Raw genomic sequence first — 57,671 nt, 5'->3', positions numbered from 1 at the left:
GATAGATGGACTTTCAGAACTTGAAGTACTAGAGGATTATGATTTAGAAGGACATTCAAGTAATGATATGAAAGAAGCGGAAATGAAAAAAGAGGATGATGAAAATTATTTCTTTTTAGCTTCTTATTATATTGATGGTGATGAAATTGTAGATCCTTATTTCGATAAACTAGATCGCAAACGATTGAATAAGGTTTTTGCGGAGGATAAGGACGCGAAAGAAGAAGTATTAAAGCAACGTCAAGATAGGGATTATCATGAATCGTTATGGGAGATGTATAGCACGCTTATTCCAGCTAAATATCGCACTGACATAAAAGAGTTTGACATGGTAACAGATGGTTACGACGGAATTGTCGCCCACGTTATGCCGAGTAGGGAGTATCCGAAAGAGTGGACCATTAGTTTAGATACGCTTGATTCTGCAGTAAATGTCGATCAAGTGATGAAAACATTAATACATGAGACGGCTCACGTATTGACACTGGGACATAAACAAATACCAGTAAATGAAAAATACTTAAAGGCTTTTGAAGAAGATAAAGATATTTCATCATACCAAAATAAATGTAAATTTCTTTTCTTACAAGAAGGATGTGCGAAGGAGAGCTCTTATATAAATCAATTTTATAATTTGTTCTGGAAACCAATTGACCAGGAGTGGACAGAAAAGAAAGTGGAAGAAAGCGAAGAAACTCAAATTGAATTTTTTAAGGAAAAGCATGGTGAGTTTGTTTCACTGTATGGAACGACAAATGTAGCGGAAGATATCGCCGATACATTTACAGCGTTTATTTTACAAGATTCAAAAAAGGTGAAAGAAGGAACAGAATTAAAATATAAAAAAATTGCCTTCTTCTATCAATTCCCCGAGCTTGTAAAAATGAGAGCGGAAGTGTTAGCAGGATTATATGATATTTCAAGGGATATAGAGCAGTCATAGTTTAGTGGTAATTATTTGTTGGTAAGTCGATAAAATTGGATTTATGTTCGATCAAATGAAAACGTGAGGATGTTCTGTTCTTTGCGTTTCTTTATATTGATAAGATTGAAAATTCTGTCTTTTTTTAAAAAGGAAGAAGGAACTGAATCATTAAAAGAGAATTAGTATAAAAACGTCACAAATTAGACACAATTATAATGCGTATATTGTAGGGACTATAAGTTTACTCTCAAGGAGGTAATGAAACGTATGAAAACGATTCTTGCTGTTGCTGGTCTCATTTGGGTAATGTCTCACGGTTTTCCGATTTTTGAAGGAGAGCAAATTCGTAGTGCATTAAATAAAGAGTTTAATGATTATCATATTATTGATCGAAAAGATAATGTCGTTACGGTGCGTGTGAAAGATTGTTTCCATACAGTTACGGTTGCTAATGGGAATGTTACAGATGATTCGAAAATGTGTGATAAAAAGTAAAAGAAAGAAGCTGACTCTAGCGTATCGCTCTAAGTCAGCTTTTTTTTCGTTTTCCAATAAGGAGTTTTTCAAATGCCTCGACAAATACATACATAAGAGTTGCGAGGACGCAAGTGAGCAATACACTGAGTAAGACGAGTGTGAAGTTAAAGACTTGGAATCCATAGCTAATTAAATAGCCAAGTCCTTGTTTAGAAACGAGGAGTTCCCCGAAAATAACACCGACCCATGATAAGCCAACATTCACTTTTAACGTTGAAATAATTGCAGGGAAAGATGAAGGGAGAATAACGTGCTTATAGCATTGCCATTTATTTGCGCCAAATGTGTCCATGACCTTAATATAGTTGGAATCGACTTCTTGAAATGCGCTGTAAATAACGAGAATAGTAATGATGATGGAGATGATTACCCCCATTGCGATAGAGGATGAAATATTTGGACCGAAAATAACAATGATGATTGGACCGAGTGCAACTTTTGGCATTGCATTTAGGACGACGAGATAAGGATCAAGTACGCGAGCTAAAAGTGGCATCCACCAAAGGAAAGTAGCAATAATAGCTCCGAGTACAGTTCCGAGAATAAAACCTACTCCGGTTTCAAGTAATGTCGTCCATATGTGAATCCAAAGTGAACCGTCAATCCATTTCGTTAAGAAGAGATCCCAAATACTTGAAGGAGAGCTAAAGAGTAAAGGATCAATCCATTCTTTTTTACTAGCTATTTCCCATAGTGCAAAGAAAAGAACAAGAAGTACAAGTTGTAAAGAGCGAGCTAACCATGCATGTTGTCTTTCTTTTTTCCGAAACTGTTCATGTAGTTGTTTTATATTATCCAAGTCGTTCCAACTCCTTCCATATTTCTTGGAAGAGGGATGGGAAGTCATGGTGGTGGCGTGCTTCTAACGGCGATAAGGAACGGATACTTTCTGGGACGATGAACGTTTTTGCAATTTTTCCAGGGTTCGCCTGCAGCAAATAAATACGATCACTCATCGCAATTGCTTCTTCAATATCATGTGTCACAAGTAGGGATGTTTTCTTATAGTTACGTAGTAATGTAAAGACGAGATCTTCTAGTTTTAATTTTGTTTGATAATCAAGAGCGGAAAATGGTTCATCTAGCAATAAAATTTTTGGATCGGTCGCTAATGTTCGAACGAGTGCAGCACGTTGGCGCATACCGCCGGATAGTTCACGAGGGTATTGCTGTTCTATATCATATAAGCCGACTTGTTTTAAAAGCTTTAATGTATGTTCTTTCGTATTTTCATCATAAATTTTTCGAATATGAAGTCCGAGCATAATATTTTCTTCAATTGTTTTCCACGGAAACAAGTAATCTTGCTGGAGCATATAGCCCATAGATGGGGTCTTAGTTGTAATCGGTTCACCATCTAAAAATACGATGCCTTCAATTGGATCAAGTAGCCCTGCGATGATGGAGAGGAGCGTTGTTTTCCCACAACCACTTGGACCAAGGATTGAAATAAATTCGCCTTCTTCTACTTGCAAACTCATATCTTCAAGAATAAGTTTGGCATTTTCTTTTGCAAAAAAGCAGTGAGAAACGTTACGTATTTGTAAAAAGCTCATACACTTCGCCTCTATTTCTTAATAACGCTTTCGGCAATTTTTGTATTGACGAGCGCTTCATGTGGAACTTCTTTTTGTAATTCACCAGCTTCTTTCATAATCGTTTGGAGCTGTTTCCATTCTGCATCATCTAATAATGGATTTGTCGCATATGAATGTTGTTTTTTGTAGCGCTCAATTACTTTCACTGAAATGTCTTTTGAAGTGTTTTTAAATAGTGGTGAAACGGCATCGGCAATCTCTTCTGGACTATGTGTATCAACCCATTGCTGCGCTTTATATAGTGCGCGCGTGAATTTTTCTGCAGCAGCCTTATCTTTCTTTAAGAAACTTTCTTTTGCCATAAACGTTGTATAAGGAACAGTACCAGATTCAGCCCCGAAAGATGCGACGATATAACCTTTTCCTTCTTTTTCAAGTATACTTGCAGTCGGTTCAAAGAGCTGTACAAATTCTCCTGTACCAGATGCAAAGGCATTTGCAATGTTAGCAAACTCGATATTTTGAATTAAGTTCGTATCTTTGCGAGGGTCAATGCCATTTTTCTTTAAAACATATTCTCCAACCATTTGTGGCATACCGCCTTTACGCTGTCCTAAAAACGTAACACCTTTCACGTCATTCCAATTAAAAGAGTCTAATTTTTTACGTGAAACTAAAAATGTGCCATCTGTTTGTGTAAGCTGCGCAAAGTTAATGATAGGGTCTTTTGCTCCTTGTTGATGAACATAAATGGACGTTTCTGAACCAACGAGAGCAATATCAATTCCGCCGGATAAAAGGGTGGTCATCGTTTTATCTCCGCCAGCGGTTGTTTGTAAGTCAATATTTAAACCTTCATCTTTAAAAAATCCTTTTTCAATTCCAACATATAATGGTGCGTAGAAAAGAGAGTGGGTGACTTCGCCAACGCGAATTTTTTGAGCTTGTTCTTTCGTACTTTCCTTTGTACTACTACAAGCAACGAATGTGAAAACAGCTAGTAACATGATGCAAAAAACGGTTATTAATTTTTTCACTATATGACACCTCCTAGAAGTCAATCTACAAGCATAATATGTAGGTAAGTGCCCATATGTGAGTATATATAGCAGGAATTTTTTGGGTAGTAAAGAAGTAAAAATATAAGGGGTGATAAAATGGATTATGAATACGATGATAGTGTACATTTACATCTTGATTATTTCGGAACTGAATGTGATATGGAATCGATTGCTTATAAGAGGAAGCATGAAGACGTATGGGATGTGTATTTTAATTTTGGAGCATACGGTATTCAGAAAGATGGTGTAGAGGCGGGAATGTTTATGGACGAATATGCCGGTTATTATGTTTTTTCTGTACATGCTCGTGATTTGAGCTGGGAATTTGGAAGTGCTCAGTTTGAGGAGTGGGTGTTGAGGAACCATATCGTAGAAAAAACGCTGCAAAAATAGGGAGGAATTTCGTGATTGGATTTCTCATTTTATTATGTATTTGCGTAGCCGGATTTTTCATCATGCAAGTGCTCATTTACCGATTTGCAAAGAAAAATATTCATAAATACAAAGAAATGAAATGGATTCATATGTGGTTAGATATGAACATGAAAAAGGGTCCGAGATTAGATTTTTTTGATTTTGTACTTATACTAATCGTGAGCATCATATGGAAAATATGGATGCTTCCTCTTGTATAGTAAACATGCTAATCATTTCATCATTTTTTCCCTTTCAGAAATAAGTAACAAAAAGAACCTGTCGCATTGGCAGGTTCTTTTCTATAATAATAGTTTTCCGAAACGCGTGCCGACAAGTAAAATTGCACTTGCGAAAATTATTGTAAAGATCGTCTGCTTCTTTTTGTAATTTAAAATGGTAATTGCTAAAAAGGAAAAGAGGATAAGAATATGAGAAAACAATCCAAATTCTAACGGCTTGTGAGAAATAATTCGAATGAAGAATGGAATATATAGCATGAAATAAATAATGAGGAAAATGATTTTGGAAAATGAGAATGTAGGTGTATTCATATCGAAAACCTCCTTTTTCAAATTGTAGCATGTAGTGTTACATGGAAAATTCAATACATACGACAAATTGCGACAAGGGAGTTCATACATATTTGCTATTCTATTAAAGGTCATTATTTGTAATGTATATATAGGAGGATTTTTTAATGTTAAAGAAATTATTATTATTTTTACTTATGAGCTTATGTGTAGTTGTTTTAACAGCTTGTAAAGATGAAGAGGAAAAACTGAAAGCAGCGGAAGAACAGAAAATAGATGAGAAGAAAGTTGAAGAAGATAAGAAGGTAGAAGAAAAGCGTAAGCAAGAAGAACAGCAAAAAGTAGAGGAAGAAAAACGTAAGCAGGAAGAACAACAAAGAGTAGAGGAAGAAAAGCGTAAGCAAGAAGAACAGCAAAAAGTAGAGGAAGAAAAACGTAAGCAGGAAGAACAACAAAGAGTAGAGGAAGAAAAACGTAAGCAAGAAGAACAACAAAGAGTAGAGGAAGAGAAGCGTAAGCAAGAAGAGCAACAGAAGGCTCAGCAACAACAGTCTGCACAACAAGAGAGAACACAGAAACAAGAAAAAACAACACAAGCAACCGGTGGGAAGCCGACAAGATCACAAATTTCGGTCGGTTCCCATGTAGTTATCCAATTAGATAAAGATTATAGTAAAACTGTGAGCGGTGTTGTGAAGGATATTTTAACAAACACGGAAACACATACGTACGGAATTAAAGTTCGATTACAAGATGGACAAATTGGTCGCGTTCAAAGTGTTGGATAAATAAAAAAGAGGTCGTCCATCTTTGGACGACCTCTTTTTTGTTATGCTTGGCTAGTGCGGAAAAATGGAAGCTTCTGCACAGCGTAAACTAACCCATATGCAAGAATTAAGCACATAAGAGGGTTAATGAAAAATCCGTAGCGATTAATTGCTAAGAATAAGTTTGAGAAGATGATGTAAATAACAGAACTTGCTACTAGCATCATAACGCGTTTATGTTTAAATGAATTTAGCATGCAGCAGAAACTGCTCAAGAATGTGCCTATGATGAAGACTTTATGACACATTTGCATAAATTTATGAATATGGTATTGGTCTACAGCAGGAGCTGTTTTGAATAATTCAATTGTTTTACCAACAGTGAACCACGAGAACCAATATGTGAAGTCCGTTTTAAATCCATTTTTGATTAAATCTTTTGCGTATGCATTTTTATCCTCTAAGCCCTGGGCTTTCATTTGGTTAACTACATTTTCATAGCCAATTTTGTTAAATGGATCTGCACCGGCAATTAATGGGTCCGCACCTTGGGTTGAGAATAAGATAAATTGATTGAACGCTAAATAGTTACGAACAACCCAGGCACCGATAATAAAGAACGGGCCAATGAGCCATAATAATCCAATTCGAATTGAGTCTTTAAATCCATATGTGAACAAGACGACAAGAACAGGAATGAGCATCATTGGAGCTGGATTTGGACGGAACATAAGTAAAATGGAAACGACAATTCCGAACCATATATGGAATTTCACTTTATTATATTTCCATGCGAGAACAAATACATATACACTTAACGTTAATAAGAATATTGAAGGAACTTCGGTTAATAACGTACGGAAGTATGTATAGTTACTTGGATAAATAGCATATAAAATACTTGCGACAATTCCATAAATATTCTTTTCAAATAATTCTTTTCCAATTAAGAATACTAATAAAACCGTGCCGAGGTTCAGTATCATATTAATGACAGTTGCCACGTAATAGTAAGGAAGTGATGTAACATCAGAAATAATCATAGCGCCAGCTAATAATAGCGGCTGACCTGGTGTGATGTATGCATTTTTTCCAGGAACTTCACTAGGCTCCAAATAAACATATCCAAAGACACCGTGTTTTAATAGCTGTTCAGCTGTTAACGAATAGTTGAACGCATCATATGCACCATATGTTACTTTGACTACCTCTCCATTTAATCCTGGCTGTTTTACTAGACAAAAAACATGCAACAGGAAAGAAAGCGCCAAAATTACATATACCGCTTTAGGCAAATTTTTAAACTTATTTAACAAAAATGAGCAGCTCCTTTTTTATTAATTGTTTCTTATTTTCATGATAAAACCCTAATAGTATTAAGGTTTTCCAAAACATAGTTATTATATCATAAAGTGGAGCGTAGTAATTTGATTTTTCAATACTTCATAGTCTAAATTCCAAAATTTAACTGATAGTTAAGGGATAATTAAGAAAATATATTTATAGTAAAAGCAAGTTGGAAGACGAAATACACGTTATATGTTATTTTTATAGAAAGTATTTTTACGATGCGGGGTGAAATTAATAGATAGAAAAGAGGGAATGAAGTGAAGTATGGTTCCACACTTTATCATCTTCCGAGAAGAAATATGTTAATTTCTACCATGTTAAGTGGCATGATGACCTTACTAGTAACAACTATGCTATTTATGATTTTAAAGATTTTTAATTTAGGCATGATTAAAGACCGTTTAAATCAAAATCTTATTTTAAGCGTCATGATGATTTTAATATGTGGTACAACATTATATTTTACGCATTCCAATAAAAAAGAGACGTCTATACTTAGAGCGTCCTTTCGAGTGCATTTTATATTATTTTTAGTAGCTCATACAGTAGCTTTATTTTATATTGTGATACAAGTTAAAATGGACTTCTTAGGAGCGATGAATTGGATTTACTATTATAATATGCGGTTTATATTAAGCTGTGTAGTAATATATGCAATATATATTCTTGTGTATAACTTACTAGGAAAGATTTTTCTAAGTGTTATTTTAACGAGCTGCACGTTAATCATTTTAGGTATCGTAAACTATTTGAAGCTTATTTTTAGAGGAGATCCGCTATATCCTTCTGATTTCACACAAATTACACATATGAAATCTGTTATACCGATGGTGATGGACTATTTTAGTTGGAGTTATATTTTAGGCGTTATCGTAAGTATTGTAGCTTGTATTATAGCAGGGATGTATATTAGAAAATATATTCAAAATGTAAAGATTCATCCAGGAATAAGAGTTTTATTAGTAGTGGGATCTGTTTTCGTTTTATATGCGTACGGTAATTTTACGAATACGTTTATGAATAAAGTGTTTCAAAAATCGGGTGTAGATTTCATTTTGTGGAATCAAAATGAAAATTATTCCTCAAATGGTTTTGTGCTGGGGTTTATTAGTAATTTAGATACAACAGTTATTGAAAAACCAAAAGATTATTCAGAAGAAAATATGCTTCAAATAGCAAACGATATAAAGAAAAAATATAGTAGTAATATAGGAAAGCAGAAACAAAAAGAGAAACCGAATATTATTTTTGTAATGAGTGAATCGTTTTGGGATCCAACGAAGTTAACTGATCTTTCCTTTAGTGAAGACCCTTTACCTAATTTACATCATTATATAGAGGGTTTTCCAGGTGGACAAACTATTTCTCCTACATTTGGGGGAAATACAGCAAACGTTGAATTCGAGGCGTTAACGAGCTATTCAATGAGTTTGTTAAAGCCAGGTTCTATACCGTATCAGCAAGTTGTTACAAATAAGAAAGAAATTCCATCTATTACTCGAGAGTTAAAAAAAGAAGGGTATTACACAAGTGCAATTCATTCGTTCGGTCGCTCATTCTTTAAACGGGATGATGTATATAAAGTGTTAGGCTTTGACAAATTTAATGCGCAAGATACGATGGAAGATGTAGAAGTTGATGGAGATTATATTAGCGATTTATCTATGAGTAAAGAGATAATAGCTGAATTAGAGAAGCAAAAGAAACCTACGTTTGTTTATGCCGTTACGATGCAAAATCATTTTCCATTTACAGAGGGAAGATTTGGCGGAAATAAAATAGAAATTAGTGGATTAGAAAATGAAGAGTCGAAGGCCGAATTAGAGACATATACAGAAGGTTTAAGACGTTCAGATGAAGCACTTCAATATTTAATAGAGCAACTAGATAATTTAGATAGACCTACATTACTAGTATTCTTTGGCGATCATCTCCCATCGCTAGGAACAAATAAATCTCTTTATAAAGAGACTGGTTATATAACAAATGAAAAAACGCCAAGTGAACGATTAGCGATGGCACAAACGCCGTTATTAATGTATGCAAATTTTGATATACCAAATGACAATTTAGGTTTAGTAAGTCCAATCTATTTTTCAAATCTTGTCTTTGATTATGCTGGATTAAATAAGGTACCGTTCTATCAATTTTTATCGAAGTTATATGAGGAAATTCCCGTACTTCGTGATGAATTGAAGATAGGAAAAGACGGAGAAGCAATAAAAAGTTTGACAGAAAAACAAAAAGAAATGCTAAAGCAATATGAGTTTATTCAATATGACTTACTCATCGGAAAGCAATATAGTAAGGAAATATTATTTAAATAGGCGACAAAAAAGAACTTGTATACGATACAAGTTCTTTTTTTCATAATATTTAACGGGGTAACCAGACAAGCTGGGGTTAGGGAGTATTACTTGTATATTTAGTATAAATGATAATGTGATTGTTTTATTTATTGATTTGTGAGAAGTGTGTGAATTTTTCATTCTCTTTGAAATTATATGAATAGAGCCCTCGGATTATTTTAGTGTGGCGGAATGTATACTTTATCTAGTATATAATTGGACAATTTGTTTAATACGTAAAAAACTCTTTTACATTGCTAAGAGAGTTTTTTATTTGGATATCTATTAAAAAAGTCAGAAAAATCAGTTATAATAAAAATGTGGTAATTTTAAAAAAAGAGGTGGGATATTGAAAAGTTTTTGGGGCGAGAAAATAACAGAATTTATCATTAGTATCGCAGTTATTCTTACTGTGAGTTACTTACCATTCTATTTGTTTCTAGGAAATAAGTTGGACTTTATTACATATTTACAAAAATTAGCTTCTCCAAAGGATATTATGCATATTAATGTAACCTCTATGCGATCGGTTCCTTTTTTTGAAGGTATTATTGAACCTTATACGTATTCTATGTCCATTCTTTTTATTGCTACTTGTTTAACAATTGTCCTTTCAATTGGGCTTTCATTCTTGTACTTATTAGTTTCTGCTAAAATTAAAAAGTGGATTGAGAGTTGTTTAATTTTAATAGAATCAGTTCCAGATTTATTATTAATTTTTAGTTTACAATTATTTGTTGTATGGATTTATAAACAGACAGGATATCGCTTCGTTACTATTTATGCGTTTAATGATGAACGTGCCTATTTCTTACCTATTCTTTGTATGACTATCGTTCCAACTCTTCATTTTTTCCGTATTATCGTTTTATTTTTAATGGAAGAGAAGAATAAGCCTTATGTGGAATTTGCTCGTGCAAAAGGGTTTAGTAATAAATATATACTGTATGTTCATTTATTACGTAATATTATGTACCATCTGTTAAATCACTTACAGCCGCTTTTTTTGTTCATGATTTCAAGCCTTTTAATGGTAGAGGCAGCTTTTAATATTCATGGGTATATGTCTTTCTTAGTAAAGGCAGGCGCTTTAAATCCTCTAACGATGGCATGGTGGATTCTTTTATTATTTGTTCCATTCTATATTCTATTTGCTATTATACATTACCGAGTGAATCGTATTACAGGAGGGGCTTCTCATGACATATAGAAACATTCGCTCCAAACGTTTTTTATGTGGTGTCCTTTATTTTGTAGGTATTGTTGTAATTAGTTATCTTATTACGTGGTTTGGTAAAGATTTATATACGAGTAAGACAATCTGGATGAAAGATGCGAATGGGGATGTGATTGCAGTAGCTCCGTTTAGTCCGCTTGTAATACCACCACTCGGTTCAGATCGTAACGGCTTTAATTTATTTTTTCAATTACTAGTAGGTGCAAAGTTTACGATTTTGTTCGTATTTGGCTTATGTGTTGTACAAGTTTTTCTAGGTACTATATTAGGTGTAGCATTGGCACATACACCATCTATAGTCCAAAGTTTCTTTCAAAAAGTATGTAAAGTGTATTTTTTTATTCCGACAGTGTTATGGGCAATTTTGTGGATGTTTCCAATCATGGTACACAGTGAACTAAATGGATTTAATATGGATATTATTATAAAGCAGTTTACTGTTCTTTGTTTTGCTCTGTTACCAGCTGTTATTCTTTACGTGAATCAAGAAATCAATTTATTTATGAAAAATGAGTTTGTTACAACTTCGAAAATATTAGGTGCTTCAAAGTTTCGTATTATTAGAAAGCATATATGGTTGTATTTAAAAGATATTCTTATTGTTCTTTTTTTACAGCAGTTTGTTCAATTATTTACGTTATTAATTCACTTAGCGTTTTTTGAAATTTTAATTGGCGGACGAGGTGTAGATTATGACACTAAGAAGGCATTCTCACTTACGAATGAATGGGCCGGTTTAATTGGGCTAAACAAAAATGAATTGTTAACAGCGCCATGGATTGTCATTGCGCCACTACTATTTTTTACGGTTTCTATATTCGTTTTACATATGATGATTAAAGGGATAAAGAAAGAGAACGGTAGCAGTCTATATTCTATGTATAAAAAGACAAAGAAAGAGCCATATGAACAAAGACAGGAAAAGAAGGAAATAGATAAATCATTGTTCATTCCGGTGTCTTCTAAATCGATAGAAAAAGGTAGTTAGAAAAAAAGAATTTGCCGTCAGGGCAAATTCTTTTTTTACTGTAAAGGAACTATGAATTTAAAAATTTTATTAGTTCCTTATTTAATTCATCCGCTTGATCGATTGGAGAGCCATGACCGCTATTTGTAAGAGGGTATATTTCGGAGCTTTTAATTCGCTCTTTTATTAGCTCAGCACTTTTGTAAGGGATGAGTTGATCGTGAACACGGTGGAATATTTTTGTTGGGACGTTAATTTTACTTAAGTCCTTCGTTTGCAGCAGCTTGCAAAATTTTGATGAGAGCATAAGAAGCGGACTGCATACCGAGATAAGAAAACCATTCTAACGTGGCAGCTCCTAAGTTTCTATTAAAAAATGATAAAGATACATCATTAAGAAATTTAGGTAAATTCGCATACATTTGAGCAATCAGGGCATCTGCTTGCTCTTTCGGTACGCCGTAAGGGGATTGTTGTTTTTTTACAAAAGAGGGGGAGACGGCATCAATTAATGCAAGTTTAGAAATACGGCGACCGTTATATCGTGACATGTATCGAATAGAAAGAGCACCGCCGACTGAGAAACCAACTAACGTAGCATTTTCTATTTGAAGTGCTTCTAATACAATTGCGATATCATCAGCTAAACGATCATAAGTGTAACCAGTCCATGGTTTATCAGACTGTCCGTTTCCTCGTATATCCATGGCGATGCAGCGGAAACCATGTTGTGGTAAGATATTAAATTGATATTGGTACATTTGATGATTTAAAGGCCAGCCATGAAAGAAGAAGACAGGTTTACTTCCAGGGCCTGGGTTAATATCCTCAACAAAAATGTGTACATCTTTTTCAACTGTAACGAACATGATGTATCCTCCTCATGCATTTTAATAGGCTCTTTCCCAAAATCGCTGTTTTGTCATTGCCTGAATAAATTCATTCGCAAGTAAGGTAGGGTTTTGTTCTGTTATAACGCCAGGTTTTCCTTCGATGTTTAAAGATTGAATAATAGTAGTTCCATTTTGGAAAGCGCCAATTGGCTTAAAGTGATTATACGATTCTACGACAAATGAACTTGCCTTGTTAAGAAAATGATCATTAATATTTCCGCCAATAAGAAGTAGCCCATCATAAAGAAGCGGTGATCCTGTTAAGAAAGTATCATTTACATCCCACTGTCCATTTTGAGAGCCTTGCACAAAACCTAATTGTTCGGAAATAATAACTGGCTGAAGGCCGGCTTGTTTGAATTGATTTATAATATATTGTGAGTTTTGACTGTCATATCCGTTTGCGACAATGACTCCTACTCGTAATGTATTTGGGCTGAATGTTGTATTTGCCATACTTAGTGCAGGTGAGGATTTTGTAACATTTGATTCTTGAACATTTGGTACTGTTGCTCCAACTGCTTCAGCTACTAAAGTAGCTAATTCTGTACTTATATGACCAATCATACCTACGACTTGTTGGCGAACTGATTTACTTTTTACTTTTCCTAATTCAAAGGAGAAGGCCTGCATAATATGGATTTTTTCGACGTGGCTCATACTATTCCAAAATAAACGGGCTTGTGAGAAATGGTCTTTAAAACTAGCGGCTGTTTCTCTTGTTTTATGTCCAGAAACAGTAGAAGGGTATGTAACGAAACCGCCTTTCGTACCAGGTACAGTAAAGGGAGAGTTATTTGCTAAAGAGTTATTATGGTAAGCGACTTTTCCTTTATCAATTATATATTTAGACGCACCATCTCTTTGGTTGTTATGAAAAGGACATACCGGGCGGTTAATCGGTAACTCTTGATAGTTTGTACCGACGCGGGCTAATTGCGTATCTGTATAAGAAAAGAGTCTACCTTGTAAGAGGGGATCATTTGTAAAATCAATACCGCGGACGATACTTCCAGGGTGCAGTGCGACTTGTTCTGTTTCCGCAAATACGTTATCAACGTTCCGATTTAACGTCATTTTTCCGATGATTTTAACAGGGAAGTCTTCTTCCGGCCAAATTTTCGTTGCATCTAATATATCGAAATCGTATTTAAATTCGTCCTCTTCTTCTAAAATTTGAATACCAAGTTCATACTCAGGATAGTTTCCAGCATTAATATTTTCCCATAAATCACGGCGATGGTAATCTGGATCAGCGCCGCCAAGTTTTTGAGCTTCATCCCAAATTAACGAATGAACTCCGAGTTTTGGTTTCCAGTGGAATTTTATGAAACGAGATTTTCCATGTTTATTAACTAAGCGGAATGTATGAACACCAAATCCTTGCATCATTCGAAAACTTCTCGGAATTGTACGATCGGACATAATCCACATCATCATTGCAGCTGATTCTTGATTATTGGCGATAAAGTCCCAAAAAGTATCATGTGCTGTTTGCCCTTGCGGAATTTCATTATGTGGCTCTGGTTTAAGAGCATGAATAAGATCTGGAAATTTAATGCCATCTTGAATAAAAAATATCGGAATGTTATTGCCAACTAAATCGAAATTTCCTTCTTCTGTATAAAACTTAACAGCAAATCCTCTTACGTCTCGGTTCGTTTCATTCGCCCCTTTTGATCCGGCGACTTCAGAAAAACGAATAAAAATAGGCGTCTTTTTAGATGGGTCTTGTAAAAAGTGAGCCATTGTTAAGTCTTCTAAGGATTCATATAGTTCAAAGACACCATGTGCCCCGTAACCGCGGGCGTGCACGACTCTCTCAGGAATTCGTTCGCGGTCAAAATGAGCGAGTTTTTCTCGCATAAGGAAATCTTCTAAAAGTGTAGGACCACGATCGCCGGCGGTTAAAGAGTTTTCATCATTTGAAATTTTGACACCTGTATTTGTTGTCATCTTTTTTCCTTCATTGTCTTTTGTAAAGGATTGTAACTGTTCTATTTTTTTATTTTCACGACCGTCCATATAAAGCACCTCCCATATTATACGTATTATTGTTCATGATTTTTATGCTTACATATGGTCTGAAGAAGTATATTATCTATGGATTGATTTTCCTCATTTGTTCAATTTATCTTTGTTTGTCTATGAAAATCATTTATTATAATAAATGGTATTCTTTTGAAGGGGTGTTGAAGTGGGAGAGAGTTTTCTATCAGCTAAAGAAGAAAAGAAAAACGCTCAGATTTTCTTATGGGTAATGCATGTTATTTTAATTGTATACGAGGTTGCATACGCGATTATATTAGAAAATACAATGCCTTTAGGAAATTGGCATAAAGTGATATGGAAGCTTGCATATATTATGGCTATATTAGGTATTAGTGTTTACTTATTTGAGAGAGGAAAAGCATATTTAGTTAAACATACATGTTTATTTGCATATATGATCGCAGAGATTTTTAATATTGGATGGTATGCTTTTCATAATACAATAGCATTTGATGAAGGGAATGTAATTGAATATATTTTCATTTTCTTCGTACCGATATTTTTGAGTAAAAGATATTTATTTGTCTTAGCGCCATTTCTTATAGGGAAATATATGATATACCTATTTGTATTTGGAGAACTTAACTTGTTTATACCTCTTGTTATAAATATGGTGTTACTTTTCGTGTCATTTATTATTTTAAATCGATTTTTACAATATCTTTCAGCGGTAAAGGGACGTATTGCAGAGGCAAGTCAGTCACAAAAATTGGCGGTTATTGGAAAAATGGCAGCGACAGTCGGACATGAAATTAAAAATCCACTTGCTTCATTAAAAGGGTTTACGCAATTACAAAAAGAGAAACACGAAAAAGATGCAACATATGGACAAATGATTCTCGAAATAGAAAATATGAATAATATGATTAGTGAATTAATGGAGGTTGCTACATGTAAACCTTCTGTTTATGAAAAACACATTGTAAGTGATGTTTTAGTACAAGCGGTAGAAAACATGCGCGAAAAAATGGACGAGTTAAATATAAATTGCACCTTTAATGAAGAGCAAAATAGAAGTGAAATTGAATGTGATAAACGTAAATTAAAAGGAGTATTTTTGTATGTTATTAAAAATGCTTTAGAGGCAATGGAACATGGCGGAACATTAAAAATACAAGTTGAAAATAAAAAAAGAGATTACGTAATAGTAAGTATAGTAGATAGTGGTTTTGGGATAAAAAAGGATAATTTAGGAAGAGTTAAGGATGCTTTTTATACAACAAAGCAAGATAGAATTGGATTAGGTCTTACGGTAGCAGAGCGAATTATGACAGAGCATCTTGGAGAATTACACATTTCTAGTGAAGTAAAGAAAGGAACGAGAGTAGAAATACTGCTCCCGAAAAAATGTGAGGGCAATGTGACACAAGATTAAGAGGTGTTGTTAAAGGAGTTATCATATGGAAAAAGGCAATATATTTGAAAAAGAAGAGATAAAGGCATTAAAAATATTTTTAAGCTTATTCTTCGTTATATTTTTTGCGTATGATTTTACTGAAAAGGCTAGTGTCCTTTTATCAGATGAAAATCAAAAACTAGCAGATGTTTTTGGAGAAGGATTAGGTCTATGGCTATATAGTTTGATGATTGGATTATTCTTTATAGGACTTTATTTTATGAAATGGAAAAAGCCGTATATTGTGAAGTATATTATTTTAATTGGCTATAATATATTGGATTTTATTAATAACTTCACTATTTATTACGGAAGTGATACGGAATTTGATGGCGGGAATATAGTAGAAGGATTCTTTATTTTATTTGCACCGATATTTGTGAATAAGAGATACTTTTGGTTAGTTGCCGGAACTATTGTTGGAAAATATGCACTTATGGGATTCGTTGTTCAATCCTTTATTGTTCTTATCCCAATAGCATTATATAGCGTGTTTGTTATTATATGTTGGATTATATTTTTAAGATTCCAATCTTACGTTCGTACACTTGAAATGATGGACAAAGAAATACAAAAGGTAGAAAAATTAGCGATGGTTGGAAAAATGGCAACAGTAATTGGCGATAAGATTAGAAGACCGTTAGAAAAATTGAAAAAACTTGTGAATAAGCAAGCGAAAAAATATCCAGAAGATAAGATTTATAGTGAAATTATGAGACAGGAAGTAGAGCGAATTCATACAATTGCTACAGAACTAAATGGGTTTGAGAAATCTAAATCGGTAGAATCCGAAACGCATAATATTAAAGAAATCATCTCTTATGTTATCAGGGTTATGGAAAAACCAGCTTTAGAACAAGGGATAAAAATGCATGCTATTTATAGTAAAGATATACCTTCAATTACATGTGATGAAAAACGATTGAAACAAGTATTTTTTAATTTAATAAAAAATGCGATTGAAGCAATGTCAGTTGGCGGAACTATTACTGTAAAAGTTATAGTGGAAGATGTGATCATTGTTCAAATTATAGATGAGGGATGCGGCATTCCGAAAGATAAAATTCCGAAGCTAAATGAAGCTTTTTACACAACGAAAGAAACTGGAACAGGCTTAGGATTAGTAGTTACGGAAAAAATTATTAAAGATCACCACGGTAAATTGAACTTTGAAAGTGAAGTTGGAGTTGGAACGACTGTTGAGATTATGTTGCCGATTTAACGGTGGGATATTTTAAAAAGGGGAAATCACTTTCTTTAGAGTGATTTCCCTTTTCTTTTTGGATGGAAGTACGGAATCCAATAAAGGGGATGTTTACAATATTGACATAGTGTACCAATTTAAAAACCAAAATATGGATATATATAAGGTGAGGGTATATAATGAATTTGTCTGTTATTTGTTTTAATTTATTTGTGATTTTTTTGTAAAATGAACGATTTGTAAGTGTGGGCTATATATCAGTGATTAGAAAAATAGAATATACAGCACTTGCCGTAATCCCGGGGGTAATATAAAGAGATATCGAATCCCCCCTCGAAACCAGGTTTCCAGTTGTAATACTAGTCCAAGTTACAGTGGCAGGTCCAGGTACTGGAGTAGGGTTATACACTTGAGGTTGTCTAGAGCCAATATCCGTAGGTTTAATTGAAAATGTCATAGTCCCCGTAATTTTATCTGTAGTAGTTAAAGTGATAGTAGATAGGATGTAACTAGAGGTAGGGGCAGAGAGGTTTGTTGGGACATCCTTGCAAATATCAATCGTATAAACAGCAGCGGGTAAGTTATTAATATTTATAGATGCAGCAAAACCAACTATATTCCCATCTCCAGCAGTTACATACGGAATAACGTTAGAATCAATTCCTGGAGAACCTGCTATACGTTGAAAACCAGCATTCGTCCCTTGAAAAACAATACTTTTCGCTGATGAACTACCAGCAGGTCCAGTGATGCCAGTAGAACCAGTGATGCCAGTAGGTCCAATGATGCCGGTAGCACCAGTAGGCCCAGTGATGCCAGTAGGTCCACCTTCTACTAATACGATATAATCTGGGGACACATTCGGAAACCCTTGAGGTGCATCTTTTTTACAACATAGCCGCTACTTGTGTAAGCCACAACTTGTCCCGTTTTATAGTTAGGAGCGGCTGCTAGACTAAAAGCGGTAGTGCTTTGTAAACCGGCCCCGGTAGGTCCGGCATTGCCAGTAGGACCCGTAGCGCCAGTAGGACCTGTAGCACCAGTAGGTCCAGTGATTCCGATAGAACCACTGTTGCGTCTACCGTCACAACTAAAGCAATTGCGTTGGTACATATATTTTCTCCTTTCTATAGTTTTGAAAATCTAGTTTTAAAAGTAGAACTACTATATATATATTGTAGATTCTATATTTTTGTGTGGTCGATCGTATTGTGTATATAGATTTCAAAAATAGGGGAGGTGTTATTAGTTTGATAACCACCATGTCTCCTGTGGAATCAAAGTAACGTCTACATCAAAATTCTCTTTAAACCAATCATACATCAATGTCTCTTTCACTAAATATTCAGAGGCAGAGTGTGACACACCGATGAGGGACATATTTGTTTCTTTCACATAATCCATAATGAGTGAGTATTTATGCTTGCCGTAATCATTGTCGATATGGCAATGGATTTCTCCTGTAATATATGCTTCAGCGCCTTTTTCTTCGGCTTCTTTCATTAAAGATACGACATCGCCACAGCCAGCGATAATTGCAATTTTCTTGATGGAATCATGTTGTTTACCTTCGAAGTCTGTATACGGAATGTTGAAGAGTTTTTTTAGGTATTTTTGGAGTTTTTCTGTTGTTGTTTCAGCTATTTCACAAATGAGACCGACCGGTTCGTTCTCTGGACCACCGTAAGCAAATCCGTCAATTGCATTGGCTTGTAGTGCTTTTGCGATTGAAATGCTAGTTCCATATGTTTGATGAAAATCCATTGGACCGTGACATGTATATATAGAAAGTTTCTTTTCTTTTATCGCCTGCAAATATTTTGATGGAATTGGAATAAATCCTCGCCCTGATTTTCCGAGTGGATCACCGCACTCCATCACAAGTGGATGGTGCATGAAGAGTAAATCACCTGGCACGGATTGTGAAATGAATTTTTCGAGAACATCATCAGTTGGGAACACAGCTAAAAAGATTGTGTTTACATTTTCAGCACCTCTTATCATAAGACCGTTAAATAGCTCAACAAAATTTGCTTCGAAAAATTGTTGCCATGGAAATTGGATTTGATCATATGTAGCTGGAATGAAGCGACTAAAGGCACTGTCTTTTCCGTATTTTTCAATTTGGAATAAATGATTAAGTGATTGTTCTATTTCTTTTAAGGCTGGCATGTTTGGTAATCCTCCTTAAGATAATTCTTACTTTGTTAGTTCTTTTTATTTTTCATAGCAAAATAAGAAGCGGATGTAAAACAAATAAAACCTAGAATCCAGCCAATAGAAGGAGAATAGGGAAGTATATGTTGTAATACCATTCCGCTAGAAATAAAAAAGCTACCTAATAGACTTAAGAAAATGGGATATCGCTGTAGTTTGAACATCAGTGATACAACCTCCTTTATCCCGCATTAACGGGCAGTAAGACTCCCACCTCAAAATTTGGCGAATGCGAGGGAGTTAGGTGGGAGGTCAACTACCCGTAGAAGCCCGATTGGTGAGGGCTAATAATCAGTGGTGGATGGGAACCCCACTGATTAAAGTTTCACTTTATCACATATATTTTATAGGAATCTAAAATTTCTGTATATAAGTTTTAAGAAAAATGGTGGTACAATATATAAATGATACGAGAAGAGAGGGTGTAGATTCACGCATGTACGTTACTGTAACAGAAGCAGCATATAAAAAGATTATGGATACGATTCCAAGTGAAGCGAAATATATAAAGTTATTTTATGATAATGAAGGTTGCGGTTGTGTCATGAGCGGGATTATTGATTTAGTAGCCGTTTCAGAGAAAGATGAGCGTGATGTAGATATTGAATCAAGCGTACTGAACTTTATCGCAGATCGAACAAAGCTTGTATTTATGGATGATAAGTTAACAGTTGATTGGCATGAAGTTGGAGGGACTTTTCAGCTGAAGAGCCCAAGCCAGTTTTATAATCCGAATATGAAGTTACATGTTCGAGTATAGTAAAGAGAGAAGGAGTATATAATATGCTCCTTTTTCTTATGGATTTTTTCACATAATGAAATGTACATCTGATTTAATTTTCTGTATAATTCTCTTTGCGGAGGGGATTGCGCATGAAAAGATGGGGAATTGAGTTATTAATTTTAAGTGTCGTTATTATTTGGGGGATTAACTATACGATTGCGAAATATGGACTTTTAGAATTTACAGCGATTGAGTTTACTGCAGTTCGAATGATGGTAGCAGCACCACTATTATTATTACTTACGTTCTTTATTGAAAAGTCACTTTATATGGAGCGAAAAGATATACCAAGATTAATCATTGTTAGCACGGTAGGTATTGTACTGTATCAAACGCTATTCATGGAAACGGTACAATATACATCGGCTACAAATGCCTCTTTACTCATTTCTATTTCACCTATTTTTACAACTCTATTTTCGATTTTCTTGAAACAAGAAAAATTTTCTTCTCGAAAGTTAGTTGGTTCCATGATTGCCTTTGTTGGTGCTACATTAGTTTTAGTAGCGGGGCATTCACTCGCTAGTTCTTTCTACGGAAATGGGATTGGACTGATTACATCAATATGTTGGGGACTTTATCCTGTATTAGCAGGGCCGCTTATTAAAAAATACTCAGCATTACGTGTTACTGCATGGTCGACATTAGTTGGAGCGGTTCCGCTCTTATTGTTAAGTGGTCCACATGTATTTGTAATGCCATTTCACATTACACACGGGATGACATGGTTTGCCTTGCTGTATTCTATTTTCTTCGTGACTGTATTCGGTTTAGTGATGTGGTATATTGGTGTTCAAAAAATTGGAGCATCACATACGATGGTATATATGTATATTACGCCGCTCGTTGCTGTCTTATTTGCTGCAGTATGGGCAAATGAATATGTATCGTTACAACAAATTATCGGTGGAATTATCATTTTCTTCGGTCTATGGTTTGTGAAATCAGAGAAAGTAGAAGCTCATTCTATCGTGCAAGAACCTATATCAAAATAGGAAAACAGATCACCTATGATCTGCTTTCCTATTTTTTTATTTTTGGTAAGAAGATGAGAAACAAGATAGCAGTAATAAGTGGAATTAAATTAAGAAAAGGAATGCGGAAGAGTGTAATTAGAATAATTCCTGGAAGAAGAACACCGAGGACAGCATAGAAAATACTATGTTTTTTCGTGTACCAATATAATGAAAGTCCAATAAGTGCAGGAACAATGAGATGAATGAGAGCCATTAAAAAATAAATCATTAGACGCCCCCTTTATTTATGTGCTTATTACATCATATCCGTATGTTCATAGATTGATATCACTTTTTTCATAATTGGACGAAAATGTTTTGAAAAACGTCACATTTATGAGGGATTCTATATTAGAAATCTTGTATAATATTATTTTCTAAAAGCATTTTAACAACATAAACATACAGTTTATGTTGTTTTTAATTTGAATAAAATGGATTCATAAATGAATTTGTAAGTAGTATGGACTCGTTGTTCATTAATGAACAACGAGTTATATAGCTTTTGTTGGATAAATAAAAACCATTGAAGAGGAGTACAGCATGATTAGTATGTCACTGAGGTCGTTTAAAATTCAAATGTATTATTTGCTAGGCGCAATGTTAATAGGCTGGGCAATGACACCTTTTTCAGCACATTTTTTAGGTGCAGGCATTGGACTTATTGTAAGTATGTATTGCGTTTGGATTTTAGGAAGGCGTATCGAAAAGCTTGGAGATAGTATTGTAAAGAAAACGAAGGCACCGACACTTGGTATGTTTAATCGCTACGCAGCGGCGATCCTTGGTGCAATTATTATGTACGAAATTGAGCACCATATGGTTATGTGGGCATTTGCAGTTGGGATTATGGGTGGTTATTTCTTAATTGTTATTAATTTAGGTTACTATAGTATGAAGGATGAAGAGGAATTAACAAAAAGCTAAAAAAGATAAAAAGCCCCTTTTTAGATGGAATAGAGGATCCGGCGGTGGATAGAAGCGGTCAGAGCTTTTTTTGCCCCCATGCGGTGTGAAACCAGAAGGAGTAAGTGAGCCGGAAATCTATCTATATTTTCAAATCCTTGATTTGTATGTGTGAAAATCCGAGTATATCAATTGAAAATTAGGTTAGGAACTTTTTCAGATGGAATAGAGGATTTGGCGACGGATAGAAGCGGTCAGAGCCTTTTTTAATCCCATACGATGTGAAACCAGAAGGATGTAGTGAGTGGGAAAATAGTTTATATGTTCGAAGCTGTGGTTTGTATGTGGGTAAATTAAAGAATATATAGAAAGAAGCTTACGTTTTTCACGTAAGCTTCTTTTTTATGTAAGTATGTGTAACCGTTAAGCCGCATTGGGTTTTGTCGGTGAGTACGCGAAACTTTTGGCTACACGATACTTATTCATATGAGTAAAGGGTTATTGCAACAGAAAGTTTATATATTAAGCGATTGGACCGCCTAAGTTAATAATATTTTCAGAAACGCTATCGAATTTTGTGAAGTTTTCTTTAAATTCGTTTGCAAGCTCAATTGCCTTCGCTTTGTAAGCATCTTTATCAGCCCAAGTTTGTTCAGGCATTAATACTTCGTCAGGTACACCTGGAACGTGACGAGGTACTTCAAGGCCAAAGATGTCGTGTTTTGTAGTTTCAGCTTTAGCAAGTTCACCGCTTAGTGCTGCTTGAATCATTGCACGAGTGTAACCTAAGTTCATACGTTTACCAACGCCATATTCGCCACCAGTCCAGCCAGTGTTTACTAAGAATACTTTTGCATCATGCTTCTCGATTTTCTCACCAAGCATTTCAGCATAACGAGATGCATCAAGCGGTAAGAATGGTGAACCGAAGCAAGTAGAGAATGTAGCTTGCGGAGATGTAACACCGCGCTCAGTTCCTGCTAGTTTACTAGTGTAACCGCTTAAGAAATGGTACATAGCTTGCTCTTTTGATAGCTTACTGATTGGAGGCAATACGCCAGATGCATCAGCAGTTAAGAAAATAATTGTATTTGGATGTCCTGCAACACTTGGCAGTACGATATTGTCAATCGCATGCATAGGGTATGCGGCACGTGTATTTTCTGTTAAAGTAGTATCGTTATAGTCAGCGATGCGTGTTTGACCATCAATGACAACGTTTTCTAAAACTGAACCAAATTTGATTGCATCGAAGATTTGTGGTTCTTTCTCATGAGAAAGATTTACACATTTAGCATAGCAACCGCCTTCAATATTGAATACACCGTTATCAGACCAACCGTGCTCATCGTCACCGATTAATTTACGGTTTGGATCAGCAGATAATGTTGTTTTGCCTGTTCCAGATAAACCGAAGAATAGTGCTACGTCGCCTTCTTCGCCTACGTTTGAAGAGCAGTGCATAGAAAGAATGTCTTGTTCAGGTAGTAAGAAGTTCATAATAGAGAAGATTGATTTTTTCATTTCTCCAGCGTATTCTGTACCACCGATTAGTACGATACGTTTTTCGAATGAAACCATAATGAACGCTTCAGAATTTGTACCGTCAATTGCTGGATCTGCTTTGAAGTTTGGTGCAGAAACAATTGTGAATTCTGATTCGTGAGTTGTTAATTCTTCTTCAGTTGGACGAATAAATAATTGATGTACGAACAAATTATGCCATGCATATTCGTTAACAACTTGAATTGGTAGGCGATAGTTGCGATCAGCGCCAGCAAATCCTTTGAAGATGAATAACTCTTCTTTTTCTTTTAAGTATTCTAAAACTTTTGTATATAATTTATTAAAATGTTCTTCAGAGATCGGTTGGTTCACGGCTCCCCAAGCAATTTTGTCAGCAACCGATGCTTCCTTCACAATAAATTTATCTTTAGGAGAACGTCCTGTGTATTTTCCTGTTGAAGCAGAAACGGCACCAGTAGAAGTTAATTTTCCTTCGTTTCGCATTAATACTTTTTCCACTAATTGCGGAACACTTAATTGAATCTGTGCATTGCTTCCGTTCAATAATTCATGTAAACCAATTTGGACATTCACAGTACTCATATTTATATACCATCCTTTTCATTTAATGAAATATTTCTCGTAATCCCCATCAAGAGTATAACACAATTATATAAATAATGTATACTATTTATTTATTTTTGTTTGTGTGAATGTATCATTTCCTTATTAATATTTCATTCTATGCGTATTGAGAAAAACTTTCAGGAAAATGTGAATATTAATTGACAAATGAATATCATTTCTTTAGTATAGGTTGGGACGGATACTCTCTTATCCCGAGCTGGCGGAGGGACAGGCCCGATGAAGCCCAGCAACCTCACTTGTAGTGGTAAATACAGGTGAATAGGTGCTAAAACCTGTGCGAGGCTAATGGTCTCGAACGATAAGAGCAAAGGGCAAAAAGCAGTATGCAAGTAGCAAATTAAACCTTTCCTCTATGTTAAGTAGGAAAGGTTTTTCTGTATGCTTGTGTGGGAGAATAAATGTATGTCGCAGTTTGTGGCAAATTAAGGATGAGTTCCGTACAATATATACAATTACTGTAGGGAGGTTTACCACATGACAAAAAAACGTCATCTGTTCACATCTGAGTCTGTAACTGAAGGACATCCAGATAAAATTTGTGACCAAATTTCTGATTCAATTTTAGATGCGATCTTAGCAAAGGACGCAAATGCACGTGTAGCTTGTGAAACAACTGTAACAACTGGTTTAGTATTGGTAGCGGGGGAAATTACGACTTCTACTTACGTAGATATTCCAAAAATCGTTCGTGAAACAATTCAAGGCATTGGTTACACACGCGCAAAATACGGATTCGATGCAGAAACTTGTGCAGTTTTAACATCTATCGATGAGCAATCTGCTGACATCGCTATGGGTGTTGACCAAGCACTAGAAGCACGCGAAGGTCAAATGACTGACGCTGAGATTGAGGCAATTGGTGCGGGAGACCAAGGTTTAATGTTTGGGTTCGCATGTAATGAAACACAAGAATTAATGCCACTTCCAATCTCGCTTGCTCACAAATTAGCTCGCCGTTTAACTGAAGTACGTAAAGATGACACATTATCATACTTACGTCCGGATGGAAAAACGCAAGTTACAGTTGAGTATGATGAAAATGGTAAACCTGTACGTGTGGATACAATTGTAATTTCTACACAGCATCATCCAGATGTTACGTGGGAAGAAATCGATCGCGATTTAAAAGAGCACGTAATTAAAGCTGTAGTTCCAGCAGAATTAATGGATGGAGAAACGAAATTCTTCATTAACCCAACTGGCCGCTTCGTAATTGGTGGACCACAAGGTGATGCTGGTTTAACAGGACGTAAAATCATCGTTGATACTTACGGTGGATATGCTCGCCATGGCGGTGGTGCATTCTCTGGTAAAGATGCAACGAAAGTTGACCGTTCTGCAGCATATGCAGCTCGTTATGTTGCGAAAAACATCGTAGCAGCCGGTCTTGCTGACAAAGCAGAAGTACAACTTGCATACGCAATCGGCGTAGCGCAACCAGTATCAATTTCAGTTGATACATTAGGCACTGGTAAAGTATCTGAAGACGTATTAGTAGAACTAGTTCGTAACAACTTCGATCTTCGCCCAGCTGGTATTATTAAAATGCTAGACTTACGTCGCCCAATTTACAAACAAACAGCAGCTTACGGCCACTTCGGACGTACTGATGTAGATCTTGCATGGGAACGTACAGACAAAGCAGCTACTTTAAAAGAGCAAGCTGGTCTATAATATATGAAAAAAAGCTTTGCGCAGTGAGCGCAAAGCTTTTTTTATTTGGTTTTATTTACGATTTGAATGCATGAACTACAATACACTTCGCCATCTAGCTCAATATACTTTTTCATATTTGTCATACCGCTCGCCGGAAATGGCATATGAATCCACGCTTTTTCATACGTTTGTATTTCCTTTTTACATGATTTGCAAATTATCGGCTTCTTTTGGAACATGTGAAATCACCCTTTCAGTTGACGTGCTTTTCCTGCACAAAATGCACTGCACAGTAAAAAGAGCGTTGCGAATATAATGCTTATTAATGTAGCGTATGGGATTGCGCCTTTTAAGGAAAAACCGACAGTGATTGAAGCGATAAAGTGAAACTTTAATCAGTGGGGGGGCATCCCCCACTGATTATTAGCCCTCACCAATCGGGCGTTTACGGGTAGCCCGACTCCCGCCTAACTTCTTTGCTCCAGCCGAATTTTGAGGTGGGAGTTTTACTGCCCGCAAATAGCGGGACAAATAAGAGGATGAATGTCGGTGTTAATTTTTTGTAAAATTCCATAGTGTGTGGACCTCCGAATTATTTTGTAATGCAAGTTTTAAAATAAAATCTATTATGTAGAAAATATAAGGAGAGTTAAATAGTAGCTAATTATGTGAAAGAAGTATAAGACATGGAATAGACAGTATAATCTTTTTCCCTTTTTATGGGCGTGCATACTTATATCGTATCATGACGTATCATTAGCTTCATACAAAATTGTGTAAAGGTATGTATGATAAAATGAAGAAAAGTCTGTAAGAAAGGAAAGATAAAAAATGAGCGTAATCGAACATAAAAAACAAGCTCCAAAAGAAGTGCGTTGTAAAATCGTTACGATCTCTGATACACGTACGAAAGAGACGGACAAGAGTGGTCAACTACTACATGAATTGTTAAAAGAAGCAGGGCATACAGTGACTGCTTATGAAATTGTAAAAGATGATAAAGAAAGTATTCAGCAGGCTGTGTTAGCTGGTTATCATAAGGAAGATGTGGATGTCGTGTTAACGAATGGCGGAACTGGTATTACGAAACGTGATGTAACAATAGAGGCAGTGTCGGCGTTATTAGATAAAGAAATTGTTGGATTTGGTGAATTGTTCCGCATGATTAGTTACTTAGAAGATATCGGAAGTAGTGCGATGTTAAGTAGAGCAATCGGCGGTACAATTGGACGCAAAGTAGTCTTCTCGATGCCAGGGTCTAGCGGAGCAGTTCGTCTTGCGATGAATAAATTAATTTTACCGGAATTAGGTCATATTACATTCGAGCTGCATCGCCAATGAAAATTGCAGGAATTGTATTAGCTGGCGGACAGTCTAGTCGTTTTGGAGAGCCGAAAGCATTAGCAACTTGGCGCGGGAAAACATTTATTGAGCATAGTATAGAGGCATTGAAAGAAGTTGTTACAGAAATTGTTGTAATCAGCCATCCAGCGATTACTAATAATCTCTCGCATATACTGCATGTACCAGTTGTAGAAGATATTGCGCTGTATAAAGGAAACGGTCCGCTTGCTGGTTTGTTAACAGGCATGGAATTCGTAGATGCAGATTGGTATATCGTTGCACCGTGCGACACACCAAATGTTTCGAAAGAGTGGGCGATGACATTTATAGAACGAGTAGATGAAGCGTATGAAGCAATTGTTCCATTGGTGGAGGGGCGGAAACAACCACTTTTAGCATTGTATCATCACCGAGCAAAAGAAAAAATAGAGAAGTTATTAAAAGAAGATAAGAGAAGTATGCAGGGGCTATTATCTCATTGTAATACTCAGTATGTTACGGCAGAAGAAACACAGCTGTCGAATGGGTTATTTCTTAATGTGAATACAAAAGAAGAATATAGCCAATTACAGAATAAAAAATGAATGGGGAAGAAGGAAATATATAATGGAGAGTGAATTGCTGAAAATATATGAATAACTTGGATTCAAAGTATTATCTTCTACTGGTAAAAAACAATTATGAAATTGATTCATGTACATCTTTAGTTCTATACGATAGACATAGAATATATTTACAATTATAACATTTGATGGGTGGCGGAATGGAGAGGCCTGTTTTATACTAATATTGTGTCACCCCTTCTAAGGGACAGTGCACAGCCGGTGATTGGCTAATGGGAACCTTCTCATTTTGCCAGTGCCGGTTTTTTAGTAGATAATGATGATAATTAAGTGAAACTATAATCAGTGGGGGTTTTGTTCATCCCCTACTGATTATTAGCCTTCACCAATCGGGCGTTTACGGGCAGCAGGGCTCCCACCTAACTTCTTTGCTCCAGCTGAATTTTGAGGTGGGAGTCTTACTGCCCGCAAATAGCGGGATAAATTTTTTGAGGGAGGGATCGTTTTGAAAAAGATAGATTTTACTTCTATGAGAGAGCAAGTAGCTAGTTTTTATATTTATTCTATCTCTTTTCTTGGTTTAATTGCTGTTATCATTTCCTTATTTTTAAGTGAAATGCCTTCTCATCTTATACTGCTTTTGTTGTTAATTATGTTTATGGGAATTACTGAGTATTTTCCTATCCGCATTTGGAGAGGGGGAATCACACTCAGTCTTACGCTTATTTATACAATGAATTGGCAGTTTGGAATACATATAACTGTTGTTTCGTGTGTGTGTGTGATGTTAAGTATCCAGTTGCTTCGCCGCTTACCTATGCAAAGGACAGTATTTAATTGTGCGCAACTTGCTCTTAGTATCGTATTAGCAGAATGGCTTTCCAGTGAATGTTTCTCTCTTTTTATTTCTGGAATGAATCTTTCAGTTTTATATGGAAAATTCATAATTTTGTTTTTATTCAGCGCGTTTCTTTGCCTTTTTAACAGTTTATTTTACGATCTTTTAATCATACTTCTTCCTCAGCCCTATCCGCTAGAAGAGTGGCGTAAAAAAAATATATTAGTACTCTGGAGTTTGAGTTTTTGTTTATTTTATTCTTCACTTATACATATTTTAGATTACCGATATCGCGGAGTGATGGATGAAATCATGGTTCTGTTCTTCTTTTTCCCACTTGTAGCAATCTGTATCATTAGCTCTTTCGTTAGACAAATACGGGTGGAAAAAGAACGATTATATAAGCTTTTTTCCATTACGACGGAATTAAGTCATGGATTATCTGCCGGAAACTTACAGCAGATGAAACAATCACTGAAAGGATTCCTAGGAATACAGGCATATGTTTTATGGGCAAAAGATGAAGAGAACTGGACACTTTTATTAAAGGATGGAAAAGTACGTCATGATATTTCTAATTATTCTGACCTGTATAAGGAGTTTGAAGAGATATCAGAAACTGTTGTTGTTACTGATTGGAAAACAGGTATGGCTCCAGGAGATGAAGTGTTTGAAAATACTATGCGCTCTCTTGTATATTTACCTCTTAAGGTAAATCATGAATTAGTTGGAATGTTTGTGGCAGGGAAAAGCAGGAGTGCGAGTTTTATTACTGAAGATGTACAAACTTTAGCTACGTTTGCCAATCAATTAGGCAGCTTGCTTAAAACGCGGACACTCGTCTCTGAACAGGAAAAAAGAACGATTTTAGAAGAAAGAAATCGAATTGCTCGTGAAATCCACGATGGAATCGCACAAGCATTGGCCGGAGTGATATTTCAGATGGAGTCAGCTCAGAGAAAATATGCAGATCGACCAAAGGACATGCAGCAAGTGGTAGATACAAGCATAAAAAAATTAAGGAAGAGTTTAAGTGAAGTTCGTTATTCTATTTATGCTTTAAAGCCATATCCAACACAAAGATTAGGACTAAAACAAGCAATTATAAATAAAGTTCAATCCTTAAAACAAGAATATGGTCTAGCCATTACATATCATGAAAGAGGCCGTTCTCGAAAACTTAGTTTTACGAAAGAACGAGTCATCTTCGATACTTTGCAGGAGAGCTTGCAGAACATTATAAAGCATGCAAAGGCAGACAAAGTTGACGTTTTACTAAGCTATCAACGGGAGCATGTACTTTTAAAGGTAAAGGATAACGGAATTGGCTTTTCTCTTTTTGAATCTATGATTAAAGCAAAGCATGAGCCGCATTATGGTATATTACATATGAATGAACAGGCTGAACAGCTTGGGGCTGCCCTTCAGATTGATAGTTCAGCAGGAAAAGGTACAGAAATCACATTGTTAATTCCAGATTCAGAAATGGGGGAGGAGTATCATGATTCGAATATTAGTAGTGGATGATCATACTGTTTTGCGTGATGGAATTCGAAGTATATTGGAACTCGAATCTGATATGCGAGTAGTTGGAGAAGCTGTTTCTGGGGATGAGGTAGTAAAGAAAGTGGAAGAGTGTAGGCCTGATTGTATCTTAATGGATATTAATTTACCAGGGGAAAATGGCATTGAGGCTACATCACTCGTGAAAGATCAGTATCCGAACTGCCGCGTTCTCGTATTAACAATGTATGAACATGATGAATACTTGATGGCTGCTCTTCGGGCAGGTGCAGATGGTTATTTACTGAAGGATTCATCATCCGAGCAGGTAGTGGCGGCAATCCGAATGGTATTACAAGGAGATTCTGTGATTCATCCGCGTATGACTAAAAAGTTGATTACATATCATCAGCAAACGAAATCAGAATCAAATGAAAATGAACTAACAGAGCGTGAAAAAGAAATACTGTTTGAATTGGTCAAAGGTTTTAGCAATAAGGAAATTGCTGAAGCTCTATATATCAGTGACAAGACAGTTAAAATCCATATTAATAAGATTTTCAGAAAACTAAATGTGAAAAGCCGTTCACAAGCAGTCATATATGCTGTTCGAAATCAGCTTGTTCCATTTTCTTAAATGAAAATCATTTAAAAGAACTACCCTGTGTTTTATTATTTTACTCAAAATAATAAAACACAGGGTAGTTCTTTTGTACTATACGGTATAGAACTAATAACTAAAAAAATATTACTTTTTGATAATTTTCAGAAAAGTTTAAATTTAATAAGATAAGAAAGTAGAGTCGTAGTCTAAAAGCCTCGGAAATTTATGTTATGCAATGACTACAGATACAAATAAATTTAGATGGGGGAACTTGTATGAAGAGAGGGAAATTTGGAAGGGTTCTTACAGGAACTTTAGTTACTGGTATGCTATTGTCACAAGGTATTCCGTATAATGTATTGGCAGAAAGCGCGGTTGAACTGAAGCCAGTTGATAATGCGGAACAGGTACTAATGAATCTGTCTCCAGAACAAAGAAAGGCGTTGGAACAGTTAGATGTAAGTCCTAATTTTACGATTTCACCTGATATTGATTCTAATAGTCCTGAATTAGTTAACGTTATCGTGGAATTCAATCAAGCTCCAGCAAAAATTGAAGTGATGAAACAAGCGGCGAAAGGGAAGAAAATAGCTACTACTACTGCGCAAGCAAAAGTAGATGAAGAGCATAAAGTGTTCAAACAACATGTCGAATCCTTAAAATCGAAGAAGGATGCCGGCACTTACGATACAAAAAAAGTGAAAGTTACACGCGAATATAAGAATGCGATCAACGGTGTAGCTATGACTTTACCTGGTGTGGCAGTGCAGGAGTTAATCCAATCCGGAGTCGTAAAACGTATTTTTAAAGATTACGAAGTAAAAGTGGAACCTCCGGTAGAAATGAAGGAAACAAAAGAAACAATTCAGCCAAAAATGGCGGACAGTATTCCGCAAATTGGCGTGGACAAGCTTCATGCAGAAAACATTACGGGTAAAGAGATTAAAGTCGGCGTTCTTGATACAGGTGTTGACTATAATCATCCTGACTTAAAAGGTGCTTATAAAGGCGGGTATGATTTTGTAGATAACGATGCAGATCCGATGGAAACGACATACGAGGACTGGATAAAAGCAGGTAAGCCAACATCTCCTGGTTATGTGTATTATACAAACCATGGTACACATGTAGCAGGAACGATTGCAGCTCAAAAGAAAAACAATGCGGATTATGCTGTGAAAGGTGTAGCACCTGATGTAAATTTATATGCTTATAGAGTATTAGGTCCTTGGGGCGGAGGTAATACAGCAGGAATTCTTGCTGGAATAGATAAAGCGATTGCAGATGGTATGGACGTTATCAATATGTCACTTGGTGCGCAGACTAACGATCCGTTATATGCTACTTCTGTCGCGACAAATAACGCTATGCTTTCAGGTGTGGTAACGCCGGACCGAACGAAAAAACTCTCGGTTCCCCGGGAACGGCAGCTCTTGGCATTTCAGTAGGAGCAAGTGATGTTTCTATGTCCATTCCTACATTCAGTGCAAGTGCAGCGAGCGAAAAGTTTGAAAACATGCAGTTATTAGGTAAAGATTTTCCTGATAAGTTAGAAGATTTGCAAGGACAAATCCTTACCGATTGTATTCGCGGGATTGGGTAAACCAGCTGATTTTACGGGGAAAGATTTGAACGGAAAAATTGCGCTGATTCAACGCGGGGAAATTACGTTTGATGAAAAAATAAAAAATGCTAAAAAAGCCGGGGCGAAAGCGGCTATTGTGTATAACAATGCCGATGGACAAATAACCACCTACTTAGGTGAGGGGGTAGATTTTATTCCATCTTTCCGCCTATCAAAAGCGGATGGCGAGCGATTAAAGTCACTAGGTGAAGTATCTTTCAAATTCGAAACGCTGAGCAATACAAAAACGGAAGGCGATCACTTAGCTGATTTCAGCTCCCGTGGACCGGTAAATGGAAATTATGATATTAAGCCGGATGTAGTCGCTCCGGGTGTGTCAATTTTCTCTACCGCACCGGAATATATTAACGATCCGCAGGACGGTACTAATTATAGCAATGCATATGTACGCTTGTCTGGTACATCTATGGCTACTCCTCACGTGACAGGTACAGCAGCATTGATTTTGCAGGAGCATCCAAAATATACTCCTTTCGATGTGAAAGCGGCTCTTATGAATACATCCGATGATTTGAATGGCAAGAATTCTGTATACGAAGTGGGTGCGGGGCGTATCGACGCGTATCAAGCTGTTCATACGGACACATCCATCAAAGTATTGGACAAAACAAAAAATATTGAGAATGGAAATATTGTTGAAATTGATGAACAAACAGGATCTATTATGTTCGGCAGACATTTTAAGCAAGGTGATAAACCAATTGAAGCGAGTAAAAAAGTGACGGTCCAAAACAACGGCAAAGAAGAAAAATCCTTTAAAGTAGAAGTGGAGTATCACGATGAACGTACAGGTATTCAAGATGCAGTGAAGAATGGTGTACAAGTTGAGGTACCGGCATCCATTACAGTAGCAAGCGGACAATCACAGGATCTGGAGCCGAAAATTACGATTCCTGCTAGCGCTAAGACAGGCAGATACGAAGGGTATATCCATGTGACTAATGCGAACAATCCGGCCGAAACGTATCAAATTCCATTCGCTGTCATGGTGACGGAAAAAGGATTTGAATATATAAAAACGACTAAACCATCCGTAACAAATATGACACCTTTCTGGCAATATTTAGAACCTATGGTTCACGGAGTAATGAAGTTGAATAGCCCGATGAAAACAATCGATGTGCTTGTTAAGGACAGTAAAACAGGAAAAGCTGTAGGTTTTATAGGAACAGCGAATACTAGTAAATTACAGACAGACGTAGAAACTTTTCTTCTAGGAGTATTCAGTGGTACTGTCTATCCATTTACAAATGATCCTTCCAAACCGATTGGCGATCTTCCTGTGAAGCTTCCGGCAGGCGATTATACACTAGAAATGGTTGCGCACGATGAAGAAGGGAAATCGTATGTTGTAGACAATCCGCTTATCGTGGATAATACAGCACCGGAAGTAAATATGGACAAAAAACCGGGTGTAATCGAGGTCAATGACTCCATGTTTACAGTAGAGGATGGACAAAAAGCGGTATGGCTGCATGGAACAGCTAAAGATTCGACGGTAGATGTATTAAAATCAAAAGGCTTAAACTATGATCAATCATCCAACACAATGGGTTACTCTGCAAATTCTGGATTCATAGATGGATTCTTCCCAGTCCAAGCGAACGGAGATGTGAAATTTGGAATTGAGGAAAGTGATATTGCAACAAATCCTTTACGTTTGACTTTGACTACGTTTGATATTGCAACGGCAATGGAGAAACAAAACTATGTTTTCGTAAAAGAAGGTACGGAATATACGACTTCTAGTTACGATAAGAAAGATGTGAAAGTTGACGATAACGTTACGATGACACTGAGTCTCAATAATGTGAAGCAGCTTGCATCTGGAGAATTTAATGTCGAATTCATAAAAGACTTGTTTAAGTTTGAGAATGTGAAATTGAACAATGCGGCAAGCGAGTATGCGAAGGACAAGGGCTTGGAAGTATCGCTGCAAGAACCTATGGTGACAGAAGGAACTCACACTAATACAGTGAAGGTCGGCGCATCTATGAAAGGGAATTCATTCAGCGGTATGGATGGAGATATGCCTTTTCTTGATGTAACGTTTAAATTAGTAAGTGATGCATATTTCGATAATGTTATCGGATTTAATGTACAACAGGCGTCTTATATGAAAGCTGGACAAACAGCAGCTACTGCCATTCCTTATTTCAGAACAGAAAATTTTAATATCATTCCAACGCATTCGAGAGTGCAGGGTTCCATCTCCCCAGAAGGATTTTTGATTGAGGTGGATGGGCAAAGTTCGTATTTGAGAAAAGAGGATTATACAAAAATCGGTGCCCAAGTATATGTGCTGTCCCCAAGCGGTAAAAAATATAAGGGAACAATTGATAATAAAGGATCCTACACCATTCATGGTATCCCAGCTTCTACTGAAGCATACACATTTGTTTTGGATATTCCGGGACATCTCAAAGTGATGAGGAAATTCATTCCAGGATATTCTGTAAACGGTGAAATGCGCGGGCAACATGTTAGATTAGGTGCTAAAAGTCTTGCAGGGGACGTGAATGGTGATAGATTGATTGATATTCGCGATATGAAAAGTGTAGTAGATGTATACGGTAAGAAGGATGCATCCATCGTGCCGCAAGACATCAACCAAGATGGTGTAGTGGACGAAAAAGATGTCCGCTTCATTGAGAAAAACTTCTTGCAAAAAGAAGTCGGTGTTCCAGAAGTAGTTAAGCCAAAAGAAACAATTGGTAAAAAAGGACTGGCAGATTTCCTACGTCAGATCGGTCTAGAACCGAAGAAATAAAGTGAAACTATAATCAGTGGGGGTTTTGTTCATCCCCCACTGATTATTAGCCTTCACCAATCGGGCGTTTACGGGCAGCAGGGCTTCCACCTAACTTCTTTGCTCCAGCCGAATTTTGAGGTGGGAGTTTTACTGCCCACAAATAGCGGGATAAAAGAAGGTGTCTTAGGAGCGGCTGCTGATAAAAGAGGGAGAAATATCATCTTCTGTAAATATCGATAGTCGCTCTTAAATAAAACGAGAAGTTCTTTATTAAGAATTTAGTGACTATCTTAGAGGTAAATCTAAAAGACATCAGATAAGGAAACAATTCGTTTTTACCTCATAAGGACTTATCAGCTGTTTAATAGTTTAGATATTATAAAAATAGGGGGATTGTTAAAATGAGTCTTAAGAAAAAGGTTGGTATGGGTGTTGCATCCGCAGTTCTTGGTTTATCTTTAATCGGAGGCGGAGCGTTTGCGTACTTCAGTGATAAAGAAGTATCAGAAAACACGTTTGCGGCTGGTACGTTAGATTTGAGCATTGATCCACAAGTTATCATCGATGTTGACAAAATCAAACCAGGTGATCAAATAGAACGCGATTTCCACTTAATCAACAGCGGCACTTTGAAAATTAAGGACGTTCATCTTCTTACTGACTACACTGTAACAGATGCAAAAGGTGATAACGGAGATGCTGATTTCGGTGATCACATCAAAGTGGAGTTCTTATGGAACATAGACAAAAACACAGTTCCTGTATGGGAAACTACTTTGTCTGAATTGAAACAGGCTACTGCTGATGGTAACATCCCTGATCTTGTACAAAAAGGTGTCGTAAACTGGGAAGGAAACGGACTTGCTCCAGGCAAGGATGACACTTTCTATGTGAAATTCATATTTGTAGATAATGGAGAAGAGCAAAACGTATTCCAAGGAGATACATTGAAATTGAACTGGACATTCGATGCGGCTCAGACAAAAGGGGAAGAAAAATAAGTTCAAATTTTATTCATTATATCTATGTGACAACTGAACTGCTAAATAAAAGTGCAAGATAAAGAGAGGTCATACTACGAAGTGTGACCTCTTTTCCTGTATTTTGTAAAATATAGGAGTTTCACTTGTAAATTGATGATACATAAGCTGAGCTTAAGCCAGCATTTCCGCTTTTCGACTTTGAATAACATCATCATAATGCATGAGTAAATCACTGGAAATTTCATCCCAGCTTTCTGTAGCAGCATAAGAGTGAGCATCTTGGCTCATTTGTTTACGCATTTCTTCATTATTTAACAATTCATAAATAGATGACAAAAATGAGTCCGCGTTTTTGGGTTCACGAAGAAAACCTGTTTTTCCATCTGTAATAATATTTTTAACCCCGCCACTATTCGCACCAATAACAGGTGTACCACATGCGAGTGATTCCAGTACGACGTTCCCAAATGTTTCAGTGGTAGATGGAAATACCATTAGATCGGAGGAAGCGTAGACTTCAGCTAAATCCTCACCTTGTAAATATCCAGTAAAGGTTACATTTGCTTTTGGAACATTTTCATGCAAGATTTTTGCAAGAGGGCCATCTCCAGCGATGAGCCAATGAATATCGTCACGTTCTTTGTTTGTCGTTTGAATAAGTGTTTGAAGAGTGTCGATATCTTTTTCAGGAGCAAGGCGTCCGACGTAGGAAAGAATATATTTCGCTGTAATATTATATTTTTTTCGAAATAGGTCTTTATTGTAAGTTGGATGAAAGAGAGTACAATCTACACCACGTCCCCAAATATAGAGCTGTTGAAATCCTTTTTTCTTTAATTGATGTAATGTTTCAGGGGAAGGAACAAAGTTTTTTTGCATATGACTATGAAACCACTTTAAATAGTTCCATAACATACTGGAGAGAAACTCAATTTTGTAATAGTGTAAATAGGCGTCAAAATCAGTATGATAAGAACCAACGACTGGGATGTTCAACTTTTTTGCGTAATACAACCCACAAAGTCCCATGTTGAAAGGTGTGGCAATATGAATAATATCCGGTTTAAAAGCAAGAAGTTCCCGCTTAATGCGCGGAGTAGGAAAGGCAAAGCGACATTCTGGATATAATATTGTTAACGGGATACTTCTCATTTTGTTCACATTCGCTACGAAATTATCTTCTGCCGTATGCTGAGGGGCGAAAACAGAATAGGCGATATTTTCTTTTTGAAAATATTTAGTTAAACGTTCCAAAGTTTTCGCCACACCGTTGACTTGTGGTGTAAATGTATCGGTAAATATGGCGACTCTCATCATATCGCTCCTTTACATGAGTGGAATGAGTTGATAAAAAGAGATGATGCCAGAGCAAGTGCCAAGGCACATGCCTACAAATACATCTGACGGATAATGAAGCCCTAAATAAATACGGGAAATACCGACGCATAATGCTAACGGTAATAGAAAAGCAAGCAAGTTTGGATTATAACAAATAAATGGAATGAGGACAGAGAAAACAGCCGTTGTATGTCCGGATGGAAAAGAATGATCTTTTAAAGGCTGTACTGGATATTTCGCATCTTGAATTGTTAAATAAGGGCGTTTTCGTGGATACCATCTTTTTAATATTTGCACAGGAATATGGCTAATTGTTAAAGAAATAGCAGTTGCAATTGCAGCTTGATGCAAATTCCCTGTTGCGAAAATTAAAAAGAATAGGGTAAGTGCAATGGAAAAACTTGCACCACCGATATGGGTAATATTGCTGAAAAAGATGTTTAATGTTTTTTGATCAAAGTAGCGATTAATTCCTTTGAAAATGTAACATTCTATTTTATATAGTCCACTGACCTTCATGAGATTTTTCCTCCCTCATTTACATATATATGGAGTTATTAACTTCTATTTTAATAAGATTTTATTGAGGGAATAATAATGTTTTGTAAAGAAAAAGTTAGCTTTTTTCATAAAAAAAGCTGCCATAAGACTGGCAGCGATAAAATCACTTTTGTAACGATTTATAATATTGTCCTTTTTCAACGTATTGTGTGCGAATACGTTCCATATCTTTACGGTCCTCTTCTGTTAATTCGCGAATGACCTTCGCAGGACGACCGAAAGCTAACGTATTAGGAGGGATTTTCTTTCCTTGTGAAACGAGACTACCAGCACCGATGAAAGCTCCTTCGCCAATTTCAGCGCCATCTAATATGATAGAGCCCATTCCAACTAAAGCATCTTTTTTTATGTGACAGCTATGTAAAATAACTTGATGCCCAACGGTAACGTCATCTTCTAAAATAAGAGGATACTGGGGGCTTTGGTGAAGTGTACATTGATCTTGTACATTTACTCTATTTCCAATTATCGTTGGTGATACATCACCGCGGATGACTGTATTAAACCAAATACTTGATTCCTCGCCAATTGTCACATCGCCTGTAATGGTAACGTAGTCAGCGATAAAAGCACTACTCGCAATTTTCGGATTTTTTTCTTTGTAAGGATATATCATGTAAAGCCTTCCTTTCCTAGAGACTAGTTTTAGTGTATCAAATTATGAAAAAGAGTGAAATGGAGGAGTTTCGTATGTGGAACTATGAAGCGGAAGAAGCGAAAGCCGTCATTATTATCGTACATGGTGCTATGGAATATCACGGGCGTTATGAAGGAGTTGCAGAAATGTGGAATCATAGCGGTTATCACGTCGTTATGGGGGATCTTCCAGCACACGGAACAACTTCAAGAAATAGAGGACATATCGATTCATTTGATGAATACATAGAGGAAATAAAGTTATGGGTGAAGGAAGCAAGAAAATATAGGTTGCCTATTTTTTTATTTGGTCATAGTATGGGAGGACTTATTGTTATTCGTATGATGCAAGAAACGAAAAGAGAGGACATAGATGGGATGGTACTAAGCTCGCCTTGTTTAGGAGTATTAGCTTCACCTTCCGCTCCGCTTCGTGCTGCTTCAAAAATATTAAATGTCGTTGCTCCAAAATTGCAATTTGCAACAAATCTCACTGTAGAAATGTCAACTCGTAACCATGAAGTGAGGGATGCGATGGAGAATGATTCATTGTTCTTGCGCAAAGTATCAGTACGTTGGTATAGTGAATTGATTAAGTCTATCGAGATTGCTCATGAGAAAATAGATGATTTTCCAGATGTTCCACTCTTGCTAATGCAGGCGTGTGAGGATAAACTTGTAGATAAAACACGTGTCCGTACATGGTTTGATAATGTTAAAATTAGTGATAAGGCATATAAAGAATGGCCTAATTGTTATCATGAGTTATTAAATGAGTATGAGCGTGATGAAATTTTGAATTATATTCAGTCATTTACTGAAATGCATAGCAATAATATAGTAAAAACAAACAAATAAATCATTATTTGTACATTTAATAGAGGAGATGAAGGAAGAAGTGAACGTACCGAGTAATCCCATAACGCTCATGGCGAAAGTATACCGTGATGTGTTTCCGGTTGTACACCATGAGCTAGCGATGTGGAAAGAGCGTGCCTACCATATTCCGAATGATGAGCTTCATAGTCAGGCAATCGCAAGTATTGAGAATAAAACGTTTCATTGCGAGGGCGGTGGCATTTTAGCGTTGCTAGCAAATGAACATCGAGAGGAATGTATTCGTTTTATTGTAGCGTATCAAACGATTAGCGACTACTTAGATAATTTATGTGATCGCAGTACATCACTTGATCCGAAAGACTTTGCAGCTCTTCATGAGTCGATGGTAATGGCATTAAGTCCTGAAGTTGAAGGAGGCGGTAATTATTATCGTTATCGTGATGATCAAGATGATGGTGGTTATTTAGATGAGCTCGTTGAAACATGCCAAGATGTTTTAAAGAAAACGAAGCATTATGATAAAATTGCTCCAATTCTTCATGAGCTTGCTTGTTATTATTGTGATTTGCAAATTCATAAACACGTGAAATTAGAAGAAAGAGAACCGCGTCTAAAAACATGGTTTGAAGCTCATAAAGAAAACTTGCCGCCGATGAGCTGGTTTGAATTTTCGGCTTGTGCAGGATCAACTTTAGGAATCTTTTGTCTTGTGGCATATGCATTTCATGATGAATTACATGATGAGGATATTGAGAAAATTAGACAAGGATATTTTCCTTACGTACAAGGACTTCACATTTTACTTGATTATTTCATCGATCAAGAAGAAGATCGCATAGGCGGGGATTTGAATTTCTGTAGTTATTACGAAAATGAGCAAGCCATATTAGATCGTATGAAACATTTTGTAGAAGAAGCAGAGAAGAGCATTGGTAATTTGCCTCATGCGAAGTTTCATCGTCTCATAAGCCGAGGATTACTTGGTATTTACTTATCAGACCAAAAAGTATCGGCGCAAAAGAATATGCACAAAATGGCACGGCGTATTGTAAAATACGGAGGGCTCACTTCACGATTCTTCTATTGGAACGGGAAGATGTACCGAAAGAAAATGGCGCAGTGATGAAGAAAACCACTCATATGGAGTGGTTTTCTTTTTATTATGATCGTATTTTTGAAAATACGTATATGAGAAGTTCAATTGTGAAGATAACTAAAACAGATAGTCCGAATAAAGGCATTACAGTGCCCAGTATAACCATCATGATAAAGAAAACGAATATGCTTTTCTTATCTTTTTGCTTCGGAGGTGCTGCTAATTTGCCTTTCGGTTTTCTTGCTAACCACATTTTCACTCCGAAATACATAAGAAGTAATAATGATAATGTTGTTAGTAAGCATAATATTTTATTAGGCCATCCAAATAAATGTCCTTCGTGAAGCGGGATACCGTAAGAGAACCACTTTGCAAATAATCCGTAGTCACGATAGTCTGTTTTAGAAATAAGCTCTCCGCTATATTGATCAAAGTACGCTGTAATTTCTTCATTAGGTGCTACGTGCATGCCTGTAATACCAGAGCCGCTTGATTTTGAAATAATGAATACACCTTTTGGATCAGCTGGCAGTGAGATAACATATGGCTTCTTTATTTGAACTTCTTTTTGTAATTCATCAACTGAGATTGCTTTTGGCTCATTTGAGTTAGATTCAGGAGGATTTTCTTGCCTTGTTGCCCACGGTAATTCCTTAAATTTTGACTCAGGTGCTGACATATACAATTTCGGATATCCAAGTGATTCATTTGACGTTGCGATATTATAAATTTGTTTCCCCATAAAAGCTGACCAAGGTAATCCAGTAACGACTAAAAGAACGAGAGGAATTGTAAATATAATACCGATGATAGAATGACGTCGTTTTGCTTTTTCTCGCTTATTGGATGATGGTGTGTTTTTAAATTGGCGTATACTCATATATAAACCAGTTACGATTAAGAAAATGGTCCAGCACGCAGCAAGTTCTACTAAATAGTTGACGACAGTACCGCCTACTAAAAGGGAACTATGTAATTCCCGCATAATATTTGCGAACGTTTCATCTGCATTTTGATCCCCAACAATTTGGTTGTTGCTGTCTAAATAAACATATTTCTGCGTTCCTGTATATTCATTTGCGATTGTAAGCCTCGTATTATAATCTCCATTAAACTCACTAATTTTCGCCACACTATAATGTGGATATTTTGTCTCTGTTAATGAAATAGAATCAGCCATCGAAATAGATTCTGTTTGGGCGCTCTTCCCAAAATATAAATCTTTATAGACGAAATCTTCAACTTCTTCCCGAAATAAATACCCAATGCCGCTCAGTGACAAAGTAATAAGAAGCGGCGTAATAAAAAGTCCAGCATAAAAATGCCAACGCCAAAAAATGTAATGAAGTGAACGATTTTGTTTCATACTTCAGTTCCCCTAACCTTCCCTATATGAATAAACTACTTATTTAATATAGCGAGATTAAGTGTGGATACTTTGAAAGAATTGTGAAAAAAGTTAAAAGTCTTGGGGATTTTCATCAAACATAAAACACATTTCAAAAGGGATGTGTTTTATGCTTATGAAGATCTCTTTGTATTTGATAAATACATTTTAACAACTGCCTCAGCAAGACATTGAGAGGAGTCGACAAAGTCCTCACTTGCCACCACATTCAAATCGGTACATGCGATAATAGAGGTATCTACTTCATCTTTCAACTGTAAAATGAGCACACTCCATAATTTGCGAGCTTCTTCAATTTCTCCAGATTTAATACAAGTAATAATTTGATTAATCATTTCCTGCCATTTTTCATTATGAATGTGCTCTATATTACGTTTTGCAATCCCGTCTTGGTAAATACCCGCTTGAACAGTTGCTTCTGTTGCGAGAAGAGCGACTCTTTTTGCATTTTCAGGAATTGCTTTTAACGTCTCATCGACTATATTTAAAATCGGAATGGAAAGAGAATGCTGTAATTCTTCAAAATAAAGATGCGCCGTATTGCAAGGCATAGCTATAAAGTCTACGCCAGTACTTTCAAGTTTTTGTCCCCCTTCAATAATCGCTTTTTTCATCGCCGCATGATCAATGGGGCGATCCATATAAAACGGTGTTGGGCACGAATAAATCATCATATGAGGAAAGTCCATATCATGCTTTGCTCCATATATTTGTTGGCATTGTGCTACAACTGTATCGACGAATGGTCCAGTTGATTTTGGACCCATTCCTGCTAGTATTCCGATCATTGTTTAGTCCCCTTTAATATGTAATCAAAAACGTTTGCTGCGAACGAGAAAAAGAAATAAAGTAAGTAATAAAAATGAATAGACGATAGCCCAAGCTGTGAGCCATAGAGTGTGAGTAAGTATATTATATTTGTATTGTCCAAGCATTATAAAGCTTTCGACAGGTGGTAAAAACCACAGTAGCTCTTTTTTAAACCGGATTGAGGCGATCGTTATAAGTAATATAAATGTAAGACTAAGCCAAGCAGTGCTTGCTTTTTGAATAATATTTCTTGTAAATAATGTTGCGATTGAAATCCCCAGTATAGATAAAGACATATGAGCCAGAAATCCGACTAGAAATAAAGAAGCTGTCATTTTTTCATTGAACATTTGTAAGACAATTGGGTAGCTGATGGATATGACAGATAAAACAGTACAAATAAGAAGGGCTGTAATATATTTACCGAAGTATAATGCTGAAATATTATTCGTATGTGAAATAGTAATTTGTTCTTGTACAGGGTCTTCTGTATGAAAAATTGTAACTGTAATCCAGGCAGACAGTAAATAAAGTGCGAGTGCCGTTTCTAAATATGTCGGTACAATGGGAGTCGGTTTATACGCGTATACAAAAAGTAAGCTCACGAAGTACATCACAATAGGAGGGACGTACTTATACGATTTTGTGTAGTCGAGAAAATGGTAACGAATAAGCGCAAACATAATAAACCTTCTTTCGATTTAAAAATTAGGTTGTAGCAGTGTAATAGATGCTTTTTTATGTAATAAAAACTGGAGTATTTCGTTTGTACAATCTTTCTCGATTTGTAACTGAATGAGGTTTTGATTTGAATTGTGAGTAACATGTATAATCCCTGATTGTTGTTGTAGTTCTATCGCTGAAAATGTTTCATGGACGATTGCCTCAATATAGACTTGTTCTATTGATTTTTGCACAGAGGTATCTTCTACGATCGTATAATTTGCTAACGTCACAATTCTCTGGGCGAAGTTTTCTAGTAGTTGTTTTTCGTGACATGTGAAGAGTACAGATATGCCTTGTTGTTTTAATGAAAGTAAAATGTGTTCTAGTTCTTGCTGAGAGTTAGGATCGAGTCCAGAAAGCGGCTCGTCTAAAATTAATAAATGGACGTCTGTAAGTAATGCTTGCATGATGCCTGTTTTTTGTTTCATACCTTTTGAAAAGTTTCGTACAATGGAATGCCTTGCATGATGTAAATGAAAAGATTCAAGGAGCATCGGAATTTTATTTCTTAAATATTTTGTTGGTAAACCGTGAATGTGGCCAAGATGATATAAATAATCCTCTAATGTAAACCGAATTCCTTCAGGAAAATGTTCAGGTACATAGCCGATTTGCATATGTTCTTTTCTTTGAAGTGTCCCCGCCGTAGGTGAAATAAAGCCTGCAATTATTTTGAGTAAAGTACTTTTTCCAGTCCCGTTCCCACCAATAATAGCGATTGCTTCGCCTTCTGGAATGGATAAATCGATGTTGTCTAGTATAAGTGATTTGCCGTACTTCTTTTGAATTCCCTTTAGTTCTACTAGCAAAGTTCTATCCTTCTTTCTTCAAATATTGTATATATCCATTATATAGGAGAATAAAAAAAGACGTGCAGTGAGTGCACGTCTTTTTTTGTTATGTTTTGTCGAATCGTCGATATATTATCCCGCATTAACGGGCAGTAACACTCCCACCTCAAAATTCGGTTGGAGCAAAGAAGTTAGGTGGGAGATAAACTGTCCGTAAACGCCCGATTGGTTCAACTAATAATCAGTGGGGGATGAACCTCCCCACTGATTAAAGTTTCACTTTATCGCTTCTCAATCGCCACAATAAATGGCGGGTTGTTTTGCTGGTTAATGAAGCCGTATCTTAGTACGTGAGCTTGCTTTTGGTCTAGTTCTTCGGCGAATTTGAGAACCGCATCACGTTCTACTTGTCCTTCTGGATGACCGTGGTAAATGACAAGGACGATGATACCTTCTGGTGCCATTACGTCTAATAATTGTTCGATAGCCGAGATTGTTGAGTTCGGTTTTGTGACGATATGTTTGTCACCGCCAGGAAGGTAACCTAAGTTGAAGATTGCTCCTGTTACTTTTCCTTTTGCTTCTTCTGGTAGTACGGATAAAAGTGTATCGTGACTATCATGAACTAAAACAGTACGTTCGAAAAGTTCTTTTTCTTTTAGGCGGATAGTAGAACTTTCGATTGCTTCCTTTTGAATATCAAATCCAAATACTTTTCCGTTATCTCCAACGATTTCGGCTAGAAAACATGTGTCATGACCATTGCCAAGTGTTGCATCTACAGCATAATCGCCTTCTTTAACTGCCGTTTGCAAGAGTGCGCACGCAAACGGTAATACACGTTCTAATTTCATGCTTGTTTCTCCTCATTTGCATATTTTCCTTGCCAGCTTCCGCGGCGTACGAATTCTCCATCGATGGAATTTAATACTTCCCATTTATTTAAGCTCCACATTGGGCCGATCATTAAATCAGGTGGACCGTCACCTGTGATGCGGTGCACAATTACGTCTTCTGGAATCATTTCAAGTTGGTCGACAACGAGACTTACGTAATCTTCAAGAGATAAGAATTCTAGTTGTCCTTTTTCATATTGCTTCACCATTGGCGTTCCTTTTAATAAATGAAGTAAATGAATTTTAATTCCTTGTATGTCAAGCTTTGCTACTTCACGAGTTGTTTCCATCATCATGTCGTAATTTTCAAGTGGAAGTCCGTTAATAATATGAGAGCAAACTCTAATGCCGTACTTGCGTAATTTATTTACGCCTTCAACGTACGATGGATAATCGTGAGCACGATTAATAAGATTTGCAGTACGTTCATGAACAGTTTGTAGTCCGAGTTCAACCCAAAGATACGTGCGTTTATTTAAGTCCGCTAAATATTCAACGACATCGTTCGGTAAGCAATCTGGACGAGTTGCGATAGAAAGACCGACAACGTCTTTTTCTGCTAGAAGCGGTTCGAATTTTTCTTTTAACACTTCAAGTGGAGCATGTGTATTTGTGTACGCTTGGAAATAAGCAATACATTTTCCGTCTTTCCACTTTGAGTGCATTTTTTCTTTCATTTCATGATATTGCGTGATTACATCATCACGGCGATCACCTGCAAAGTCACCAGATCCAGCGGCACTGCAAAATGTGCAGCCGCCGTAAGCGACTGTACCGTCGCGGTTCGGGCAATCGAAGCCAGCATCTAATGAAACTTTAAAGATTTTTTCACCAAATTCATTTCGTAAGTGGTAATTCCATGTATGATAACGCTTATTGTCATTTGTATATGGAAAAGGGTTTTGAACCTTCATTATTTTCCCTCCTAAGACGAGTCAAAATAAAGTGAAACTTTAATCAGTGGCTGCTTTGTCCATTCCCACTGATTATTAGCCCTCACCAATCGGGCGTTTACGGGATGAAACAAAATCCATTATAACATACTCATAAGGTTCATATGGAAGGGACACACTAAAGGGGAATTGAAGCAAGGAGGGACAATTATGGCAGAGCGTCAATCACTTGAAGAGTATATTACACAGGCAGAACAAGCGGTGGAATATGCGAAAGAACAATTAGATCAAGGCATGAGACAAGAACATTACAATACGATGGAGTATTCGGATGCTCAGTTGCAATTAGAACAAGCATATAATGACTTACAAACGATGCAGCAACATGCGAATGATGAGCAGCGTGAGCAGTTAAATAGAGCACGTATGGCAATTCGCCAATTGCAACATCAAATGATTATTACACCGCACTAATAAGGAGTGAATGTAATGGCGAAACGTTCAGATCAAAATAATCCAGAGCAAAAAACACAAAATGGACATAACGCTGAATTTTCAAATGAACTTGATCCAGTGGTTCAAGTGAAACAGCGTAACAGTAAAAAAGGACAACCTCAAAAATCGAAGCAATCAGAGTAACCCAGGTCGCAATATGACCTGGGTTTTTTTTATTACAAAAGTGTAAGGTAATTGTAATGTTAATAAATAGCAGTTCACCTCCAAAAGGCGCAAAATAGGTAATGGAAAAACAAGCGTAGGAGGATATATATGACGAAACCAGTTGTAGACGTGAAAAACGTTCAAAAAGTGTACGGTAAAAAAGGTGAGAACCAATCACATGCTTTAAAAGGCGTATCATTCTCAATTCAAGAGGGTGAGTTTGTTGGTATTATGGGACCTTCTGGTTCTGGTAAAACGACATTATTAAATGTAATTTCAACGCTTGATAAAGCAACGGGCGGCGTTGTTGAAATTGCGGGTACGGACATTACGAAAATGAAGCAAGGTGAGCTATCTGATTTCCGCTCACAAAAATTAGGATTCATCTTCCAAGATTTTAACTTATTAGAGAACTTATCTATTTATGAGAACATTGCACTTCCCCTTTCCCTTCAAGGTGTTCCATCACGTAATATTGGCCCGAAAGTAGAGAAGGTAGCGGATATGTTAGGGATTTCAGAGATACTTCAAAAGTATCCAACTGAAGTATCCGGTGGACAGAAACAGCGTTCAGCAGCAGCGCGTGCACTAGTACATGAACCAGCAATTATTTTAGGGGACGAGCCAACAGGAGCTCTTGATTCTAAAAATGCAGCAAGTTTACTTGATGCGATGACAAACTTAAATGAAGAACAAGGCGTATCTATTATGATGGTTACGCATGATCCGTACAGTGCAAGTTACTGTCAACGTATTTTATTCATTCAAGATGGTGAGCTGTATAAAGAAATTCACCGCGGTGGTACGCGTGAAGAGTTTTATAAAGAAATTTTAGATGTGCTTGCAGATTTAGGTACACAAAAAGCATAAGAAAGGAGGTTCAGGCATGTTATTTAAACTTTCCATGTCAGGGCTGAAAAGTAAGCTAAAGGATTATATCGTCTTACTTGTCGGTCTTGTTATGTCTATTTCAATTTTTTATATGTTTCAAACGTTAGCGCTGAATAAAGCGTTTATTGAATCCAATTCTGTCATTAAGTCTATTGGCTTCGTATTCCAAGCAGGTTCATTTTTATTAGCAATTATAACGTTCTTCTACATTTTATATGCAAACTCTTTCTTACTATCTCTTCGCCAAAAAGAGTTTGGTATGTACATGATGTTAGGTGCGAAAAAGCATAAAGTTACATTACTTATGTTCATTGAAACAATCGTATTAGGTGCTGCGTCTCTTGTGATTGGAATTGCAGTTGGTGTAGGACTTGCCGGGGGGATTGGGCAATTATTAATGAAGCAGCTTGAATTTGCTGGTGATGGCTATAAAGCATTTTATATCCCCTCAATGACTATTACATGTATTTTCTTCTTCGCACTATTTGTATTATCGGCAATTATGAACAGTATTAAGTTATCACGTATTTCTGTACTGCAGCTTGTACATGCAGATGCACAAACAGAGCGTGTGGCAGTAAAAGGAAAAATGACAGGTGTAGTTGCATTCTTTGCCGTTATTTTAGTAGGAATTGGCTATGCATCTATGATTTATATGGATAAACTGAAAGAAATGGGAATTATAATTGCATTAATTACAACAACAGCTGGTACTTATATGTTATTTGGATCACTTCTCCCAGTTATTATTAAAAAGTTAAAGAGCAATAAAAAACGTAGTGAAAAAGGACTTAACGCTTTTACTTTCGCGCAGTTAAACTTCCGTATTAATAGTTTAACAAAGGTACTTGCAACAGTAGCGATGTTAGTTGCGCTTGGAGCTGGTGCAATTTCAGGTGGTATGGCGTTTAAAAATAACGTTATAAAAATGGTTGATGGTTTAGTAATATACGATTCAGTTGTTCATAATCCTACGGCTGAAGAAAAGAAGATTTTAGATGGTATTACATTTAAAGAGAAAAGTGAATACCGTTACAAAATGGATAATAAATACGTTTATTATGTAAAAGAAGATTTAGAGAAAAATCGTCCTTTCGTAAAAGATATGGCAAATATGAAGTCGATGAAGGATTTAGTGAATACGAAGAAAGTTTCAGAGGAACTACCAGTAGGTGCAGTTTCTAGAGAAATGAATGAAAAAGATGCGAATGCTAAAGAACTTTCAGAAGAATGGGTTGATGCTTTTAGTACAATCCATCCATATTATATATACGAAGATCATGCAATTAAAATTGTAGATCAAAAAATGTACGATGGGATAAATGGTAAAGAAGGTATAGCATTTATCGGAAAAACAGATGATTTTGTAGCATATACAAAAGAATGGAAAAAACTTGACGAGTTGCAGCTAGTTAAATATAAAAATGTAAAAGCTGAGCAAATGAGCAGTAAATATCAGGCGTACGATATGTTCTATGGTGTTGCGAGTGGAACAGTGTTTATGGGCTTCTTCCTTGGAATTGCTTTCTTAGCAATGATGGCAAGTTGCTTAATGTTTAAAATTCTTTCTGGTGCATCAAAAGATATTACGCGCTATCAAATGCTTCGTAAAATCGGTGTGCGCCGTGAGTTATTAACGAAATCGATTTATAAAGAGTTATTCTTAGTATTCTTATTCCCAGCTATTGTAGGTATCGCTCACGTATTAGTTGGTATGAATATTTTTGGATTTATTTTAATGGATCCGTACTTCCGTATTTGGTTACCGATAATAATTTTCGTAGTCATTTACGCGATTTATTACTTCATTACAGTTCAATTGTATAAAGGAATTGTTCTTCCGAAAGAAGATTAATAAAAAACCGAGCGAAACTGCTCGGTTTTTATTATTTTCAGATAAAATACTTTTATGTTACTAAAATATATAATATAATGTAAGTAAGTAACATAATATAAAGGTGTCAGCAGCTGGAAAATGAAAGGAGGAATCCAATCTGTAGAAAGAAGCTGAATCTTTATCCCCCATTTCTTTTCTAACCACAACGTATTTGTACAATTGTAAATTTCCAATTTAAAAATTGTCGGAACCATAAGAGCATATTATAAAAATAATGGATAATACATGGAAATCCTATAGCGTGATAAGGTAAAATGGACAGGATAATGAGAAAATTACTGTTCATAAGATGAGGAGAATACATGTATGGAAGTTGTAGAGGCATTAAAAGATATAAATCAAATTGAGGCTATGAAAAAATATTTAAAAGAGCACTCGCAGCGAGATTATCTTTTATTCGTTATTGGAATTAACACTGGATTAAAAATTACAGAACTACTGAACATTAAATTTGAAGATGTATTAAATGAAGATGGAACTGTTAAAGAATTTTATTCTCTTCCTGTGAAAGATGAAAAATTTAAACAAGATATTTATTTAAATACAAAAGTAAAAGAAGCGCTTTCGAATTATGTGCAATCTTTTACTATTCAAAGAGATAACTACGTATTTCAATCTAATAAAACAACAAATTCAATTTCGCGCCAACAAGCTTATCGTGTTATTCATAGTGCGGCTGAAGCGGTTGGGATACTTGGTAAGATTGGAACGAATTCAATGCGAAAAACATTTGGATTTCATGCATATAAAAGAGGAATAGCAATCGCGCTGTTGCAAAAACATTTTCATCACGCGACTCCGTCAGAGACGCTCAAGTATTTAGGGATATCAAAAGATGAAAAGTTTAAAACAGAGATTGATGTAGATTTGTAAAAGGAAAGAGCCGTAACTAAAAAATTTTAGGAGGCGGGAATATGAATATTAGAGAGAGTGAACTACCGGGCATTGGATGTAAATTTGAAGTGATAACAAAGGGTAATGAAAAAATGGTTATTGTTATTCATGATGATGGAAGAAGGGAAATGTATCATTTTGATGCGGATCATGATGAGAGTATTTCAAGCATTTCTCTTCGCGATTCTGAAGCAAGACAAATTGCGGCTATATTAGGCGGGATGGTATATAGGCCACAAGCTTTAGACACGATTGAGATGGCTTTTGAAGGATTATCAATTGAATGGTTTAAAGTAGAAAATCAGGCACCAGTGATACAAAAAACAATTGGTAGCTTACACGTTAGAAAAACATATAACGTAACAATCATTGCTATTTTGAAAAAGAATATGAAGAAGTTCTTTAATCCAGGCCCAGATTCTATCATTGAAGCTGGCGATATGCTCGTATTATCGGGTGAAAGACATGAAGTGAAAAGAATCATTAAGGAATTACTTTCAGCAGGAGGTGACTCATAATCGATGGATACTTTAGTCTTTGAAGTTGGAACTGCGTTAGTATTAGTAGCTTTTGCAGCTATCCTCGCTGCAAAGTTAAAGTTCTCGATTATTCCGTTTCTCATTATACTCGGTATGCTAGTGGGGCCTCATGCCCCAGATTTAGGGCTTATCGATTTAAGGTTTATTGAAAGCGGAGAAGTTATTTCCTTCCTCGGCCGTGTTGGCGTCATATTCCTCCTATTCTACTTAGGCTTAGAATTCTCGATAAAAAAATTAATTAAATCAGGAAAGTCCATTGCTTTTGGGGGTAGTGTTCATATATCGCTTAATTTCATATTAGGTTTACTTTATGGGTATATAATGGGCTTCCCCTTACTAGAAACATTAATTATTGCTGGAATTATTACAATCTCATCGAGTGCAATTGTAGCGAAAGTAATCGTTGATTTAAGAAGAACGGGTAATAAAGAGACAGAACTAATTTTAGGAATCATTATGTTTGATGATATCTTTTTAGCTGTATATTTATCAGTTGTTTCAGGATTAGTACTCGGAGGTGCAACGTCATTTGTAGGTGCTCTTACATCCGTGTTAATCGCAGTAGGATATATGTTACTATTCTTTGTAATCGCTAGAAAAGCTACGCCGTTCCTAAATAAAGTATTAGATATTTCGTCCAATGAAATTTTTATTATCGTAATATTCGCTATTTTATTCTTTGTAGCAGGATTTTCAGAAACAATTCATGTTGCGGAAGCGATTGGGGCTTTATTGTTAGGACTCGTCTTTTCAGAAACAGAGCATAGTGATCGAATTGAGCATCTCGTCGTCCCGTTTCGTGATTTCTTTGGAGCTATATTTTTCTTCAGCTTCGGTTTAAGTATAGATCCGTTTTCGCTTGGAGGAGCAGTGTGGTTGGCATTAGGAGCAGTTTTCATTACTCTCATCGGTAATTTTACAGCTGGAATGATTGCAGGGCGTAAAGCCGGGTTATCGCATAAGGCTTCTACGAATATCGGTTTAACACTTATATCACGTGGGGAATTCTCCATTATTGTCGCGAATCTCGGAATAGCGGGTGGCTTAATGGTAACGATTAAACCATTCTCAGCTTTATATGTTTTAATATTGGCATCGTTAGGTCCTTTATTAACGAAGGAGTCTGGGAGAATATACTCTCTACTAGACAAAATATTTAAATGGAGTGCTAAAGAAAGTGCAAAACGTAAAAAGGAAGTTGGATAACCTTTCGCGAGGGAACGATTCCATTATTTATAGATTAATATTTTACAAAGACGATTAGAATACATTCTAATCGTCTTTGTGCTATTATCTGAATTTCATCAACTATTAATCAGTTGCCTTCCTATTTAAAAACGACTACAATTTTACTGTTATATATATGAACGAAAAAAAGAGAATAGGAGGGGAGACTATGCCAAGGAAAGTATGGCTATTAGTAGCTGGGATGATTATTAATGTCACGGGTGCTTCTTTTTTATGGCCTTTTAATACAATTTACTTACATGATAGTTTAGGGAAATCTTTATCAGTAGCCGGAATGGTATTAATGATCAACTCGCTTACTGGTGTAATCGGAAACTTGCTCGGCGGTGTTTTATTTGATAAATGGGGCGGTTATAAATCAATTTTAGTAGGGATTGTCATTACACTCGTATCGATTTTAGGTCTTGTATTTTTCCATGGTTGGCCGTTATATGTTGTGTGGCTAGCATTAATCGGCTTCGGTTCTGGAATGGTCTTCCCATCGATGTATGCGATGGTTGGTACGGTTTGGCCAGAAGGCGGAAGACGAGCGTTCAATGCAATGTATGTTGGACAAAACGTTGGGATTGCAATTGGAACGGCATGTGGTGGTTTAGTTGCATCATATCGTTTTGATTATATTTTCTTAGCGAACTTTATTTTATACTTTGTTTTCTTCTTAATTGCTTTTATTGGATTCCGTGGTATGGAAGACAAAAAAGAGCCAGGAGTGCAAAAGGAAATCGAAACGAAAAAAGGATGGACGCTTACACCTGGATTCAAAGCACTTCTTATTGTGTGTGTAGCATATGCTTTATGCTGGGTTACATACGTACAGTGGCAAGGTGCAATTGCAACGCATATGCAAGAGTTAAATATTAGCCTTCGTCACTATAGTTTATTATGGACGATAAACGGAGCGATGATTGTTTGTGCGCAGCCGCTCGTTAGTATGCTAATTCGCTGGATGAAGCGTTCTTTAAAGCAACAAATTATGATTGGAATTGTCATTTTTGCGGCGTCATTCATTGTGTTAAGCCAAGCACAGCAATTTACGATGTTCCTCGTTGCGATGGTAACATTGACAATTGGTGAATTGTTCGTATGGCCGGCAGTTCCGACCATTGCAAATATACTTGCACCAAAAGATAAATTAGGATTTTATCAAGGGGTCGTAAATAGCGCGGCGACTGTAGGTAAAATGTTCGGACCGGTCGTTGGCGGAGCAATTGTTGATATATACAATATGGAAGTATTGTTTATAGCGATCATGGTAATGCTTGTAGTAGCGCTTATTGCAACGAGTATTTATGATAGACGAGTAAAAGTAGAAGAAGCAGTTGAAGAAAAAATTGCAGTTTAGTTTGACGGAACATGTAACATGTTTTAGAATATATTTAAATTAACTCATATTTGTAATAACAGTGAGAAGGAGTAGTAGTAATAGAAGCTGGTTTAGAGAGTTGACGGTCGGTGCAAGTCAATCCACGTTTCGTTATGAACTCGCCTTTGAGTTGCAGTTGTGAAATCATTAGTAGCAATTGCCGTTAATCCACGTTACGGATCTAAGCGAATGTATATATTACATTAATTTAGGGTGGTACCGCGGGAATCTATAACCTCTCGTCCCTTTCTAGGGATGAGAGGTTTTTTGTATTTTGGGCGGTGAAAATAAATGGAATTTCAAGGAGGGTATCTCATGAGCTTTAATCATCAAGAAATTGAGAAGAAGTGGCAAGGTCATTGGGAAGAGAATAAAACATTCCGTACGCCAGATGAGACGGAAAAACCAAAATTTTATGCACTAGATATGTTCCCATATCCATCAGGTGCAGGCTTACACGTAGGGCATCCAGAAGGATATACAGCGACAGATATTTTATCTCGTATGAAGCGTATGCAAGGGTATAACGTTCTTCATCCAATGGGATGGGATGCATTCGGTCTTCCAGCAGAGCAATATGCACTAGATACTGGAAACAGCCCGGCAGAATTTACAGAGCTTAATATTAATACGTTCCGTAATCAAATTAAAGCATTAGGCTTCTCTTACGATTGGGATCGTGAAGTAAATACAACAGATCCAACCTACTACAAGTGGACACAATGGATCTTCCTGAAACTATTTGAAAAAGGTTTAGCTTACGTTGATGAAGTACCTGTAAACTGGTGCCCAGCACTTGGTACAGTACTTGCGAATGAAGAAATAATTGACGGTAAGAGTGAGCGTGGTGGACATCCAGTTGAGCGTCGTCCGATGAGACAGTGGATGTTAAAAATTACAGCTTACGGAGATCGTCTATTAGAAGATCTAGATGATCTTGATTGGCCAGAAAGCTTAAAAGATATGCAACGTAACTGGATCGGTCGTTCTGAAGGTGCAGAAGTGAACTTCAACATCGATGGTGCAGATGAGAAGTTCACAGTTTTCACAACGCGTCCTGATACACTATTTGGTGCAAGCTACTGTGTACTTGCTCCAGAGCATGCACTTGTTGCTGACATTACAACAACAGAGCAAAAAGAAGCTGTAGAAGCTTACATTGATTCTGTAAAAATGAAGAGTGACCTAGAGCGTACAGAACTTGCGAAAGAGAAAACTGGTGTATTCACTGGTGCTTACGCAGTTAACCCAGTAAATGGTGAGAAATTACCAATCTGGATCGCTGACTATGTTCTTGCAACTTACGGAACAGGTGCTGTAATGGCAGTTCCAGCTCACGATGAGCGTGACTATGAATTCGCATCAACGTTCAATCTTCCAATGAAGGAAGTTGTAAAAGGCGGAGACATTTCGAAAGAAGCGTATACAGGTGATGGTGCGCACGTAAACTCAGCATTCCTTGATGGTTTAAATAAAGAAGAAGCAATTGTAAAAATGATTGAGTGGCTTGAAGTAACAAGCGCAGGAAATCAAAAAGTAACGTACCGTCTACGTGACTGGTTATTTAGCCGCCAACGTTACTGGGGTGAGCCAATTCCAGTAATCCATTGGGAAGATGGCACAATGACAGCTGTGAAAGAAGAAGAATTACCATTAGTTCTTCCGAAAACAGAAAACATTCGTCCTTCAGGTACAGGTGAGTCACCACTTGCAAACATTGAAGAGTGGGTAAATGTTGTTGATCCTGAAACTGGTAAAAAAGGTCGTCGTGAAACAAATACAATGCCACAATGGGCTGGTAGCTGCTGGTACTACCTACGCTATATCGATCCAAACAACAGCGAAGCACTTGTAGATCCTGAAAAAGTAAAACAATGGCTTCCAGTTGATATTTATATCGGCGGAGCAGAGCACGCTGTACTTCACTTACTATATGCTCGTTTCTGGCATAAAGTATTATATGATATCGGTGTAGTTCCAACGAAAGAGCCGTTCCAACAATTATTCAACCAAGGTATGATTCTAGGTGAAAACAACGAGAAAATGAGTAAATCAAAAGGTAACGTTGTAAACCCAGATGATATCGTAGCAAGCCACGGTGCAGATACACTTCGTCTATACGAAATGTTCATGGGACCATTAGATGCTTCAATCGCTTGGTCTGAAAATGGTCTTGACGGAGCTCGTCGTTTCCTAGACCGTGTATGGCGCCTATTCATTCAAGATAACGGTGAATTAAGTGAGAAAATTACTGATGCACCAAATAAAGAGCTTGAAAAAGCTTACCACCAAACAGTGAAGAAAGTAACAGAAGACTATGCAGAGCTTCGCTTCAACACAGCGATTTCTCAAATGATGGTATTCATCAACGATGCATACAAAGCTGAAACACTTCCGAAAGAATATGTAGAAGGTTTCGTGAAAATGATTGCACCAGTTGCACCTCATATCGGGGAAGAACTTTGGAGCAAACTTGGATACAATGAAACAATCACATATGCAAGCTGGCCAACATTTGATGAGTCTAAACTTGTAGAAGATGAAGTTGAAATCGTTGTTCAAATTATGGGAAAAGTTCGCGCGAAACTAACAATGAGTAAAGACGCATCAAAAGAAGAAATGGAACAACTTGCACTTGAGGAAATCAAAGAACAAATTGAAGGGAAAACAGTTCGTAAAGTAATTGTTGTTCCTGGAAAACTTGTTAACGTTGTTGCAAACTAATTAATTATTAATAAAAGCTCAGAGCGTTTATGCTCTGAGCTTTTTTGCGTGAAAAATAAGCTCTGGATCATCTTCATCTAAGTTTTCGATCATTCCACTACGCATAAATCCATTCGCTTTAAAAACTTTTTGCATATTTGTATTCGATTCGTTCGTTGAAGAAAATATTTTTTGAGTAGGAGAATGCCTTAACATATATGAGATTAATGAGCTTGCATGACCTTGTCTTCTTTTCGTTGGCGAAACAATGATTAATGAGAGGAAAGTATAGCCAAAGAAATTTGTATCGTATGTTAGAAAACCAGAAATGGAATTGTCCTCTTTTGCAATTATGCAGTTTCCTTCATCAATAGCGTGTTTAATATAATTTCGTCTACTATCGTCTCCGATTACAGCGACATCTATATGTAAGATTGAATCTAAATCATCAATTGAAGCTTTTGCTACGCTCTCCAACGAAAACGCCTCCTTTGATAAAATAATCAGTTAATTTAGTTTATCATGAATGGAGAACGAAGAAAAAGGTGCGGAATTCCCATATAGACAAACACCTATTCTTCTATAGGAAATATGATAAAAAAGGTAGGTTAAATTGAGCAGAAGAGGTGAAAGGAATGAAAGGGATGGACAATAATGCACCACATGGCTTCTTCGGGGGCGGATCGGATAGTTATGGACAAATGATGTTCATGGGAGGAGATGGGCAACACGGGTATGGTGGAATCCCAAGTTGGATGGGAGGAGCACAAGGAGGAATTCCAACATCAGTAGCTGGAGCACAAACAGGGATTCCGACATTGGTAGGAGGAGCACAGGGAGGAGTGCCTGTAGGTATGCCAACTACATTTCCATCTTTCGCAGGAGGAGCACAAGGAGGAGTACCTGTAGGTATGCCAACTACATTTCCATCCTTCTTGGGAGGAGTACAAACAGGATTTCCTGTACCTGGCGTCGGTGTTGTAGCTGGTGGAATCGGTGGCTTCCCTCAAGGTGTTCATGGTCATCATGTGCACCATGAGCATCATGGCCATCAACAGCATCACGGTCATCAACATCATGGCCATCAACAGCACCATGGTCATCAACAACAAGTACATCACCAAGGCCACCACCAAATTCATCCGCAGGCTGTTCTTTATCAAACTCATCAAACTCATCATGGTCACCACGGTCAACATCATCACCAAGGCCACCATCAGCAACAAGTACATCACCAAGGCCATCACCAAGTTCATCCGCAGGCTGTCCTTTATCAAACTCATCAAAGTCAACA

The 57,671-nt window shown here is 36.6% G+C and carries 51 protein-coding genes, 4 pseudogenes, 1 riboswitch and 1 other annotated feature (1 of these 57 running past the window's edge); of the genes and pseudogenes, 33 read left to right on the top strand and 22 right to left on the bottom strand.

Features of this window, described 5'->3' with window-relative positions:
• Both MR071_RS09790 and MR071_RS09785 read left to right on the top strand, forming a co-directional pair.
• Nucleotides 1-943 carry the 3' portion of a recombinase family protein gene (locus MR071_RS09790; protein WP_242235849.1) on the top strand. Its footprint begins 170 nt before the window's first position, so the window shows 943 of its 1,113 coding nt (coding positions 171-1,113); its start codon lies off the left edge, out of view; the stop codon is at nt 941-943.
• A 249-nt stretch (nt 944-1,192) separates the two neighbouring features.
• Complete coding sequence (locus MR071_RS09785; protein WP_105585938.1) at nt 1,193-1,420, top strand: hypothetical protein; 228 nt, start codon at nt 1,193-1,195, stop codon at nt 1,418-1,420.
• Between the two features lie 34 nt (nt 1,421-1,454).
• On the opposite strand, the gene MR071_RS09780 is transcribed toward MR071_RS09785, so the two are convergent.
• Genes MR071_RS09780 through MR071_RS09770 form a run of 3 tightly spaced genes read right to left on the bottom strand, consistent with a single transcriptional unit; the run spans nt 1,455 to nt 4,037 of the window.
• On the bottom strand, nt 1,455-2,261 hold the full coding sequence (locus MR071_RS09780; protein ID WP_105585939.1) for an ABC transporter permease: 807 nt from the start codon (nt 2,259-2,261) through the stop codon (nt 1,455-1,457).
• Entirely contained in the window at nt 2,254-3,018 is a 765-nt protein-coding gene (locus tag MR071_RS09775) for an ABC transporter ATP-binding protein (protein WP_105585940.1), read from the bottom strand. Before MR071_RS09775 ends, MR071_RS09780 begins: the two co-directional genes overlap by 8 nt.
• An 11-nt stretch (nt 3,019-3,029) precedes the next feature.
• Nucleotides 3,030-4,037, bottom strand: coding sequence for an ABC transporter substrate-binding protein (locus tag MR071_RS09770; RefSeq protein ID WP_242235847.1), 1,008 nt, complete (start codon nt 4,035-4,037; stop codon nt 3,030-3,032).
• A gap of 120 nt (nt 4,038-4,157) precedes the next feature.
• On the opposite strand from MR071_RS09770, the gene MR071_RS09765 reads away from it, so the two are divergent.
• Both MR071_RS09765 and MR071_RS09760 read left to right on the top strand, forming a co-directional pair.
• Entirely contained in the window at nt 4,158-4,454 is a 297-nt protein-coding gene (locus tag MR071_RS09765) for a DUF3986 family protein (RefSeq protein ID WP_105585942.1), read from the top strand.
• Nucleotides 4,455-4,465: 11 nt separating this feature from the next.
• Nucleotides 4,466-4,696 (top strand): hypothetical protein, encoded by a 231-nt coding sequence (locus tag MR071_RS09760; protein WP_105585943.1) that lies wholly within the window; start codon nt 4,466-4,468, stop codon nt 4,694-4,696.
• A gap of 81 nt (nt 4,697-4,777) precedes the next feature.
• On the opposite strand, the gene MR071_RS09755 is transcribed toward MR071_RS09760, so the two are convergent.
• On the bottom strand, nt 4,778-5,029 hold the full coding sequence (locus MR071_RS09755) for a hypothetical protein (protein WP_242235845.1): 252 nt from the start codon (nt 5,027-5,029) through the stop codon (nt 4,778-4,780).
• A 146-nt stretch (nt 5,030-5,175) separates the two neighbouring features.
• Between MR071_RS09755 and MR071_RS09750 the strand changes: the two genes are divergently transcribed.
• Nucleotides 5,176-5,796, top strand: coding sequence for a YwbE family protein (locus tag MR071_RS09750; protein ID WP_242235843.1), 621 nt, complete (start codon nt 5,176-5,178; stop codon nt 5,794-5,796).
• Between the two features lie 41 nt (nt 5,797-5,837).
• Here the strand turns inward: MR071_RS09750 and MR071_RS09745 are convergent, their stop codons facing one another.
• A complete protein-coding gene (locus MR071_RS09745; RefSeq protein ID WP_002015720.1) occupies nt 5,838-7,091 on the bottom strand; it encodes a glycosyltransferase family 39 protein in 1,254 nt (417 codons plus the stop codon).
• 291 nt (nt 7,092-7,382) lie between these two features.
• On the opposite strand from MR071_RS09745, the gene MR071_RS09740 reads away from it, so the two are divergent.
• The 3 genes from MR071_RS09740 (at nt 7,383) to MR071_RS09730 (ending at nt 11,698) form a co-directional block, all read left to right on the top strand.
• Nucleotides 7,383-9,452, top strand: a complete 2,070-nt coding sequence (locus MR071_RS09740; RefSeq protein ID WP_242235840.1) for an LTA synthase family protein — start codon at nt 7,383-7,385, stop codon at nt 9,450-9,452.
• 370 nt (nt 9,453-9,822) lie between these two features.
• The gene (locus MR071_RS09735) at nt 9,823-10,683 is read left to right on the top strand and encodes an ABC transporter permease subunit (RefSeq protein WP_105585947.1); all 861 of its coding nucleotides are present in this window, start codon (nt 9,823-9,825) and stop codon (nt 10,681-10,683) included.
• Entirely contained in the window at nt 10,673-11,698 is a 1,026-nt protein-coding gene (locus tag MR071_RS09730) for an ABC transporter permease subunit (protein WP_105585948.1), read from the top strand. The genes MR071_RS09735 and MR071_RS09730 overlap by 11 nt, the downstream gene beginning before the upstream one ends.
• 49 nt (nt 11,699-11,747) lie before the next feature.
• On the opposite strand, the pseudogene MR071_RS09725 reads toward MR071_RS09730, so the two are convergent.
• Together MR071_RS09725 and MR071_RS09720 are read right to left on the bottom strand one after the other, a co-directional pair.
• Nucleotides 11,748-12,546: pseudogene (locus tag MR071_RS09725) on the bottom strand (alpha/beta fold hydrolase).
• A gap of 21 nt (nt 12,547-12,567) precedes the next feature.
• Nucleotides 12,568-14,595 carry a catalase gene (locus MR071_RS09720; RefSeq protein ID WP_242235838.1) on the bottom strand — a complete coding sequence of 676 codons (2,028 nt, stop codon included), beginning with the start codon at nt 14,593-14,595 and terminating at the stop codon, nt 12,568-12,570.
• Between the two features lie 172 nt (nt 14,596-14,767).
• Here MR071_RS09720 and MR071_RS09715 point away from each other — a divergent pair, with 172 nt between their 5' ends.
• Both MR071_RS09715 and MR071_RS09710 read left to right on the top strand, forming a co-directional pair.
• Nucleotides 14,768-15,997, top strand: a complete 1,230-nt coding sequence (locus tag MR071_RS09715) for an ATP-binding protein (protein ID WP_242235836.1) — start codon at nt 14,768-14,770, stop codon at nt 15,995-15,997.
• Between the two features lie 25 nt (nt 15,998-16,022).
• On the top strand, nt 16,023-17,240 hold the full coding sequence (locus tag MR071_RS09710; RefSeq protein ID WP_242235834.1) for an ATP-binding protein: 1,218 nt from the start codon (nt 16,023-16,025) through the stop codon (nt 17,238-17,240).
• A 232-nt stretch (nt 17,241-17,472) separates the two neighbouring features.
• Here the strand turns inward: MR071_RS09710 and MR071_RS09705 are convergent.
• Nucleotides 17,473-18,278: pseudogene (locus MR071_RS09705) on the bottom strand (collagen-like protein).
• Here MR071_RS09705 and MR071_RS25620 point away from each other — a divergent pair.
• On the top strand, nt 18,223-18,369 hold the full coding sequence (locus MR071_RS25620; RefSeq protein WP_242235832.1) for a hypothetical protein: 147 nt from the start codon (nt 18,223-18,225) through the stop codon (nt 18,367-18,369). The pseudogene MR071_RS09705 and the gene MR071_RS25620 sit on opposite strands and share 56 nt — an antisense overlap.
• Nucleotides 18,370-18,467: 98 nt before the next feature.
• Here the strand turns inward: MR071_RS25620 and MR071_RS09695 are convergent, their stop codons facing one another.
• Nucleotides 18,468-19,394 (bottom strand): Nif3-like dinuclear metal center hexameric protein, encoded by a 927-nt coding sequence (locus MR071_RS09695; protein WP_105585953.1) that lies wholly within the window; start codon nt 19,392-19,394, stop codon nt 18,468-18,470.
• A 481-nt stretch (nt 19,395-19,875) separates the two neighbouring features.
• On the opposite strand from MR071_RS09695, the gene MR071_RS09690 reads away from it, so the two are divergent.
• Complete coding sequence (locus MR071_RS09690) at nt 19,876-20,199, top strand: iron-sulfur cluster biosynthesis family protein (RefSeq protein WP_070145227.1); 324 nt, start codon at nt 19,876-19,878, stop codon at nt 20,197-20,199.
• Between the two features lie 113 nt (nt 20,200-20,312).
• Nucleotides 20,313-21,218, top strand: a complete 906-nt coding sequence (locus MR071_RS09685; RefSeq protein ID WP_105585955.1) for a DMT family transporter — start codon at nt 20,313-20,315, stop codon at nt 21,216-21,218.
• 28 nt (nt 21,219-21,246) lie between these two features.
• On the opposite strand, the gene MR071_RS09680 is transcribed toward MR071_RS09685, so the two are convergent.
• Nucleotides 21,247-21,468 (bottom strand): hypothetical protein, encoded by a 222-nt coding sequence (locus tag MR071_RS09680; RefSeq protein ID WP_002123250.1) that lies wholly within the window; start codon nt 21,466-21,468, stop codon nt 21,247-21,249.
• 314 nt (nt 21,469-21,782) lie between these two features.
• On the opposite strand from MR071_RS09680, the gene MR071_RS09675 reads away from it, so the two are divergent.
• On the top strand, nt 21,783-22,166 hold the full coding sequence (locus MR071_RS09675) for an ATP synthase subunit I (protein ID WP_088032196.1): 384 nt from the start codon (nt 21,783-21,785) through the stop codon (nt 22,164-22,166).
• A 501-nt stretch (nt 22,167-22,667) separates the two neighbouring features.
• Here the strand turns inward: MR071_RS09675 and pckA are convergent.
• Entirely contained in the window at nt 22,668-24,254 is a 1,587-nt protein-coding gene (gene pckA / locus MR071_RS09670) for a phosphoenolpyruvate carboxykinase (ATP) (RefSeq protein WP_105585956.1), read from the bottom strand.
• Nucleotides 24,255-24,482: 228 nt separating this feature from the next.
• Nucleotides 24,483-24,604: riboswitch (SAM riboswitch) on the top strand.
• A gap of 169 nt (nt 24,605-24,773) precedes the next feature.
• Between pckA and metK the strand changes: the two genes are divergently transcribed.
• Entirely contained in the window at nt 24,774-25,973 is a 1,200-nt protein-coding gene (gene metK, locus MR071_RS09665) for a methionine adenosyltransferase (RefSeq protein ID WP_105585957.1), read from the top strand.
• Nucleotides 25,974-26,014: 41 nt separating this feature from the next.
• On the opposite strand, the gene MR071_RS09660 is transcribed toward metK, so the two are convergent.
• Nucleotides 26,015-26,194: a hypothetical protein gene (locus MR071_RS09660; protein WP_105585958.1), complete on the bottom strand. Its 180-nt coding sequence runs from the start codon at nt 26,192-26,194 to the stop codon at nt 26,015-26,017.
• A 592-nt stretch (nt 26,195-26,786) separates the two neighbouring features.
• Here MR071_RS09660 and MR071_RS09655 point away from each other — a divergent pair.
• The 6 genes and pseudogenes from MR071_RS09655 to MR071_RS09630 all read left to right on the top strand — a co-directional run bounded on the left by MR071_RS09655 (nt 26,787) and on the right by MR071_RS09630 (nt 36,205).
• Nucleotides 26,787-27,296, top strand: coding sequence for a MogA/MoaB family molybdenum cofactor biosynthesis protein (locus MR071_RS09655; protein ID WP_242235830.1), 510 nt, complete (start codon nt 26,787-26,789; stop codon nt 27,294-27,296).
• Nucleotides 27,293-27,883 carry a molybdenum cofactor guanylyltransferase gene (gene mobA / locus MR071_RS09650; protein ID WP_242235828.1) on the top strand — a complete coding sequence of 197 codons (591 nt, stop codon included), beginning with the start codon at nt 27,293-27,295 and terminating at the stop codon, nt 27,881-27,883. The genes MR071_RS09655 and mobA overlap by 4 nt, the downstream gene beginning before the upstream one ends.
• Before the next feature lie 484 nt (nt 27,884-28,367).
• The gene (locus MR071_RS09645; RefSeq protein WP_242235826.1) at nt 28,368-30,227 is read left to right on the top strand and encodes a GAF domain-containing sensor histidine kinase; all 1,860 of its coding nucleotides are present in this window, start codon (nt 28,368-28,370) and stop codon (nt 30,225-30,227) included.
• A complete protein-coding gene (locus MR071_RS09640; protein WP_242235824.1) occupies nt 30,202-30,840 on the top strand; it encodes a response regulator in 639 nt (212 codons plus the stop codon). The genes MR071_RS09645 and MR071_RS09640 overlap by 26 nt, the downstream gene beginning before the upstream one ends.
• Nucleotides 30,841-31,082: 242 nt before the next feature.
• Nucleotides 31,083-35,222: pseudogene (locus tag MR071_RS09635) on the top strand (S8 family serine peptidase).
• Between the two features lie 383 nt (nt 35,223-35,605).
• A complete protein-coding gene (locus tag MR071_RS09630) occupies nt 35,606-36,205 on the top strand; it encodes a TasA family protein (protein WP_105585964.1) in 600 nt (199 codons plus the stop codon).
• Nucleotides 36,206-36,358: 153 nt separating this feature from the next.
• On the opposite strand, the gene MR071_RS09625 is transcribed toward MR071_RS09630, so the two are convergent.
• From MR071_RS09625 to MR071_RS09615, 3 genes are all read right to left on the bottom strand, one after another.
• Nucleotides 36,359-37,501: a glycosyltransferase family 4 protein gene (locus MR071_RS09625; RefSeq protein ID WP_105585965.1), complete on the bottom strand. Its 1,143-nt coding sequence runs from the start codon at nt 37,499-37,501 to the stop codon at nt 36,359-36,361.
• A gap of 12 nt (nt 37,502-37,513) precedes the next feature.
• Nucleotides 37,514-38,044: a phosphatase PAP2 family protein gene (locus MR071_RS09620; protein WP_002167520.1), complete on the bottom strand. Its 531-nt coding sequence runs from the start codon at nt 38,042-38,044 to the stop codon at nt 37,514-37,516.
• A gap of 145 nt (nt 38,045-38,189) precedes the next feature.
• Nucleotides 38,190-38,702, bottom strand: coding sequence for a gamma carbonic anhydrase (locus MR071_RS09615; RefSeq protein WP_105585966.1), 513 nt, complete (start codon nt 38,700-38,702; stop codon nt 38,190-38,192).
• 74 nt (nt 38,703-38,776) lie between these two features.
• Here MR071_RS09615 and MR071_RS09610 point away from each other — a divergent pair, with 74 nt between their 5' ends.
• A complete protein-coding gene (locus MR071_RS09610; protein ID WP_142395841.1) occupies nt 38,777-39,580 on the top strand; it encodes an alpha/beta hydrolase in 804 nt (267 codons plus the stop codon).
• A 40-nt stretch (nt 39,581-39,620) separates the two neighbouring features.
• Nucleotides 39,621-40,685, top strand: a complete 1,065-nt coding sequence (locus MR071_RS09605; protein WP_242235822.1) for a tetraprenyl-beta-curcumene synthase family protein — start codon at nt 39,621-39,623, stop codon at nt 40,683-40,685.
• A gap of 37 nt (nt 40,686-40,722) precedes the next feature.
• Here the strand turns inward: MR071_RS09605 and MR071_RS09600 are convergent, their stop codons facing one another.
• The 6 genes from MR071_RS09600 to mnmL form a co-directional block, all read right to left on the bottom strand.
• Complete coding sequence (locus MR071_RS09600; protein ID WP_105585968.1) at nt 40,723-42,024, bottom strand: PepSY-associated TM helix domain-containing protein; 1,302 nt, start codon at nt 42,022-42,024, stop codon at nt 40,723-40,725.
• A 155-nt stretch (nt 42,025-42,179) separates the two neighbouring features.
• Nucleotides 42,180-42,854, bottom strand: coding sequence for an aspartate/glutamate racemase family protein (locus MR071_RS09595; RefSeq protein ID WP_242235819.1), 675 nt, complete (start codon nt 42,852-42,854; stop codon nt 42,180-42,182).
• 24 nt (nt 42,855-42,878) lie between these two features.
• On the bottom strand, nt 42,879-43,559 hold the full coding sequence (locus MR071_RS09590; RefSeq protein WP_105585970.1) for an ABC transporter permease: 681 nt from the start codon (nt 43,557-43,559) through the stop codon (nt 42,879-42,881).
• Nucleotides 43,560-43,577: 18 nt separating this feature from the next.
• On the bottom strand, nt 43,578-44,411 hold the full coding sequence (locus MR071_RS09585; RefSeq protein WP_105585971.1) for an ABC transporter ATP-binding protein: 834 nt from the start codon (nt 44,409-44,411) through the stop codon (nt 43,578-43,580).
• Nucleotides 44,412-44,674: 263 nt separating this feature from the next.
• Nucleotides 44,675-45,247 (bottom strand): tRNA 5-(aminomethyl)-2-thiouridylate-methyltransferase MnmM, encoded by a 573-nt coding sequence (mnmM, locus tag MR071_RS09580; RefSeq protein WP_105585972.1) that lies wholly within the window; start codon nt 45,245-45,247, stop codon nt 44,675-44,677.
• Nucleotides 45,244-46,203, bottom strand: a complete 960-nt coding sequence (mnmL, locus tag MR071_RS09575) for a tRNA modification radical SAM protein MnmL/YtqA (RefSeq protein WP_105585973.1) — start codon at nt 46,201-46,203, stop codon at nt 45,244-45,246. The genes mnmM and mnmL overlap by 4 nt, the downstream gene beginning before the upstream one ends.
• Before the next feature lie 189 nt (nt 46,204-46,392).
• Here mnmL and MR071_RS09570 point away from each other — a divergent pair, with 189 nt between their 5' ends.
• The 9 genes from MR071_RS09570 to leuS all read left to right on the top strand — a co-directional run bounded on the left by MR071_RS09570 (nt 46,393) and on the right by leuS (nt 56,398).
• The gene (locus MR071_RS09570) at nt 46,393-46,656 is read left to right on the top strand and encodes a YtzC family protein (protein ID WP_002089099.1); all 264 of its coding nucleotides are present in this window, start codon (nt 46,393-46,395) and stop codon (nt 46,654-46,656) included.
• A gap of 15 nt (nt 46,657-46,671) precedes the next feature.
• Nucleotides 46,672-46,821 carry a hypothetical protein gene (locus MR071_RS09565; RefSeq protein WP_001129344.1) on the top strand — a complete coding sequence of 50 codons (150 nt, stop codon included), beginning with the start codon at nt 46,672-46,674 and terminating at the stop codon, nt 46,819-46,821.
• Nucleotides 46,822-46,950: 129 nt separating this feature from the next.
• The gene (locus tag MR071_RS09560) at nt 46,951-47,712 is read left to right on the top strand and encodes an ABC transporter ATP-binding protein (RefSeq protein ID WP_105585974.1); all 762 of its coding nucleotides are present in this window, start codon (nt 46,951-46,953) and stop codon (nt 47,710-47,712) included.
• A 16-nt stretch (nt 47,713-47,728) separates the two neighbouring features.
• Nucleotides 47,729-49,588 (top strand): FtsX-like permease family protein, encoded by a 1,860-nt coding sequence (locus MR071_RS09555; RefSeq protein WP_105585975.1) that lies wholly within the window; start codon nt 47,729-47,731, stop codon nt 49,586-49,588.
• Nucleotides 49,589-49,936: 348 nt separating this feature from the next.
• Nucleotides 49,937-50,503, top strand: a complete 567-nt coding sequence (locus tag MR071_RS09550) for a tyrosine-type recombinase/integrase (protein ID WP_105585976.1) — start codon at nt 49,937-49,939, stop codon at nt 50,501-50,503.
• A 41-nt stretch (nt 50,504-50,544) separates the two neighbouring features.
• Nucleotides 50,545-51,042 carry a cation:proton antiporter regulatory subunit gene (locus tag MR071_RS09545; RefSeq protein WP_105585977.1) on the top strand — a complete coding sequence of 166 codons (498 nt, stop codon included), beginning with the start codon at nt 50,545-50,547 and terminating at the stop codon, nt 51,040-51,042.
• A gap of 3 nt (nt 51,043-51,045) precedes the next feature.
• The gene (locus MR071_RS09540; protein ID WP_105585978.1) at nt 51,046-52,269 is read left to right on the top strand and encodes a cation:proton antiporter; all 1,224 of its coding nucleotides are present in this window, start codon (nt 51,046-51,048) and stop codon (nt 52,267-52,269) included.
• A gap of 190 nt (nt 52,270-52,459) precedes the next feature.
• Nucleotides 52,460-53,653: an MDR family MFS transporter gene (locus MR071_RS09535; RefSeq protein ID WP_105585979.1), complete on the top strand. Its 1,194-nt coding sequence runs from the start codon at nt 52,460-52,462 to the stop codon at nt 53,651-53,653.
• 52 nt (nt 53,654-53,705) lie between these two features.
• Nucleotides 53,706-53,924: a binding site (T-box leader), on the top strand.
• A 65-nt stretch (nt 53,925-53,989) separates the two neighbouring features.
• Nucleotides 53,990-56,398 (top strand): leucine--tRNA ligase, encoded by a 2,409-nt coding sequence (leuS, locus tag MR071_RS09530; protein ID WP_105585980.1) that lies wholly within the window; start codon nt 53,990-53,992, stop codon nt 56,396-56,398.
• A gap of 27 nt (nt 56,399-56,425) precedes the next feature.
• Here leuS and MR071_RS09525 read toward each other — a convergent pair whose 3' ends face one another.
• Nucleotides 56,426-56,854 (bottom strand): GNAT family N-acetyltransferase, encoded by a 429-nt coding sequence (locus MR071_RS09525; protein WP_105585981.1) that lies wholly within the window; start codon nt 56,852-56,854, stop codon nt 56,426-56,428.
• Nucleotides 56,855-57,012: 158 nt separating this feature from the next.
• On the opposite strand from MR071_RS09525, the pseudogene MR071_RS09520 reads away from it, so the two are divergent.
• Nucleotides 57,013-57,671 (top strand): annotated as a pseudogene (locus MR071_RS09520) (VrrB protein); the annotation flags it as partial.

Origin of the sequence: Bacillus cereus group sp. BfR-BA-01316, from assembly GCF_022664195.1 — a bacterium.
GTDB lineage: Bacteria > Bacillota > Bacilli > Bacillales > Bacillaceae_G > Bacillus_A.
The sequence above is the reverse complement of the archived record's forward strand: the minus strand, read 5'-3'. Positions and strand labels throughout refer to the sequence as shown.

Bases quoted from the DNA above. Each gene is read 5' to 3' on its own strand.
- MR071_RS09785 (WP_105585938.1), top strand. From the start codon at position 1,193: ATGAAAACGATTCTTGCTGTTGCTGGTCTCATTTGGGTAATGTCTCAC.
- MR071_RS09775 (WP_105585940.1), bottom strand. From the start codon at position 3,018: ATGAGCTTTTTACAAATACGTAACGTTTCTCACTGCTTTTTTGCAAAA.
- MR071_RS09765 (WP_105585942.1), top strand. From the start codon at position 4,158: ATGGATTATGAATACGATGATAGTGTACATTTACATCTTGATTATTTC.
- MR071_RS09755 (WP_242235845.1), bottom strand. From the start codon at position 5,029: ATGAATACACCTACATTCTCATTTTCCAAAATCATTTTCCTCATTATT.
- MR071_RS09750 (WP_242235843.1), top strand. From the start codon at position 5,176: ATGTTAAAGAAATTATTATTATTTTTACTTATGAGCTTATGTGTAGTT.
- MR071_RS09730 (WP_105585948.1), top strand. From the start codon at position 10,673: ATGACATATAGAAACATTCGCTCCAAACGTTTTTTATGTGGTGTCCTT.
- MR071_RS09720 (WP_242235838.1), bottom strand. From the start codon at position 14,595: ATGGACGGTCGTGAAAATAAAAAAATAGAACAGTTACAATCCTTTACA.
- MR071_RS09710 (WP_242235834.1), top strand. From the start codon at position 16,023: ATGGAAAAAGGCAATATATTTGAAAAAGAAGAGATAAAGGCATTAAAA.
- MR071_RS09695 (WP_105585953.1), bottom strand. From the start codon at position 19,394: ATGCCAGCCTTAAAAGAAATAGAACAATCACTTAATCATTTATTCCAA.
- MR071_RS09690 (WP_070145227.1), top strand. From the start codon at position 19,876: ATGTACGTTACTGTAACAGAAGCAGCATATAAAAAGATTATGGATACG.
- MR071_RS09685 (WP_105585955.1), top strand. From the start codon at position 20,313: ATGAAAAGATGGGGAATTGAGTTATTAATTTTAAGTGTCGTTATTATT.
- MR071_RS09680 (WP_002123250.1), bottom strand. From the start codon at position 21,468: ATGATTTATTTTTTAATGGCTCTCATTCATCTCATTGTTCCTGCACTT.
- MR071_RS09675 (WP_088032196.1), top strand. From the start codon at position 21,783: ATGATTAGTATGTCACTGAGGTCGTTTAAAATTCAAATGTATTATTTG.
- pckA (WP_105585956.1), bottom strand. From the start codon at position 24,254: ATGAGTACTGTGAATGTCCAAATTGGTTTACATGAATTATTGAACGGA.
- metK (WP_105585957.1), top strand. From the start codon at position 24,774: ATGACAAAAAAACGTCATCTGTTCACATCTGAGTCTGTAACTGAAGGA.
- MR071_RS09660 (WP_105585958.1), bottom strand. From the start codon at position 26,194: ATGTTCCAAAAGAAGCCGATAATTTGCAAATCATGTAAAAAGGAAATA.
- MR071_RS09655 (WP_242235830.1), top strand. From the start codon at position 26,787: ATGAGCGTAATCGAACATAAAAAACAAGCTCCAAAAGAAGTGCGTTGT.
- mobA (WP_242235828.1), top strand. From the start codon at position 27,293: ATGAAAATTGCAGGAATTGTATTAGCTGGCGGACAGTCTAGTCGTTTT.
- MR071_RS09640 (WP_242235824.1), top strand. From the start codon at position 30,202: ATGATTCGAATATTAGTAGTGGATGATCATACTGTTTTGCGTGATGGA.
- MR071_RS09630 (WP_105585964.1), top strand. From the start codon at position 35,606: ATGAGTCTTAAGAAAAAGGTTGGTATGGGTGTTGCATCCGCAGTTCTT.
- MR071_RS09625 (WP_105585965.1), bottom strand. From the start codon at position 37,501: ATGAGAGTCGCCATATTTACCGATACATTTACACCACAAGTCAACGGT.
- MR071_RS09620 (WP_002167520.1), bottom strand. From the start codon at position 38,044: ATGAAGGTCAGTGGACTATATAAAATAGAATGTTACATTTTCAAAGGA.
- MR071_RS09615 (WP_105585966.1), bottom strand. From the start codon at position 38,702: ATGATATATCCTTACAAAGAAAAAAATCCGAAAATTGCGAGTAGTGCT.
- MR071_RS09610 (WP_142395841.1), top strand. From the start codon at position 38,777: ATGTGGAACTATGAAGCGGAAGAAGCGAAAGCCGTCATTATTATCGTA.
- MR071_RS09600 (WP_105585968.1), bottom strand. From the start codon at position 42,024: ATGAAACAAAATCGTTCACTTCATTACATTTTTTGGCGTTGGCATTTT.
- MR071_RS09595 (WP_242235819.1), bottom strand. From the start codon at position 42,854: ATGATCGGAATACTAGCAGGAATGGGTCCAAAATCAACTGGACCATTC.
- MR071_RS09590 (WP_105585970.1), bottom strand. From the start codon at position 43,559: ATGTTTGCGCTTATTCGTTACCATTTTCTCGACTACACAAAATCGTAT.
- mnmM (WP_105585972.1), bottom strand. From the start codon at position 45,247: ATGAAATTAGAACGTGTATTACCGTTTGCGTGCGCACTCTTGCAAACG.
- mnmL (WP_105585973.1), bottom strand. From the start codon at position 46,203: ATGAAGGTTCAAAACCCTTTTCCATATACAAATGACAATAAGCGTTAT.
- MR071_RS09570 (WP_002089099.1), top strand. From the start codon at position 46,393: ATGGCAGAGCGTCAATCACTTGAAGAGTATATTACACAGGCAGAACAA.
- MR071_RS09565 (WP_001129344.1), top strand. From the start codon at position 46,672: ATGGCGAAACGTTCAGATCAAAATAATCCAGAGCAAAAAACACAAAAT.
- MR071_RS09560 (WP_105585974.1), top strand. From the start codon at position 46,951: ATGACGAAACCAGTTGTAGACGTGAAAAACGTTCAAAAAGTGTACGGT.
- MR071_RS09555 (WP_105585975.1), top strand. From the start codon at position 47,729: ATGTTATTTAAACTTTCCATGTCAGGGCTGAAAAGTAAGCTAAAGGAT.
- MR071_RS09550 (WP_105585976.1), top strand. From the start codon at position 49,937: ATGGAAGTTGTAGAGGCATTAAAAGATATAAATCAAATTGAGGCTATG.
- MR071_RS09545 (WP_105585977.1), top strand. From the start codon at position 50,545: ATGAATATTAGAGAGAGTGAACTACCGGGCATTGGATGTAAATTTGAA.
- MR071_RS09540 (WP_105585978.1), top strand. From the start codon at position 51,046: ATGGATACTTTAGTCTTTGAAGTTGGAACTGCGTTAGTATTAGTAGCT.
- MR071_RS09535 (WP_105585979.1), top strand. From the start codon at position 52,460: ATGCCAAGGAAAGTATGGCTATTAGTAGCTGGGATGATTATTAATGTC.
- leuS (WP_105585980.1), top strand. From the start codon at position 53,990: ATGAGCTTTAATCATCAAGAAATTGAGAAGAAGTGGCAAGGTCATTGG.